We start from the raw sequence: 53,902 nt of genomic DNA, 5'->3' as shown, positions 1-53,902 counted from the left end.
CCCCCCCCCCGCCCCCGCCCCCCCCCCCCCCCCACCCCCCCCCCCCCCCCCCCCCCCCCCCCCCCCCCCCCACCGCGGGTCGTCAGCCGATCACCTTGTCGATCGCGTCGGTCGCGGCCTTCCACGCGTCGGCGGGCTTGGTGCCCCGCTGCTCCATGTTGTTGATCTGCGTGGAGATGGTGTCCTTGATCGTCGCGTCCTTCGGGCCGAGCACCGCCTCGGGGATGGTCTTGGCCTCGTCGGCGTAGATCTGGCCGATCGGTGCGTTGTTGAAGTACGGGAGCGTCGCGTTCTTCACGCCGGGCAGGTCGTAGGCGCCCTTGTTCGACGGGAAGACGCCGATCGCCTTGAACACCTCGGCCTGCTGCTCGGGGGCGGTCAGCCACTTGACGAGCTCGGCGGCCTCCTTGGCGTGCTTGCCGCTCTTGGGCACGGCGAGGAAGGAGCCGCCCCAGTTGGCCGCGGTCGAGCCGGGGGCCTTGGCTATGTCCCACTTGCCCTTGAAGGCGTCACCGGAGTTGGTGGAGATCTGGCCGGCCATCCAGGCGGGGCAGGCCACGGTCGCCACGCTGCCCTTGCGCAGCGCCGCCGTCCAGGCGTCGGTGAACTGCGCCAGACCGTGGGTCAGCTTCTTGGAGGCGGCCTCGGCGGCCAGGTTCCAGCCCTGCTGCACGGAGGGGCTGTCCTTGTAGATCGGCTTGCCGGAGGCGTCGTAGTACTGCTGCGCGGAGGAGCTGACGACCGCGTTGTACATGGCGCTCGCGGAGTCCATGAAGTAGGTGCCCGACGGGGCCTTCTTCTTGTACTGCTCGCCGAGCTTGAGGTAGTCCTCCCAGCCGCCGGCGACGGCCTTGGCGACCGCGTCGCGGTCGGAGGGCAGACCCGCCTTCTCGAAGAGGTCCTTGCGGTAGCACAGGGACATCGGGCCGATGTCCGTGCCGGCGCCGATGACGGTGCCGTCCGAGGCGGTGGCCTGCTTCTCCTTCCAGGAGACCCAGTCGCCCACGTTGATCGTCTTGCTCAGGTCGGTGAACTTGGCCGCCTGGGTGTCGACGACCTCCTTGATGCGGCCCACCTCGATGCCGGTGACGTCCGCCAGGCCACTGCCCGTGTTCAGCTGCTGAAGGAGCTTGGGGTAGTAGTCCTGCTCGTTGGCGGTGGTCTCCTCCTTCACCGTGATCTTCGGGTGCAGCTTGTGGTACTTCGCGAACAGGTCGGCCTCCTTGTAGCCGAACTGCCCGAAGTCCGCGACCGTGAGAGTGATGTTCCCGTTGGAGTCCGAGGCGTCCGAGCCGCCGTCGCTGCTGCAGCCGGTCAGCAGCAGCGCCGAGGCGGTCAGGACCGTCGTGGTCAGGGCCGCCGCTCTGCGGCCGCGGCGACCGGTACGGGTGATGCGCATTCCACTACTCCTTGTTCCAGTGGGGAACGGGATCTCAGGAAACAGACCGCCGGGGACCGGCGATCCGGACCTGCCCTCTCGGTGCGAGCAGCGGCCGGCCCACCGCACGCGACGTGCGGTGAAGAGGTGCTGGTCAACGAGGTGCGGTGACAACAGAGGGAAAGGCCATGGGGTGGTTCGCTCCACACGGGAGGGACTCCCCGGCTACCCGTGGAACCGCTCCCACGCGGCATGCCGGAAGACTGGTTCCTGCCGGGCCGACTGTCAAGACTTGAAGACGGCGTTGTTGCCTAAGCGTGTTCCGCACGTCACGGGAACGTGTCGCACCGGGGGGTTTCACCGATCGGACATCAGCCCGCCTCTTCCAGGAATCACGCAGGTCACAGCGGCGGAGCCGGTCGACGGTCCGGGAGCTGCGCCGCACGCCGCGGAGCGAAAGGGGTTTCCGGGACCAGAACGCACCGCACGCGCAACGGGCGCCGAGAGGTGAACGATGCGCGATCTGGAGCCACTTCCGGCGGACCACGCCTCCCGCACCGTGGCCCGGCCGTGGGGGCGGCACCCCCTCTTGGCCATGGGAGCGCTCCCATGCATAATGGCGCCAGCCGACCATGGGAGCGCTTCCATGCCCGATCCGCTGACCGAGAGATTTCCTGCCGCCTTCCTCTGGGGCGCGGCGACCTCCGCGTACCAGATCGAAGGGGCGGTGCGGGAGGGCGGCCGCACCCCCTCGATCTGGGACACCTTCAGCCACACGCCGGGCAGGACGGCCGGCGGCGATACCGGTGACATCGCTGTCGACCACTACCACCGCTACCGCGACGACGTGGCGCTGATGGCGGACCTCGGCCTGAACGCCTACCGGTTCTCGGTCTCCTGGCCGCGGGTCCAGCCGACCGGCCGCGGTCCGGCCGTCCAGGTCGGTCTCGACTTCTACCGCCGCCTGGTGGACGAACTGCTGTCCCAGGGCATCAGACCCGCGATCACCCTCTACCACTGGGACCTGCCGCAGGAGCTGGAGGACGCGGGCGGCTGGCCGGAGCGGGACACGGCGTACCGGTTCGCCGAGTACGCGGAGATCGTCGGCGAGGCGCTCGGCGACCGGGTGGAGCAGTGGATCACCCTCAACGAGCCCTGGTGCAGCGCCTTTTTGGGCTACGGCTCCGGCGTGCACGCACCCGGCCGTACCGACCCGGCGGCCACCCTGCGCGCCGCCCACCATCTCAACCTCGCGCACGGCCTCGGCACTTCGGCGCTGCGCTCGGTGACGCCGGCCCGCAACCAGGTGGCGATCAGCCTCAACTCCTCCGTGGTACGCCCGCTTTCGCAGGACCCGGCGGACCTGGTGGCGGTCCGCACCATCGACGACCTGGCCAACGGCGTCTTCCACGGCCCGATCCTGCACGGCAGCTACCCGCGGACCCTGTTCGCGGCGACGGAGTCGGTGACGGACTGGTCGCACGTCCGCGACGGCGACCTCGCCGCCATCCACCAGCCGCTGGACGCCCTCGGCCTGAACTACTACACCCCCACCCTGGTGTCGGCCGCGTCCGGCACGGCCGACGGCCCACGCGCGGACGGCCACGGCGCCGGCCCCCACTCCCCCTGGCCGGGCGCCGGCGACGTCGCCTTCCACCAGACGCCGGGCGAGCGCACCGAGATGGGCTGGACGATCGACCCGACGGGCCTGCACGAGCTGATCATGCGCTACACCCGCGAGGCGCCGGGCCTGCCCCTCTACATCACCGAGAACGGCGCGGCCTACGACGACAAGCCCGACCCGGACGGCCGGGTCCACGACCCGGAGCGCATCGCCTACCTGCACGGCCACCTCTCGGCGGTGCGGCGCGCGATCACCGACGGCGCGGACGTGCGCGGCTACTACCTGTGGTCCCTGATGGACAACTTCGAGTGGGCGTACGGGTACGAGAAGCGGTTCGGCGCGGTGTACGTCGACTACGCGACGCTCGCCAGGACGCCGAAGTCGAGCGCGCACTGGTACGGGGAGGCGGCCCGTACGGGGATGTTGCCGCCGACTGCTTGACGACCAACCGCGGTATGCCGTCGTTCGTCCGCGGAGCCGTCGTGCTGGTCGCGCAGTTCCTCCCCCAGCCTTCGGCCGGGGGTACCCCCAGCGCCCCTTACGGGGCGCTGCCGCGCGGGGAGCTGTCGAGCGGGGCGCGGAGGGGGGCCGCGCCCCTCTCATAGGGATCGCTCAGGCTTCGATCAGCGGTCTCTCAACTCGTGGGCGTCTCATGGGTCGTACGAGGTGATCGAGTGATCCTCGTGGACACCGGAGGACGTCATGGGATTCATCGTGCTGGTGCTGCTTGCGCTGGTCATGGGGTCAGTGGTGGCCTTCGTCGGCCGGAACCGGCAGCAGGCCGCGGCCGGCGCCGGGCAGGCGGCCCAGCAGGACCTCACCGCCGACGCGGGGGCGGAGGCCACCCGCTGGGTGGACCGGCTCGGCGGCGGCATCGCGACGCTGGCCGCGGGCGACGACCGGGCGGCCCGCCAGGCCCTGGCGGACGCGACCGAACGCCACCGCGCGGCGCAGGCGCAGCTGGCGACGGCGTACACCCCGGCGCAGTACGCCCTGGTCACCCAGACCGCCGTCGAGGGCCTGCACTACGTGCGCGCGGCCCGTACCGCCCTCGGTCTCGACCCCGGCCCGGCCCTGCCGCCGACGGGCACGGCGGCGGCCGGCCGGCAGGTGACGGTCAACGGGCAGACGTACACGTCCTCGGACCGCCCGGGCGCGGGCACCCCGTACTACTACCCGGGCGGCCTGGTCGGCGGCCGCACCGTACCTGGCGGCTGGTACAGCACCCCCTGGTGGAAGACGGCCCTGGTCGCGGGCGCCGCGGGCGTCGGCGGCATGCTCCTGGCGGACGCCCTTTTTGACGGCTTCCACCACCACGGCCCGCCGATGGGCGGGCCGGGCGGCTTCGGGGGGTTCGGCGGACCGGGCGGGCCCGGCGGCTTCTGAGCCGGTGCCCGCTCGCGGGGCAGGTCAGCCGATCGACGCGAAGGCCTTCGAGAAGGCGTACTTGTCCTGGGTGACGGAGCTGCAGGTGGCGTCGGCGGTGGACTTGGCGCCGCCGGCGCACTGCTGGTCGCGGGTGGCCGACCACATGGAGAGCCAGCCGATCCCCTTGGACTTGGCGAAGTCGACGAGCTGGGTGGCGTCGTCCACCTTGAAGACCTCGGAGGAGACGTCGTTGACGCCGATCATCGGGGTGACGGCGACCGCCTTCCAGGCAGCGGCGTCGGAGAGGCCGAGGACGCTCTTGATCTGGGCCTGGGTGGCGGTGGCGGCCTGGGTGGCGTAGGTGCCCATGTCGCCGTTGTACGAGGCGCCGTAGTCCATCGCCATGATGTTGACGGCGCTGATCTTCACGCCGTTGGCCTTGGCGTTGGACAGGAGGTTCACGCCGTCCTGGGTGAGGCCCTCGGGCATCACCGGGAGGGTGAAGGAGACGTCCAGGTTCGGGTGGGCGGCCTGGAGCTTGGCGATGGCCTTGGCGCGGTTGGTGTTCGCCGTGGTGTTGGGCAGCGCGCCGCCCTCCACGTCGAAGTCGACCTTGGTCAGGCTGTACGCGTCCACGACCTTGCCGTACGCCGCCGCGAGCGCGTCCGCCGAGGAGCAGGTGGTGGCGAGTTCGGAGCCGGACGCGCCGCCGAAGGAGACCCGGACGTCCCCGCCCTTGGCGCGCAGGGCGCCGATCTGGGAGGCCACGCCGTCGCTCGCCAGGTCCGTCACGCCGCCCCACTTGGGCGTGCAGCCGCCGCCGTCGGTGACGAAGGCGAGGTTGTAGTTCTTCACACCGGTGGCGTTCGCGGCCGCGAGGAGGTCGAACGCCGGGTAGAGCGAGGTGTCGACGTAGGGGGCGAAGCCGGCGGAGCCGGTGGTGCCGGATCCGGTGCCGGTGGTCTGGGTCGGGGTGGGCGTCGCGGTGGGGGTGGCGGGCGTGGACGCCGTGGCCGTGGGGGTCGCGGTCCGGGTCGGGGTCGCCGTCGCGGTCGGGGTGGCGGACTGTGTCGGGCGGCCGCTCGGCTCCGGGGTCGCCGTGCCGTCCGCCGAACAGCTCGCGTTGTCGATACGGCAGCCGGTCGGGTCCCCGCTGCCGTTGACCACGAAGCCGACGGTGTCCGACTCGCCGGCCGCGAGGCCGTCCGTGTCCCACTTCGGCGGCTTCACGGTGACGTGCTGGCCGCTGACGGTGTACTCGGCGTTCCACAGCGAACTCAGCTTCGCGCCGGCCGGCAGGTCGAACTCCAGCGTCCAGTCCTGCTCCCTGGCCCCGCTGTTGTTCGTGACGACGTACTGCGCGGTGTACCCGGTCGACCAGTCGCTGGTCTTCGTGTAGGCGGCGCCGACGCCGGCCGCCTGCGCGATCCCGGTGAACAGGATCGCCCCGCCGCCGACCACGGCCGCGGCGACCAGACCGCCTATCGCCTTGTTCCTGCCACTGATTCTGCGCCGGTGCGTGCTCATGCCGTGCCTGCCTTCGCCTGCCAAAGGGGGTGGGGTGCGGCAGCACGCTAGCGGCCGGGAATCGGACAAACGGCCTGATAGGGACGGCTGTTGAGGATCTTAGGGTGCGCTTAAGGAAGGCATCGGGACCGATTAAAGGTCGAGACCAATTCTGCCGGTGGCGCCCCCTGTTCCCCGCCTGCCCGGGTCCCCCGGCGGCCTGCGCGCACGGCGCCTGCGCACCGTCCCCCGGTGCCCCGTGCGCTCCGGCTTCCGGCCGTCCAGCTGGATCCAGATCCGCACCTCCGTCCCGCCCAGCACCGACGACCCGATCCGCACGTCACCGCCGGTCGACTCGGCGAGCCGGCGCACGATGTCCAATCCGAGCCCGGTCGACCCGGCCGCCCCCGAACCCCGCCCGCGGGCCATCGCCGCCTCCGGGTCGGGGATGCCGTGTCCCGCGTCCGAGACCAGCACGATCACCGCGTCCTCCGCGTTGTGCACGTCGACCGCGAAGGCGGTGCCCTCCGCGGTGTGCCGGAAGACGTTGCCGAGCAGCGCGTCGAGCGCGGCGGCCAGGTCGGCGCGGGCCACGGGTATGCGCACCGGCCGGTCCACGCCGGCCACCCGCCACTTGCGCCCCTCGTCCTCCGCGAGCGCCGACCAGAACCCCATCCGCTCCCGCACCACCTCGGCCGCGTCGCACCCGGCACCCGGCCCGACGGCCGCCGTCTGCGGCTTGGCCTCGCGCGCGGTCCTGATGATGGTGTCGACCTCGCGCTCCAACTGCGCGACCGCGGCCCGGGTCTGCTCGGCGGCGGTCCCGTCCCCGAGCGAGGCCGCGTTCAGCCGGAGCACGGTGAGCGGAGTGCGCAGCCGGTGCGACAGATCGGCGGCCAGCTCCCGCTCGTTCGCCAGCAGTTGCACGACCTGGTCGGCCATCGAGTTGAACGCGACCGCCGCCAGCCGCAGTTCGATCGGCCCCTCCTCGGGCACCCGCGCCCCCAGCTTGCCCTCCCCCAGTTCGTGCGCGCCCTCGACCAGCCGCTGGGCGGGCTGCACCATCCGTACGCCCAGCCGGTCGGCGACCGCGACCGAGCCGACGATCAGGGCCAGGCCGACGGCGGCGAGCACCGCCCAGGCCGTGCCGACCCCGTTGGTCACCTCGGACTCGGGCACGTACACCTCGACGACCGCGATGGCGCCGGAGCTCAGCGCGACGGGCTGCAGCAGGGTCGACCCGCCGGCCACCCCGGTGGTGGAGGCCCGCCCCAGCTTCCGTACGGCCGTGATGTCCCGGTCGGCGGCACGCTGCCGCCCGATGTCGACGCCGGCCTGGCCGCCGGCCGCCGGTATGTGCACGGCCATGCCCCGGTCGGCGCCGGCGGAGGCCACCACCCGCTCCAGCTTGTCCCGGTCGGTGGTGATGGACAGGGCCGGGGCGACCGCGGCGGCCTCCCGCTCGGCGTTGGAGAACGCCCGGTCACGGGCCAGCTCCTTGACGACCAGGCCGAGCGGGACGGCGAAGGCGACCACGACCATCGCGGTGACCGCCAGACAGACCTTGACCAGAGCCCATCTCATCCGACCGGCCTCGCTTCCCCGCCCGGCGGCTCCAGCTTCACGCCGACGCCCCGCAGCGTGTGCAGATACCGCGGCCGGGCCGCCGTCTCGCCCAGCTTCCGCCGCAGCCACGACAGATGGACGTCGATGGTCTGGTCGTCCCCGTAGGACTGCTGCCACACCTCCGCCAGCAGCTCCTTGCGCGGCACCACGACCCCCGGCCGCCCGGCGAGGAAGGCCAGCAGGTCGAACTCCCGCCGGGTGAGGTCGAGCCGCACCCCGTCCAACTCGGCGTGCCTGCGCAGTGGATCGACGGCCAGCCCGCCGACCCGCAGCACGCTCGACGGCGCCGGCTCGCCGCCGCCCGACCGCGCCCGGCGCAGCACGGCGGCCATCCGCGCCGACAGGTGCTCGACGGAGAACGGCTTGGTCAGGTAGTCGTCCGCACCCGCGTTGAGCAGCCGGACGATCTCCGTCTCGTCGTCCCGGGCGGTGGCGATGATGACGGGCACGTCGGTGATGCCGCGCAGCATCTTCAGCGCCTCGGAGCCGTCCAGGTCCGGCAGTCCGAGGTCCAGCACGACGACGTCGAAACGGAAATGGGCGACCTCGCGCAGCGCCTCCAGTGCCGTGCCCACGCTGCGCACGGTGTGCGAGGCGTCGGTGAGATGCCGGATGAGCGCCGAGCGGACGAACTGGTCGTCCTCGACCACGAGCACACTTGCCATGCGCCGCACCGTACGCCATGCGGCAGGCACCGGTCGGAGCCTGTGGATAACTCGGGTCGAGTGCGCAGGGCGGTACCCCTGAGGCAGTATGGCTCGCGATGCGCAGAGGACTCGTACACGTCATGGCCTGGCTGCTCGCCACGGGGGCGGCGGTCACGCTGTCGTGGTGGGGCGTCCACACGGTGGTGGCGGCCACGGCCTACGACCCGCCCCGCGCGCTTCCCGTCACGGCGGCGGACGACGACCCGACGCCCCAGGGCGCCAAGTCGCCCGCGCCGTCCGCGTCCCGCGCCCCGAGCCCGTCGCGCACCGCTTCCCCGCGCCCGTCGGCGACTCCCGCACCGGCGCCGTCCCGGACTGCGGCCACCACCCCGAGCCCGACCGCCACCGCCGGTTCGGCTTCCGCCTCCGGCCAGGTCAAGGCCTACGACACCGATGGCGGCCGGGCGGTCTTCGACCTCGGCGAGACCAGCGCGACCCTGGTGTCGGCGACGCCGGGTACGGGCTGGTCGATGCAGGTCTGGAAGACGGAGACGTGGATCCGCATCGAGTTCAGCAGGAGCACGGACCGCGTGTCGGTGTTCTGCACGTGGCACGACAGCGCGCCGCAGGTGCAGGTGGAGACGTACTGACCGTCGGCCGGTGCCGGGGGGGGACGCTCCCCGGCGCTTGCCGGGCGCCGCCCGCGCCCACCCGTGCCGCCCCAGCGGCACGACTGCCCGCGGCTATGCAACTGACGCGACTGCAGCGCCCTTCAGGGGCGCGGGGAACTGCGCGAGCAACCCCCAGCGGCCCGCAGGTTCAACGAAACACCGAAGGCGGCGGGGAGGGCGAGGCCACGGCCACCGCGTCCGTCACGGCGACCGCGCCGCCCGTGAAGTCCCTCAAGGAACGCCCGTGTTCGACCCGCCCAGGGTGCGGATCGGATGCGCAACGCCGGGTCAGTTCCGCGACAGGGAGCTGTACGTCGGCCGCCACCAGCACCGCGTTGCCGAACCGCTTCCCCCGCCACACCGCGGGGTCGGCGACCACCGCGACCTCCGCGAACCGCGCCCCCACGGTGGCGATCTGACCCCTCAGGTGGGCCAACGGCGGCCCGTCCGCGAGGTTCGCGGCGTACATTCCCCCCGGCCGCAGCACCCTCCGCACGGCGTCCAGGAACTCCGTGGACGTCAGGTGCGCCGGAGTGCGCGCCCCACTGAACACATCCGCTATGACCAGGTCCGCCCACGCCTCCGGAACCTTGCCCAGGCCGTCCCGGGCGTCCACGGACCGCACCCGTATCCGCGCGTTCGCGTCCAGCGGCAGCTCGCGCCGCACCAGCTGCACGAGGGCCGCGTCCCGCTCCACGACCTGCTGGGTGGACCGGGGCCGGGTCGCCGCGACGTACCGCGCCAGCGTGAGCGCGCCGCCGCCGAGGTGCACGACCTGCACGGGCCTGCCCGGCGGTGCGACCAGGTCGATGACATGGCCGAGCCGGCGCTGGTACTCGAAGGAGAGGTACGCGGGGTCGTCGAGGTCGACGTGCGACTGCGGGGCACCGTCGATGAGCAGCGTCCAGGCCCGGCCGCGGTCGGGGTCCGGGATGAGCTGGGCGAGGCCGCCGTCGACGGCCTCGACCACGGCCTCGGGGGCGGCCGGCCGCCGACGTGAGTTCCTGGACTTGCCCATTCCGCCATCTTCCCAGGCGGCGGCCGTCCGGGAAATTCAGCGGCAGCTGTCCGCCGCCTCGATCATCCGGGCCGCCTCCCCCAGCGCCCGCCGCAGCACCGCCGGATCGGTCGCCAGCTCGGCCTCCCCGGGCGGCAGCAGCCAGTCGGAGCCCTCGACCGGCGGCTCCGGACTGAGCCGCAGCCCGCGCCCCTCGGTCTCGGTACAGGTGCTGCCGGGTACGTCCCAGCCCGCCGCCGTACCGGCCGGCACCACGAAGCCGAGGGTGCCGCCCCCGTCGTCGTGGAGCACGGGACCCACCGCCTCCCCTGCCCCCCGGCGCAGGATGTCGACCGCCTCCAGGCCCTGCCGGGCCGGCACCGTCACGAGGTCGCATCCCGCATCGTCACAAGGATCGTTGCCCTGGCTGGTCTCCATCCCGGCCTCCACCGCGCAGCCCTCTTGCAGTCCATGACGTCCAACGCGCCACCGCGTCAACGGCTACGGCGGAAGTCAGCCGCAAAGGATGGCAGTTCATGGCAGATCGTGCATGAGATATCCGGTTTGTAGCCAAACCCAGCGTCACGGGTCCGACACAGCAGGTACGTTCTTGCCCGCCGGAATCAAGGGTCCACTCGGACAACTCACTACGAGTCCGGCATGGTTCGACGGTTCGCACGAGAGGACCCGGCCATGGCGTCGTCAACCACGACCTCGTCGCAGCCCGATCGGCCGGTACGGCCGAACCTCGCCTTCCGGCAGGTACGCGGCCGGCACTCACCGGCCGAGTTCGCCGCGCTCGTTCGGCGCGCCGCCCGCGAGATCGGCGAGCGGGTGAGCTGTGACGCGCGCTACATCGGCCGGGTCGAGGCGGGTGAGATCCGCTGCCCGAACTACGCCTACGAACGGGTGTTCCTGCATATGTTCCCCGGCCGCACGCTCGCCGACCTCGGGTTCGCGCCCCGCTCGTCCGTCCGAGGCCGCGCGGCCCGGCCGCCGGGCGACGGGCCCCCGGTTCTCACCCGGGGTGAGAACCCAGGGGCCGGCGAGCCGTATGACCCGCAGGACCAGTACCACCCGCAGGACGAGTACCACCCGCACGACCGGCATGACCGGCACGAGACGCGGAACCCGCAGGACCCGTACGAGACGCACGACAACTACGAGGAGAGCGACGTGCTGCGTCGCCTATTCATGACCGGCGGAGGCGCCACCGTGGCCGCCGCCACCCTGGGCCCGCTGGGGTTCACCATCGACGCCGTGGCGGCGGACCGGCCGGTGCGCCGTGCCGGGTCCTCGCACGCGGCCGCCCTGGAGGAGGCCGTACGCCGGATCCGGTTGCTGGACGACCGGCACGGCGCGGACGGACTGTACCGGCGCGCGGCGGCTCCGCTGCGCGCGGCGTACGCGCTCCTCGACGCGGGCGCGACCCGGCAGACGACCGCCGAGCGGTTGCACTCGGGCGCCGGTGAACTGGCCATCTCGGTGGGCTGGCTGGCCCACGACTCCGGCCGCTTCGACGACGCCCGCTCGCACTACGCGGAGGCGCTGGCGACGGCACGGATGACCGGGGACGCCGGGCTGGAGGCGCACGCCTTCTGCAACACCGCGTTCCTGGCGCGGGACGCCGGACGGCCCCGGGAGGCGGTGCGGGCGGCCCAGGCCGCGCAGCGGGTCGGCCGGCCGCTCGGCTCGGCCCGCCTCATGTCCCTGCTCGCGCTGCGCGAGGCTGGCGGCTGGGCGGGGCTCGCCGACCGCACCGGCACCGAACAGGCGCTGGCCCGCGCACAGGCCCTCTTCGAACGGGGCAGCTCGGACGCCGACCCCGAGTGGATGAGCTTCTACGGAGAGGCCGAGCTGGAAGGCCTGGAGGCGCAGTGCTGGTCCATGCTGGGCGACTGGCGGCGCGCCGCACGCCACGCGCACCGGGCGGCCGATCTGCAGGACCCGCACTTCACCCGGAACATCGCGCTGTACACGGCGGAACTCGCCGACGACCTCGCGCGCGGCGGGCGTCCCGACGAGGCGGCGACGGCGGGCATGCGGGTGCTGGACCTGCTGGACCAGGTCCAGTCGTCCCGGATCCAGGGGATGCTGGCGGGCACGGCGCGGGTGCTGCTGCCGCACCGCCGGGCGAGCGGGGTCCAGGAGTTCCTGGACCGTCACGCGTCCACGCCGAGGGTTGTGTAGGGCCGACAGGGGTGGACCTGTAGTCGTACGGCTGCGGGTCGGTGAGGGTTGCTCGCGCAGTTCCTCCCCCAGCCTTCGGCTGGGGGTACCCCCAGCGGCCCTCACCCCGCCAAGTGCCCCAGATCGTTCCAGCTCTCGATCGCGGGCTCCCCGTAGGCCCACCCCAGCACCGACAGCGACGTGGGGTTCAGCCGGATCCGGGCCGCGAAGTCCAGCGGCAGCCCCAGCCACCGCGCACCGATCGACCGCAGGATGTGCCCGTGGGCGAAGATCAGCACGTCGCGGTCGGCCGAGTGCGCCCAGGCCACCGCCTCGTCGGCCCGCGCGGTGACCTCCGCGAGGGACTCGCCGCCGGGGACCCCGTCCCGCCAGATCAGCCAGCCCGGCCGGGACGCCTGGATCTCCGCCGGGGTCAGGCCCTCGTACGCCCCGTAGTCCCACTCCATCAGCGTGTCCCAGCGGGCGGCGCGGTCGCCGAAGCCGGCGAGTTCGCAGGTCTCACGCGCGCGTGCCAGCGGGCTGGTGCGGATCTCGGCGTCGGCGAGGCCGTCGAACGGCGGCCGGTGCAGGCGCTCGCCGAGCAGCTTGGCCCCCCGCCGGCCCTCCTCCAGGAGCGGTACGTCGGTCCTGCCGGTGTGCTTGCCGGACAGCGACCACTCCGTCTGTCCGTGCCGGGCCAGCAGGATGCGCGGTGCCATGGGGGGAGAACCTTCCGGGAGAAATTCAGGAGCGGGACACCTCCATCATCGCCCAGGCTGGGAACACGCCGGGAACGGGCCGAGGACCGGGCAACCCGGCGCGCGCTCTCCGCGTCTTTGAGTGCTGAGCGCCCCGCATGGGCGGGAATACGCGCAACGTAAAGTGTCACGGTCGGCCCGCCGGGAGCCGCGCGGACAGGGACGTGAAGGGGGAGGCAGTCGGATGCCGCAGACCGAGAAACCGGGCACCGAGGTGGCTGCGCGAACCCGGCTGCGCTGGTGGACCGAGCTGCCGCTGATCCTGCTGGTGTACGGCTGCTACAGCGCCGGCCGCCTGCTCGCGCGCGGGGACACGGGCACCGCCGTCGACCACGGCCTGGCGATCCTGCGCATCGAGAAGGCCCTGCACCTCAACGCCGAGCACCCGCTCAACCGCCTGTTCACGCGTGAGGCGTGGCTCGGCATACCGGCGGACTTCTGGTACGCCTCGCTGCACTACCTGGTCACTCCGTTGATCCTGGTCTTCCTGTTCCGCAAGCGTGCCGAGGTCTACCGGCGGGCCCGCACCTGGCTGATGACGTCCACGTTCATAGGACTGATCGGCTTCACCCTGCTGCCCACCTGCCCGCCCCGGCTGCTGGACGTGAAGTACGGGTTCGTCGACACGATGGCCCAGTACAGCTCGTACGGCTGGTGGGGCGGCGACGCCAGTGCGCCGCGCGGCCTCGGCGGCATGACCAACCAGTACGCGGCGATGCCGAGCCTGCACTGCGGCTGGGCGCTGTGGTGCGGGGTGATGCTGTGGCGCCACGGCGGCAACCGCGTCACCAAGGTGCTCGGCGTGGCCTACCCGCTGCTGACCGCGATCGTGGTGATGGGCACCGCCAACCACTACTTCCTGGACGCGGTCGCGGGCGTGTTCGTGATGGGCGTGGGTCACCTGCTGGCGCCGTACGTGATGCGGGTCGCGCATCTCGTCCGGGTGCGGATCACCCCGGGCGCCTCCCTCGTCGCAGCCCGCTCGGACGGCGCAGGCTCCCCGATTGTCAGTGCCGGATGCCAGACTTCGGCGGGTGAGCGAATTCCATCGCAGCGCGAGTCCCGGCTCGCCCCCGCAGCCGAACCGGACGCTTCCCCCACAGACGCGGGGGACAGCACTCCGGCACCGGCTCGCTGAGCTGCGCGGCCCCGCCGTCCCGGCCAAGGCCCTCGACGCGCGTGCCCTCGCGGCGCTCGCCGCGAACCCGGGGTGCAGACGGCGGGCGATCCTGGACGGCGCCGGGGTGGACAAGACGGCGCTGGCGAGCGCCCTCGGCTCGCCGTCGGCCTTCGGCCAGTCGCAGTTCGCGCTGACCCGGGGCAACGCCTTCGAGGCGAGGGTGAAGGCGGACGGCGGCGCCGAGCTGCTGCGGCTGGTCCGCACCCACCTCGACCCGGGCGCCGAGCCGGCCGAACGGGCCGCCGTACCCGACCTGTCCGCGATCGGACCCGAGGGGCGTACGGCCCGTACGGCGCTGGCCCTGCGCGAGGCCGTCGAGGCGGGCGGCTGGGCGCTGTTCGACCATCCGATGCTGGCCCTCGAAGTGGCCGGCTCGCCCGCGTTCCTGGAGCCGGACGCGGTCGTGGTGCACCCGGACGGCAGCTGGACGGTCGTGGAGATCAAGTCCTTCCCGATGCTGGACGGCTCCGCCGACCCGGCGAAGGTGGGCGCGGCCGCCCGGCAGGCCGCGGTGTACGTGCTGGCTCTGGAGGAGGTCGCGGCCCGGCTCACCCCCGCCCCGCGGGTCCGTCACGACGTGCTGCTCGTCTGCCCCAAGGACTTCGCCAACCTGCCGACCGCCGCCGCGGTGGACGTCCGCAAGCAGCGCGCGGTCACCGCCCGCCAGCTGGCCCGGCTCACCCGCGTCCAGGACATCGCCGACACCCTGCCCGAGGGCACCTGTTTCGCCCCGGACCTGCCCAGGGAGCAGCTCACGGCGGCCGTGGACGCCGTTCCCGCGACGTACGCGCCCGAGTGCCTGTCCGCCTGCGAGCTGGCCTTCCACTGCCGGCAGCGGGCCCGGGCGGCCGACGAGGTGACCGCGCTGGGCCGGGCGGCGCGGGCCGAGCTGGGCGGGCTGAGCACCGTCGAGGAGGTGCTGTCGGCCGCGCGCGGCGAGAGCGGCGACCCGGCCGACCCGGCGGTGGCGGCCCTGCGCCGGGCGGCGGCCCTGCGTGCCGAGGCGCTGAGCGGTGTCCGGGAGGCCGCGTGTCCCTGATCACCACCCTCGCCCGCCTCGAAGCCGTCAGCTCGGGCACCGCGCAGCCCGCAGCGACCGTTTGCCACCGGCACCTCTCCGACCGCCCGCTGGTCTTCGTGCCGCTCACCACCGCCGGTGAGGCCGGTGCCCCGCTCGGCGCCCTCGTCGGCACCGACCGGGACGCCCCGCGCCTGCTGGTCGTACCCCAGCCGCGCGACCGCGACCTGCGGTTCGCCTTCCTCGCCGAGCTCGCCGACGTCGTCCTGCCGTACCTGGACTCCTACGCCGACAGCGTCGAGGCGGCCGAGCGCACCGAGACCGACCCGGAGACCGGCAAGCGGGTCAAGGTCGAGGTCGAACTGTGCGCGGACGCACCCCAGTTGATCGTCCCGGGCCGCGCGGGCGTCGAGTACGTACGGCTGCTGGGCCGGTCGATGCGGTTCCGGCGTACGGCGGAGCAGGACCCTGAGGCGCCCTACCCGGCGCCGCCCCGGGTGCCGTTGCTCGGCCGCTGGCTCACCCACTTCGGCGAGCGTGCCCGGGTCCCCGGCTCCTCCCTGCTCCTCGCCATGACGGACCTGCTGTCCCGGCACTGGGCGACCGGCCAGTCCAGTGTCGAGGACCAGCACCTGGGCGCGCTGCTCGCCTGGATCGCCCCTCCTGAGGGCAGCACGGGCGCGCAGGCCGCGCGGGTGGCCGAGCTGGCGCGGGACGGCGACGGGCAGTTGCTGTGCCCGCCGGCCGGGCCCGCCACCGACCCGGCCTTCGACAACCGGCTGCTGGCCCCCGCCTTCGACCGCTACGACCGGGCCCGCACCGCTCTCGCCGCCGCCGAGGACGGTCTCCAGGCCGACGACCGGCTGATGATCCTCACCGCCGCCGAGCGGGAGATCCGCGCCCTGGTGGAGAGCCGTACCCGGCCCACCTGGGACGCGGTCTGGCAGGGCCTGGACCTGCTGCGCGGACTGCCGGAGGGCGCCCGGGTCGAGGAGCGGTGGACGCGCGACCGCTGGTCGTTCACCGGTCACCGCGACCGGGTGCTGGCCGGTGAGTCGCCGCAGCCGCGCCGCGACGACGCGGTGACCGCCGCCAACAAGCTGGCCACGCGCGAGCGCGAACAGGCCCGTCTCGACGCCCAGGAAGCCCTCGACGACCCGCTGGTGATGGCGGGGCGGCGGCTGTCCGGGGAAGCGTTCGCGGGCGAGGTCCTCGACGTCGTCATGGCGTACAGCGAGGGCAAGCGGCCCAGCCCGCGCCCGCTGCTGACCGTGCGCACGGAGGACCGGCCGCCGCTGGGTGAGCGTGCCAAGGCGTACCGCTCGCTGGGCGGCAAGCCGCAGTCGGTGGAGTTCGTCGGCCACGAGGCGGAGGGGGTCCTGGTGCTGCGCGTCCTGGACAAGATGGGCCGCGGCAAGGAACCCGAACCGGGTTCGGTCCCCGAGAAGGGCGACCGGCTCGTCTTCACCCTGTTCGAACACGAGCAGCGCGGCGGCGCCAAGCTGCCCGACCCGGAGGACACCCCGTGGACGCACGGCGGCCCGCCGGGCGAGGCGGCACCCGAGGCGGCCGACGCCGCGACGCCGGAGGACATCCTGTGACCACCACGGACTTCGATCCCGGTACGGCCGCCGCGCAGGCGACCGCCGCGATCCTGCACGACACCCTGCACGGCACCGAGCGGGGTGTGGTCGTGGACTCCCCGCCGGGCGCCGGCAAGTCCACGCTGGTGGTGCGGGCGGCGCTCGAACTCGCCGACGCAGGCCGCCCGCTGATGGTGGTCGCGCAGACGAACGCCCAGGTCGACGACCTGGTCCTGCGGCTCGCGGAGAAGAACCCGGACCTCCCCGTCGGCCGCCTGCACAGCAGTGACGCGGACCCGTACGACAAGGCGCTGGACGACCTGCCGAGCGTCCGCAAGTCGGCGAAGGCGGCCGACCTCGGGGAGTCGCAGGTCGTCCTCTCCACCGCCGCGAAGTGGGCGCACGTGAAGGTGGACGAGCCCTGGCGGCACGCGATCGTCGACGAGGCGTACCAGATGCGCTCGGACTCACTGCTCGCCGTGGCCGGCCTGTTCGAACGGGCGCTGTTCGTGGGCGACCCCGGCCAGCTGGACCCGTTCGCGATCGTGGGCAGCGAGCAGTGGGCGGGCCTGTCGTACGACCCGTCGGCGTCCGCCGTCTCCACCCTCCTCGCCCACAACCCGGACCTGCCCCAGCACCGCCTCCCGGTCTCCTGGCGCCTGCCGGCGTCGGCCGCGCCCCTCGTCTCCGGCGCGTTCTACCCGTACACCCCCTTCCGCAGCGGCACAGGCCACGACGACCGCCGCCTGACCTTCGCCGTCCCCTCCGACGGCTCCGCACCCGACCGGGTGATCGACGAGGCGGCGGAGTCGGGCTGGGGTCTGCTGGAGCTGCCCGCCCGGCACACCCCGCGCACCGACCCGGAGGCGGTCCGCGCGGTGGCCACGGTGGTACGGCGGCTGCTCGACCGTGGCGGCGCGGCTCTCTCGGAACGCTCCCCCGCCGCCGCCCCCCTCACGGCCGACCGGATCGCCGTCGGCACCGCCCACCGGGACCAGGCGGCGGCCGTCCGCGCGGCCCTGGCGGAGCTGGGCGCGGCCGACGTCACCGTCGACACGGCGAACCGTCTCCAGGGCCGCGAGTACGACGTGACGGTGGTCCTCCACCCGCTCTCCGGCCGCCCCGACGCCACCGCCTTCCACCTGGAGACGGGCCGCCTCTGCGTCCTCGCCTCCCGCCACCGCCACGCCTGCATCATGATCTGCCGCGCCGGCGTGACCGACCTCCTGGACGACTACCCGTCCGCGGAACCGGTCCAGCTGGGAACCCTCGTCAAATTCCCGGACGGCTGGGAGGCGAACCACGCGGTACTGGCGCACCTGGGCGAGCACCGGGTGACGTGGCGGCCATGACAAGACACCGCCACCGACCCCGCCAGACGCCGGAGGCGGCCAACGAATACAGCCCCGGACGGGGCAGTCATGAGCTGCCGAGCGGAGAGTCAGCCACCGGCCTCAGGGGCCCCTTGCGCGGGCGCGGGACAATGGACGGTGGTCATCGGACCGTAGTCATCGACACCGTACGAGGAGGACCAGACATGGCGGAGCCCACGCCGCGTCGGAACGAACCGCGGCTACGCCCCGCGCCCCTGCTCTTCGAGCCCGTGGAAGCGGTCGCCGACCCCGAGCACTTCTTCGGCCTGGAGTCGGTCGACGACCCCGGGGCGCTGCTGAGCCGTGCGACGGAGCTGGCCCAGGCGTTCCGGGTGGCCACCGACCGGGCGGTGGAGTTCCAGGCCATGGCCGCCGCCCAGCTCGCCGACCCGCGCCGCTTCGACCGGCTGACCCCGGCCGACATCGCCGAGCGGGCCGAGTGGACCGAGGACTACGCGAAGAAGATGGTCGAGTTCGGCCGGGATCTGCTGAGGGGCAAGGAGGGCAAGGGGCCCGAGCAGATCTAGCCGGCCCCGGCTGATGGCATATGCCGGGTGGGCAAGATACGCCTCTCCGTTCGTTCCTGTCCGGGTTTCCCGCAACTGACGGCGAGCGGGTGTTCACGAGGGGTATCAATTCCCCATGAGCCGCACACCGTACGAGACCTTCCCGGCCGACCTCGCCGAGCTCGGCGACGCGGCCGGGGTCACCCCGGACGGAGCCGCCTGGCTGGCCTCCGCAGGAACGTATCCGCGGAGCACGCTCGCGTTCTGGGAGGAGCGGCCGGACGCCCCGGTCGTCCTGCCCTGCGGGACCGTGTTCGACGTGGTGAACGCCCCGGCGACCTTCGGCCGCCGCATGCTGGACCGGCTGTGGGACGAGGGGCCGGGCTCCGGGCCGGTCGCGGTCTTCCGGGGCCGGATGCTTCTGTTCGCCGCCCCCGGCACCGCCGCCCGGCTGCCGTCCCTGCTGGGCTGGGAGGAGTGGGGCGGCCGCGGCGGCACCGTGCCGCCGCTGCTGTGCCACGGCACCGGCGACGCGGTGACCGTACCGGCTCCGGCACCGCGCGGCACCCCCGCTCCCGCCCCGGCCGGCACCCGCTGGCTGGTCGCCCCGGACACCCGGCACCCGTGGCTTCCCGGCCCGGAGATCCTGCTCTGGGCGGCCGTCCGCGCTGCCCGCTCGACCGTCCGCATATCGATTTTTCCTCCCGCCGATCAGGATGCTAAGGTCTACGACGTCAGCAGGCGCCGCTAGCTCAGTTGGTTAGAGCAGCTGACTCTTAATCAGCGGGTCCGGGGTTCGAGTCCCTGGCGGCGCACGCGAAGTAGGCGAAGGCCAAGCTCCTGTGAGCTTGGCCTTCGGCTTTTCTTCGGCGCGGTTCAGTCCGGCTTCGCCGGTGTGATCTTCACGTTCCAGGCGCCGGACGCCGTCCGCCCCTCCACCGCCACCTGCACGCCGTCACCGGGGACGGTGAAGCTCTCACCGAGGGCGACCGGGGCGTCGGCCAGTGGCGGGTAGACCGAGTTCTCCCAGCAGGCCTCGGTGCGCGGATGGGCGTCGATCACCTGGACCGGCCCGTTGCCGGAGGCCGTCTCGTCGCGGACCCGGTAGACGAGGACGCCCTGCCGGCAGGCCGCGCTGTCGTTGCCGGACGCGTCCCGCGCCTCGAAGGCCAGCGCCGTGTCGGGCCCGGTGCGCACCACCGCCAGCTTGGTGCCGTCGCCGAGCCCGAAGGCCGGTGCGCCCGCGGCGCCCCGCGGGGGCCCGCCCGGCCCGGCGGAGAGCGGCTCCAGGGTCAGCCTGGTCGGCGCGGTCCCCCGGACGCACACCACCTGGCGCGGATCCAGCCATCCGAGCTTCCACTTGTGCCAGGCGAAGAGGTCCGGGGAGAGCCCGAACTGGCTGCCCATCAGGTCCCAGTCGCCGACGTACGTGTCCCAGTCGCCCTTGCCGTCCACCGGGCGGTGGTAGAGGTCGGGGAGGTCGAAGACGTGTCCGGTCTCATGGGCGAGAACCAGCCGGTCCGGAGGATGCTTCTCGAAGACCGTGACGACCCTGCGCACGTCGGTGCCGTCCACGAGCACCGGGGTGTCGAGGTTGACCACCTTCGTGGCGTCGGAGTCGACGCCGGGCGCGTCCGGGTCGGCCACGAGGTACACGATGTCGTAGCGCGAGAAGTCGACCTCGGGATCGGCCGCCGCGAACGCGTCCCGCAGGTAGGCGGCCCGCAGCGGGATGCTCCAGTCGCGTCGCATGCCGTAGGCGGCCGAGGGCCGGGGCATCCGCAGCCAGCGGGTGAGCGGGTGCGGGTGGATGGTGAACTTCCCGTACGAGGCCTGCTCGTAGTACCGGCTGGTGGCCGGGAAGTGGTCGGCGACCAGCTCCGCGGGCGTGGTCTGCGGGACCGCGTCCGGAAAGGAGAGGAACACCATCACGGCCGAAAGCGGGTGGGTGGGACGCGTGTAGTCGGGGTTCCAGGTGTCGACGCCCTCGGAGTGGTGCGCGTCGGTGCGATGCAGGGCGCAGGGGGCCGTGGAGAACGGCTCGGCGGACGACGGCCCGGTCAGGATCGTCGTGGCGACGAGCGCCGACATCGTGGTGAACACGGCGGCGGAACTGCGCAGCAGGAGACGCGGCACGGAAGGACCTCCGAGGGCGGTTCGCGGGACACCGCACCCAGCCTCTGTGAGTTTGTCACCTTATGACCTGTTTATCTGCACCAGAAGGGTGAGGGACCACCTGCCCATCACAGGCAGACCCGAACGGCCGACACCCCGGGACGCTAACGGAACGTCACAAGTGGTCGCAGGGCCCAAGAACCCGTCCAGGTGCGGGCAGAAACGATCTGTCAGAATCCCCGGTTCATCGGGGACACTGGACTGTGGCTGGAAGGCCCTCGGGCCAGCCTCTATGATCGGCACACTTTCCTGCACGGACAGAGATCGAGTGCACTGCGGGAGCGAGCGGTGAGCGGAACGTCCGAAGGGCCGACGCCCGCGGCAGACCTCGACCGGTCCGCCGTCACAGAGAGTGACAACACCTACCGGAAGTCGTACGAGAAGACAGACGAAACGACAGACGCGCGGACAGCGCCGACGACCTACGAACACGCCTTCGCGGCCGCCGCGCTGCCCATGGCCGTGGTCGATCGCGAAGGGCTGGTCACTGCCGCCAACGAGGCGCTCGCCACCCTGATCGGCGCCGACCAGGCCGGGCTGCCCGGGCGGATCGCCGCGGACCTGCTGGACCTGGCCTCCGACGCCCGGACCTGGCACGCGTACCGCGAGGTACTGCGCGGCCGGCAGGCCAAGTTGCGCTGCACCCGTCGGCTGAAGCACCCCGACGGGCACTCGGTCTGGGCCCAGGTCACCATCGCCCCGCTGGCCAAGGACGTGCCGGGCGTGCTGATCTCGGTCTCCGACATCAGCGCCCGCCGCGAACTCCAGGCCCGGCTGCGTCACTTGCAGATGCACGATCCGGTGACCCGGCTGCCCAACCGGACGCTGTTCTTCGAACGGCTGTCGGCCGCGCTGGAGGCGGAGTCGTACGAGCAGAGCGGCACCGGCCGGATCGGCCTGTGCTACCTGGACCTGGACGGCTTCAAGGCGGTCAACGACACCCTCGGCCACCGGGTCGGCGACCGCCTGCTGGCCGCCGTCGCCGAACGGCTGACCCGGGTCGCCGACGAGGCCGGCTTCGCGCGGGCCGGGGCGCCGCTGGTGGCCCGGCTCGGCGGCGACGAGTTCGCCCTGCTGGTCGAGGACTCCACGGGCACGGAGCAGCTGGCCGACCTCGCCGAGTCCGCCCTCGCGGCCCTTCAGGCACCGTTCGACCTGGCCGGCCAGCGGCTGTCGCTGTCGGCGTCGATCGGGGTGGTCGAGCGGCACGCCGCCGGCACCACCGCCACGGGTCTGATGCAGGCCGCCGACACGACGCTGTACTGGGCGAAGGCCGACGGCAAGTCCCGCTGGACGCTGTTCGACCCGGAGCGCAACGCCCACCTGGTGACCCGGCAGGCGCTCTCCTCCACCCTCCGCCCGGCCATCGAGCGGGGCGAGTTCGTGCTGGAGTACCAGCCGCTGGTGGGCATGGGCGACGGCCGGCTCAGCGGGGTCGAAGCCCTTGTCCGCTGGCACCACCCGGAGTTCGGCACACTAACGCCGAATCGGTTCATCGGATTGGCGGAGGAGGACGGCTCGATCGTCCCGCTCGGCCGCTGGGCCCTGACCACCGCCTGCCGGCAGGCCCGCCGCTGGCAGCTGGACCACCCCGGCGAGCCGCCGATCTTCGTCAGCGTGAACGTGGCGGTCCGCCAGGTCTGGGACTCCGACCTGGTCGCGGACGTGGCGGAGACGCTGGCCGAGACCGGCCTGGCCCCCCACCTGCTCCAGCTGGAGCTGACGGAGTCGGCGGTCATGGGCTCGGCGGGCCGCCCGCTCCAGGCCCTCCAGGCCCTCAGCGACATGGGCGTCCGCATCGCCATCGACGACTTCGGCACCGGCTACTCGAACCTGGCGTACCTGAGCCGGCTTCCCGTCTCGGTCCTCAAACTGGACGGTTCCTTCGTCCGGGGCTTCCAGTACGACGACCCCGGCGACCGGCCGAACCCGGCCGACGAGGTGGTGGTGGAGGCGATGATCCAGCTGGCCCACCGCCTGGGCCTGACGGTCACCGCCGAATGCGTCGAGACCTCGGCGCAGGCCTCCCGGCTCCGCCACATCGGCTGCGACACCGGCCAGGGGTGGCTCTACTCCCGGCCGGTGACGGCGGATCGTATCTCCGAGCTGCTGGACACCCGGACCTACGCGGACGCCCCGGCCGGCAAACCGTAGGCGTCGGCGACCAGTTCGTAGGAGCGCAGGCGCAGCTCGCCGCGGTGGGCGTGGGTGGTGAGCATCAGCTCGTCGGCGCCGGTGCGCTTCTGCAGGTCGTCGAGGCCGGCGCGGACCTCGTCGGCGGTGCCGTGCACGATGTTGGCGGTCCAGGAGTGCACGAACTCCTCCTCCATCGGGGAGAACTCGTGCTTCTCGACGTCGTCGGGGTCGGGGAACAGGCCGGGCCGCCCGGTGCGCAGTCGCAGCATGTTCACCGCACCCGCCCGCACCTGGCGCCGCGCCTCGCGCTCCTCGTCCACGGCGAGGACGGAGACGCCGATGAGGGCGTAGGGCTCGTCGAGGACGGCGGACGGGCTGAACGACTCGCGGTACAGGTCGAGGGCCGGGACGGTGTTCTGCGCGGAGAAGTGGTGCGCGAAGGCGAACGGCAGCCCGAGCATGCCGGCCAGCCGGGCGCTGAACCCGGAGGAGCCGAGCAGCCAGACGGGCGGCCGGTGCGGCGACTGCACCCCGCCGGGGGTCGTGCTCTGCACCGGCCCGGGGATGGCGTGGATCCTCCGGTACGGGTGCCCGTCCGGGAAGTCGTCGTCCAGGAACCGGATCAGCTCGGCGAGCTGCTGGGGGAAGTCGTCGGCGCCCTCGTTGAGGGTCTGGGTCCGGCGCAGGGCGGCGGCGGTGGCGCCATCGGTCCCCGGCGCCCGCCCGAGCCCCAGGTCGACCCGCCCCGGCGCCAGCGCCTCCAGCGTGCCGAACTGCTCGGCGATCACGAGAGGCGCGTGGTTGGGCAGCATCACACCGCCCGACCCGAGCCGGATCCGCTCGGTGTGGGCGGCGAGGTTCGCGAGGATCACGGCGGGTGAGGAGGAGGCCACGCCGGGCATCGAGTGGTGCTCGGCGACCCAGTACCGGTGGAAGCCGCGCGACTCGGTGAGCCGCGCGAGCGAGGCGCTGGTGCGCAGGGCGTCGGTGGCGGTACTGCCGGTGCCGACGGTCACCAGGTCCAGTACGGAGAGGGGGACGGGGGCGGTCCCGTGCGTGATGCCCCGGATCTCGTCTGCCGACACGGTGAGAGCCTCCTGAATCGCGGCCGTGAGCTTGTAAGGGCGGGTAACAGGAGGAGGTCTCCGTTTATTCCGTGCGGGTGGGTGGGGGCCGGGGCCGGGGGGGCGGGTACGCTCACCCGCGCTCACCGGGTGCCGCCGCGCCCACCCGTGCCGCCCCAGCGGCACGACTGCCCGCAGCTAGGTAGTTACGGGGCTGCGCGGCCGGGGGCCGGTGGGCCTGGGCTTGGGGGGTTTTCGGTTGCTTTGTCCCCACCGAGTCGGGTGGTGGGTGGGCGAGGATTTTTGGGGGTCCAGGGGGCGGAGCCCCCTGGTACGGGGGTGTTGTCAGGCCTGGACGATCGGTTCGCGGGTGAACAGGGTGCCGAGGGACGGGGCGTTGACCCGGCGGTCGGCCAGGCGGAGACCCTCCCAGACGGTCACCTGGTTCGCCGTGAGCACCGGCTTGGAGAGGGCCTTCTCCAGGAGGGACACGTGGGCCGCCGTGTGCAGTGCCGTGTCCGGGAGGAGGACCGCCTCGGCCTCCCCCACGTCCGCGGCCCGCGCCAGCGTCAGGACCTCCTCCTCCCCCCACGTCCCCACCTCCGCCGCCGTCACGATCCCCGAGGACCGCACTCCGGTGACCTCCAGGCCCCCGGCGCGGAGGAAGTCGGCGAAGAGGGACGCCACGTCGTCGGGATAGGTCGCGCCGACCGCCACCCGCCGTACCCCCAGCTCCCGCGCCGCGTGCACGAACGCGAAGGACGTGGACGACGCGGGCATCCCGGCCGCCCGGGCGAGCGCCCGGACCTGCTGCTGGGCGCCCTCCCAGCCGTACACGAAGCTGCCGCTGGTGCACGCCCACACCACCGCGTCCGCGCCCGCGAGCCGCAGCTCCGCCACCCCGGCGGCCAGCCGTTCCTCGGCCCCCATCTCGCGGAGCGCGTCCACCCGGTGCGCGTCCTCGCCGATGTCGGTGTGGACGACGTCCACCCGGATGTCGCTGCCGAGGAGCTGTTCGATACGGGGATAGTCGTCCTCCGCGGAATGTCCCGGATAGAGGAGTCCGAGCGCTGTCATGTCCACCCTTCCTGCTGTTCTTCCGGCAGTACGGGCCAGTCACGCGCCGCCGCCGGTTCGTCCAGGTGACGGATCAGCGCCTGATACGGCCCCACCGCTCGGGTACCCAGCCTGCGCAGCGCCGCCCACATCGTGACCTGGTTGGCCGACAGGACGGGGATCCGCAGCTCGGCCTCCAGCTGGGGGATGACGTCGTAGGTGGCGAGGTTGGTGCAGGAGATGAACAGGGCGTCGGCGGCCCCGGGCCGTACCGCCTGCCGGGCCATGGCCACCACGTCCCGGTACGGCACCTGCCAGATGTGCCTGGTCAGCCCCATGAACGCGCAGCCGGCGACCTGTACGCCCGCCTCCGCCACGTACTCCTCCAGGACCCGGGTCACCGAGACCGTGTACGGCGTGACCAGCGCCAGCCGTCGTACGCCCAGCTCGGTCAGCGCGGCGAGGAGCGCCCCCGAGGTGGTGAGGGCGGGCACCGAGCCGGAGCGGGTCATCGCCTCGCACATCGCCCGCTCACCCGCGATGCCGCCGACGAAGCTGCCGGAGGTGCAGGCGTAGGCGACGACCTCGGGCGCGACCGCGGTCAGCGCGCGTACCGCCTCGCCGAGCGTCTCGTGCTCGCTGACCAGCCGGGCCAGGTCAAGGCTGACCTCGACCGGCACGAACGGTGTCCTGGTCAGGTGCAGGGAGACGTCGTCCGGCACCCATCGCCACAGCTCGCGGTCGAGCGCGAAGTCGAAGGGCGCCACGACGCCGACACCGCGCTGGGGACGAGGTCCGCCCAGAAAGGAGACGTCCATGGGAAGTCACCGGCCTCAGGTGGGAGGGCGAGGGGCAACGGTCGACGGATACGCCCGTGTTGACGAAGGTAGGTTCGGGTGCCAGCGTGGTCAATCCGCGCCTTTGAGACGTTCCATCCGCCCATGTCAGACACTGTCGGACACCGGGAGACCGCCCCGAATGACATCGCCCGTGCCCACTCTGCTGGTCCTCGACGCCGACCCGCCCCCGCGGCTCGGCCGGCTCACCGGCCGCGCCCGGATCGTGCACACCGACGCGAAGGGACTGGCGGCCCGGCTGCCGGCGGCGGACGTCCTCCTCGTCTGGGACTTCGCCTCGCCCGCCGTCCGCGAGGCGTGGCCGGGCGAGGGGCCACGGCCGGGCTGGGTGCACACGGCGAGCGCGGGCGTCGACCACCTGATGTGCCCGGAGCTGGCCGCCTCCGACACGGTCGTCACCAACGCGCGCGGGGTCTTCGACGCGCCCATCGCCGAGTACGTGGCGGCGCTGGTGCTGGCCGTCGCCAAGGACCTGCCCGAGACCCTCGACCTCCAGCGGGAGCGGACCTGGCGGCACCGCGAGGCGCGCCGGGTGGCCGGCACGCGCGCGTGCGTGGTCGGTTCCGGGCCGATCGGCAGGGCGATCGTCCGCACCCTCAAGGCGCTCGGCATCACCACGGCCCTCGTCGGCCGCGTCCCGCGCACCGGCATCCACGGCCCGGAGGACCTGGACCGGCTGATGTCCCGCGCGGACTGGGTGATCGCGGCCGCTCCGCTGACCGAGCAGACGTACGGCATGTTCGACACGCACCGCTTCGGGGTGATGCAGCCGTCGGCCTGCTTCATCAACGTCGGCCGGGGCGGGCTGGTCGACGAGGAGGCCCTGGTCCGGGCGCTGACCAGGCGCTGGATCGCCGCCGCGGCCCTGGACGTCTTCGCGACCGAGCCGCTGCCCGCCGACAGCCCGTTGTGGAACGTGCCGGGCCTGCTGGTCTCGCCCCACATGAGCGGGGACACGGTGGGCTGGCGGGACGAACTGGGCGCCCAGTTCGTGGAGTTGTACGAGCGGTGGGCGGCGGGCAGGTCTCTGCTGAACGTGGTGGACAAGAAGCGCGGATACGTACGCGGTCACTGACTCCCGGGAGGGTGCCCCTCATGCAGCTCACCGACCTCACCGCCCGGCAGCTCCTCGACGGTTACCGCAAGGGCGAGTTCGGCCCGGTGGCGGCGGTCCGGGCGGTCCTTGAACGGGCGGCGCGGATCCAGCCGGAGGTCAACGCCTTCGTCCGGCTCACCGAGGAGGACGCCCTGGCGCAGGCGCGGGCGTCGCAGGAGCGGTGGCGGCGGGGCGAGCCGCGGGGCCTGCTCGACGGTGTGCCGGTGACGGTCAAGGACATCCTCCTCCTGCGCGGCCACCCGACCCTGCGCGGCTCGAAGACGATCTCGGCGGCCGGGAGTTGGGACGAGGACGCGCCGTCCGTCGCCCGGCTGCGCGAGCACGGCGCGGTGTTCGTCGGGAAGACCACCACGCCCGAGTTCGGCTGGAAGGGCGTGACCGACTCCCCGCTGTCGGGCATCACCCGCAACCCGTACGACGTCTCCCGCACCGCGGGCGGTTCGAGCGGCGGCAGTGCGGCGGCGGTGGCTCTGGGGGCCGGTCCGCTCTCCCTCGGCACGGACGGCGGCGGCAGCGTGCGTATCCCGGCCGCGTTCTGCGGGATCTTCGGCCTGAAACCGACGTACGGCCGTGTCCCGCTGTACCCCGCGAGCGCCTTCGGCACGCTGTCCCACGTGGGCCCGATGACCCGGGACGCGGCCGACGCGGCGCTGCTGCTGGACGTGATCGGGACTCCGGACGCCCGCGACTGGTCCGCCCTCGGCCCGGCACCGGGCTCCTTCGTGGCGGGCCTGGCCGGTGGCGTCCGCGGCCTGCGGGTGGCCTTCTCGCCCACGCTCGGCGGCCAGGTCGCGGTGCAGCCGGCGGTCGCGGCGGCGGTACGCCGGGCGGTGTCGGGGCTCGCGGAACTCGGGGCGTACGTCGAGGAGACCGACCCGGACTTCAGCGACCCGGTGGAGGCCTTCCACGCGCTGTGGTTCGCCGGTGCCGCCCGGGTGACGCAGCGGCTCTCCCCCGGGCAGCGGGAGTCGCTCGACCCCGGGCTGCGGGAGATCTGCGGGACCGGCGCCCGCCTGTCCGCGCTGGACTACCTCGCCGCGGTGGACGTCCGCATGGACCTGGGCCGCCGGATGGGCCGCTTCCACGAGTCCTACGACCTCCTCGTCACCCCGACCCTCCCCCGCACGGCGTTCGAGGCGGGCCTGGAGGCACCGCAGGGCTCGGGCCACCGCCGCTGGACGGGCTGGACCCCCTTCACCTACCCGTTCAACCTCACCCAGCAGCCGGCGGCGACGGTCCCGGTCGGAGCGGACGGGGACGGCCTCCCCGTCGGCCTGCAGATCGTGTCCGCCCGCCACCGCGACGACCTGGTCCTGCGCGCGGCCCACGCCCTGTACGAGACGGGCGTGGCCTCGGCACCGCCGGGCACCACCGTCGTGGCCTAGTACCGTCGCGGCGGAAAGGAACGCACGGGCGGCTCGCAGGAGAAGAGCGGGCGGCACCGCGCGAGAAAGCGGGCGGTGCGACGGCCGCGGTGGGTTCGGCACCGGCGGACGGCGCCGTCGTGGCTGAGCACCGTCGCGGCGGAGATGCGCGTGGGCGGCGGCGGAAGGCTCTGGAAGCGGACGCCGGAGACTCCGGTCAGAGTGCCCGGAACGCCAGTTGCTCCCCCGCCGCGCCGTTGCGCCACAGGTCGTTGCAGGCCTCGGCCAGGTCCGGCAGGCCCTCCACCACCTCGCCCCAGACGATGCCCGGGACCCAGCCCACGTCGCCGTTGAGCAGGAGGTTGTTGCGTTCGTAGAAGAGGGCGAGGTCGACCAGGGTGGTGCCGGGTCGTACCTCGCGGTCGTAGCCGTAGGCCTTGGTGGCCAGTTCCGTGCCGGCGAAGGAGAAGTAGCAGAGGTCGCCGGGGACGGGCGTGACCGTCGGGTTCTCCAGGGGCGGTTCCGTCGGCGTGAACGGCGGGAAAAGGGCGTAGATCTCGTTGCGGGCGTACTTGGCGTGGTAGACGTCGCCGGACAGCGGCAGGGCCTCCCAGACGGCGGCGCAGGTGACGGGGGCGCGGTCGTCCAGGAGCCTGGCCTTGGCGGTGACACCGCGGCTGACCAGCGAGACTTCGATGAATCGTTCGGTCATGCCTTCCATGGTGCATAAGTCGGTTGGGGTCGGGTAGCTGCGCCGCCATGGCTCCACCACTCGGGAACGAATCAGACACATCAGGGCACGAATCCAGACACAGTCGGCGGGCCGTGCTCGCGGGTGCCGCCGCGTTCGGCGCACTCGGCGCGTTCGGCGCCGCCGGCTGCACGCGCGTCGCCGCCGCGGCCGGCACCGACGGTGGCGACCTGCTGCAACGGCTGCGCGCCCAGGGTGTCGTACGGCTCGGCATCGCCGGTGAGATCCCCTTCGGGTACATCGACAAGGACGGGCACCTGACCGGTGAGGCGCCGGAGCTGGCGAAGGCGGTCTTCAAGCGGCTCGGGGTGGACAGCGTCCAGCCGGTGCCGACCGAGTTCGGTTCGCTGATACCCGGGCTGAACTCGCAGCAGTTCGACGTCGTGGCCGCCGGGATGTACGTCAATCCGGAGCGCTGCCAGCAGGTGATCTTCGCCGATCCCGATTACCAGATGCTCGACTCGTTCATCGTGCGCAAGGGCAACCCCATGGGGCTGCACGACTACAAGGACGTGGTCAGGAAGAAGGCGAAGTTCGCCACCGGGACGGGCTACGCCGAGATCCAGTACGCGGTCGAGGCCGGGTACAAGGAGAGCGACATCCTGATCGTTCCCGACCAGGTCGCCGGGCTGAACGCCGTGGAGGCGGGACGCGTCGACGTCTTCGCCGGTACGGCGCTCACCACGCGTTCCGTCGTCAAGAAGTCCGCCAAGGCGGAGGCGACCAAGGCCTTCGCACCGCTCGTGGGCGGGAAACCGCACGTGGACGGGGGCGCGTTCGCGTTCCGGTCGGCGGAGACGAAGCTGCGGGACGCCTTCAACGTGGAGCTGCACAAGCTGAAGAAGAGCGGCGAACTCTTCCGGATCCTGCGCCCGTTCGGCTTCACCGAGGACGAGATGACCGACCTGACGGCGAAGCAGCTGTGCGGGGGAGGGAAGAGCGGATGACCTCGGGACTGTGGGACCTCGTGCTCAAGGGGGTCTGGACCACCGTTCAGCTTCTCGTGCTCAGCGGGCTGTTGATGACGGCCGTGGCACTGGTGGTGGGCGTGGCGCGGACGAACCGGCTCTGGTTCGTCCGGTTCCTCGCCGGTTTCTACACCGAGGTGTTCCGCGGTACCTCGGCACTGGTGATGATCTTCTGGGTGTTCTTCGTGCTGCCGGTCGCCTTCGGCTGGCAGCTGGTGCCGATGTGGGCGGGGACGCTCGCGCTCGGCCTGACGTACGGCGCGTACGGCTCGGAGATCGTGCGCGGGGCGCTGAACGCGGTCGACCCTGCGCAGAAGGAGGGCGGGATCGCGCTCAGCTTCACGCCCTGGCAGCGGCTGCGGCTGATCCTGCTGCCGCAGGCGGTCCCGGAGATGATCCCGTCCTACTGCAACCTGCTCGTGGAGCTGCTCAAGGGCACCGCGCTGGTGTCGATCACCGGCATGGGCGACCTCGCCTTCAGCGGGAACCTGGTGCGGCTGGCGTTGCAGGAGAGCGCGCACATCTACACGTATCTGCTGCTCATCTACTTCGTGATCGCGTTCGTCATCACGCGGCTGATGCGCGGTCTGGAGAAGCGGCTGAAGGCCGGCATCGGCAAGGCCCCGGGCAGCGAACGTGAGGCGCGTGCGGTGAAGCGCAGGGAGACGACCGGGGTCGGTGGTGTCGCGTGACGTGGGACTGGAGTGCCGTACGCGAGTTCATGCCGCACTTCTGGGACGGCCTGTGGGTCACCCTGGAGGCGCTGGCCCTGGGTTCGCTGATCTCGTTCTCGCTGGGGTTGGTGTGGACGCTGCTGATGCGGACGCCCACGCGCTGGGTGCGCTGGCCGGTCGGCGCGGTGACCGAGTTCGTGCGCAACACCCCGCTGCTGGTGCAGCTGTTCTTCCTGTTCTACGTGCTGCCCGAGTGGGGGCTGACGTTCTCCGCGCTGACCACCGGGGTCTTCGCGATCGGCCTGCACTACTCGACGTACACCATGCAGGTCTACCGGGCCGGTATCGAGGCCGTCCCGGCCGGGCAGTGGGAGGCCGCCACCGCGCTCAGCCTGCCGGCCCGGCGGACCTGGTTCGCGGTGATCCTGCCGCAGGCGGTGCGCCGGGTGGTGCCGCCGCTGGGCAACTACGTGATCTCGATGCTCAAGGACACGCCGATCCTGATGTCGATCACCGTGCTGGAGATGCTCGGCCAGGCCCGGCTCTTCTCCCAGCAGCACTTCCAGTTCACCGAGCCGGTGACGGTGATCGGCGTCGCCTTCATCGTCATCTCCTACCTCGCCTCCCTTCTTCTGCGCACCCTGGAGCGTCGCCTTGTCCGTTGACACCAGCAAGCAGACGAGTACCGCCGGCACCACGTCCGACGACCTGATCCGCATCGAGGGGGTGACCAAGCGGTTCGGTGACAACACCGTCCTCGACGGGCTCGACCTCGCCGTGCAGGCGGGCCGGCACGTCACCCTGATCGGTCCCTCCGGCTCCGGCAAGACCACGATCCTGCGGCTGCTGATGACCCTGACCAAGCCGGACGCGGGCACCATCACCGTGGACGGGCAGCGGCTCTTCCCGGCGTCCGAGAAGGAGCTGCGGGAGGTCCGCAAGCAGATCGGGATGGTGTTCCAGCAGTTCAACCTGTTCCCGAACATGAGCGTGCTGCGCAACATCACCGAGGCCCCGGTGACCGTGCTCGGCCTGTCCAGGGACGAGGCGGAGGCGCGGGCGCGTGAGCTGCTCGACCTGGTGGGCCTCGCCGACAAGGCCGACGAGCGGCCGACCCGGCTCTCCGGCGGCCAGCAGCAGCGGGTGGCGATCGCGCGGGCGCTGGCCATGCGCCCGAAGGTGCTGCTCCTCGACGAGGTGACCTCGGCGCTCGACCCGGAGCTGGTCGCAGGCGTCCTCGACGTGCTCAGGGACATCGCCCGCACCACCGACATCACCATGCTCTGCGTGACCCACGAGATGAACTTCGCCCGGGACATCTCCGACCAGGTCCTGATGTTCGACTCGGGCCGGGTCATCGAGGCGGGACCGCCGGAACGGATCTTCAGCGAGCCCGAGCACGAGCGGACCCGGGAGTTCCTCAGCGCGGTGCTGTAGATAATTGCACCGCCGGCGCCGTAAAGGTTTTCCCGCGCCGCGTCACGGCTACAGGAAGTGAACGCTCGATCGCCCGAGGTCCGGCGGGCGGGTCATTCCGCTGGCATATGCCAGAGGGTCTTCTCCGCAGTTGGGAGGGCTGGAATCTCGCCAACACCTGCTCCGTTTCCGGCGCTTGCCCGTTATCGTGGAGAGGATCCGACGTCCGGATCGCGGCCCAAGCAGTGCAGCCGAAGCAGTATCGCCGAGCGAGCGCAGGGGGACCACCGTGGCGCTGATGCACGAGCCGACCGCCCCGTACCACTCCGCCCAGGACGCCCTCCGGGTCCTGGAGACGGTGGCGGGGCACGCCACCGGCGTCACCGACACCGAGCTGGCCCGCCGGACCGGCCTGGACCCCGAGCGGCTGACCGCGCTGCTGCGCATGCTGCGCCGCGAGGGCTACGTCGAGCAGGTGACCGACGGCGCGTACGTGACCGGCGAGACCCTGCGCCGGCTCGGCTCCGCGCACGAGCGGGAGCAGGCCCTCGGCGAGCAGCTCCAGCAGACCCTCGACCGGCTGCGCGACTCGGTCGGCGCCGCCGTCTACCTGAGCCGGTACATCGACGGCGAGGTACGGATCGGCCCGTACGCGGACGGCCCGGCCACCCCCGCGGTCAACGAGTGGGTGGACTTCCGCTCCTCCGCGCACGCCACGGCGATCGGCAAGAGCCTGCTCACCCAGCTCGATCACAACGCCCGCCGCGACCACCTCTCCCGGCACAAGATGGCCCGCCTCACCTCGCGCACCATCACCAGCGACAAGCTGCTGCTCTCCCGCCTGGAGGCACAGCCGCCGACGGTCCCCGTCCTGGATCTCCAGGAGTACGCCATCGGCACGGTGTGCGCGGCGGTCCCGATCACCGCCGGCTCGGCCGTGGGCTGTCTGGCACTCTCCCTGCCGGTCGAGCACGCGCACCGGCTCCGCCGGGCCGCCGACACCCTGAACCGCGGCGCCGCTCCGCTGCTGCTCTCGCTGGCGATCTAGGCCGGGCCCGGCGGTGGTCGGAAGCACCCCGCCGGACCAGGTACTATTTTCTTCGTCGCCCGCCGCGAGAACCAGTCGAAAGACGGTGCAAACGGTCGGCGTGAGTCATGCGCCGCTAGCTCAGTTGGTTAGAGCAGCTGACTCTTAATCAGCGGGTCCGGGGTTCGAGTCCCTGGCGGCGCACCTGTGATGACCTGGGGTTTCACCACCCCAGGTCATTTTTTTGGTCCGGCCGGACGCCACGCTTCCGCCTCCCGCGGGGTCAGCCTGCGGTACGTCCGCTCCCCCGGCGGCCGCCACCACACCGGGTCGACACACCGCACGCCCTCGCTGCGCAGCGCCGCCCGCCGGATCTTGTTGGTCGCCGTCACCGGCATCCGCGCCACCACCCGCACGAACCGGGGCGCCATCTTCGCCCCCAGGTCGGGCTGGGCCAGCAGGAACTCGGCGAAGTCCAGCGGCTCGAACCGCCCGGCGATCGTCGCCATCACCTGGTCCCCGGTCACCGGGTCCGGCACCCCGTACACGGCGACGGCCTCCGCGCCCTCGTACCGGGCCACGATGTTCTCGATCACCGCGGCGGCCAGGTTCTCCCCGTCGACCCGGATGCGGTCGTCGGTGCGCCCCGCGAAGTACAGGTACCCCGCCGCGTCCCGGTAGAAGAGATCCCCGGTCCAGTACCAGCCGCCCCGCCGCCGTTCCGCCTCGGCCTCCGCGTTCCGCCAGTACCCCTCGAAGGGGTTCGGCGCCTGGTTCACCAGCTCCCCTATCGCCCGCTCCCCGTTCAGCAGCCGCCCGCCGGAGTCGAAGACGGCGGGCGGGCACTCCTGACCCGACTCCTGGTCGAGTACGACGAGCCCCGGCGCCGCCCGCCCCACCGCCCCGGCCGGCGTCCCCGGCGACCACTGGATCGCCGCCCCGCCCTCCGAGGACCCGTACCCCTCGACCAGCCGCACCCCGAACCGCTCCTCGAAGGCCGCCGCGTCCACGGCCCCGGCCTCCGTCCCGAACCCGATCCGCAGCGGGTTGTCCCGGTCGTCGGGGCGCGGCTCGGTGGCGAGTATGTACTGCACCGCCCGGCCGACGTAGGTGAAGTAGGTGGCCCGGTAGCGCCGTACGTCGCGGAGGAACCCCGATGCCGAGAACCGCCGCCGCAGCGCCACCCCGGCGCCGGCGACCAGCGCGGGCGCCCAGTCCGCGATCACGGCGTTGCCGTGGAACATCGGCATGCAGACGTAGTGCACGTCGTCAGGGCGGACCCCGAACTGCCCGGCGAGCGACCGCCCGGCCGCCGCGAGCCGCCCCTGCGAGCAGAGCGCGGCCTTCGGGGCACCGGTCGAACCGGACGTGAAGTAGAGCAGGATCCGGTCGGCGGGGGCGGCCCGCGAGGCGTCGGGAAGGGCGCCGAGGTAGGGGGCGAGCAGAGCGCCGTACTCCGGTTCGTCGGTGACGAGGAGTCGGACGCCGGGCAGTTCGAGCCCGGCGAGCAGCGGCAGGTGGGCCCGCTCGGTGACGAGCACCGGGCACTCGGTGTGCAGGATGTCCCGGGCGAGCTCGGGTCCCCGCCGCGTGGGATTCACCCCGGCGACAGCGGCCCCGGCGAGCGCGGCCGCCCCCAACCAGAGTGGGAACTCAGGGGTGTTGTCGAGCAGCACCCCGACATGCGGCACGGCACCGGCAGGCAGCAGATCGGCCAGCAGCGCCGCCCGGGCAGCGGCCCCGCCCGCCACTTCGTGGTGCGTCAGCACCTGCTCCTCGCACCACAGCCCCGGCCGGTGGTCCCCCCACCGGGCGGCCACTGCTTCCGCGATCGTGCCCGTGTCGGAGTCCATGGACGCGCAGGGTAGTTGACATACCGTCAGATGTGGAGCGCCACGTCAGGGGCGCCAGGATCTGCGCGACAAGCCCGCACCGGCCCGCAGATCACCACGCCCTCACCAGCCCCCCACCGGCCCCGGCCTCACCGGCACTCACGGAGCGAAGCCGTCCGCCGCCGAAAAGGCGACGTGCGCCCCGACGATGAAGGCCAGCGCGAAGCCGATGAACACCACGAAGAACGCCACCGAGCACCCGGTCCCCACGGCCAGCTTCCCCTGCGCGGGCGCGCGGGACGTCGCCTCCTCGGGGTGCTCCGGCAGGTAGTAGACGGTCACGAAGTCGCCCTCGACCACGGTCGACCGCCCGCTCGCCTCGTCGAAGCGGACGACCCGCCCCTCGGCCGTGGTGAACTCGTAGACGTGGTGGAGCGTGGTCGTCACGGACGTGTCCCCGCCGCCGCCGCTGGTCCTCGTGTACGACCGCAGACAGCGCGCCTCGGCGGTACGCCCGTGACGCCACGTCCGGCTGATCTGGCTCGACCGCTTCAGTGTCCTGTACAGCCCGAGGACACCGACGACGACGAAGATGCCGGGAAGGATGTAGAAGAACGCTTCCATCAGGCCCATGAGAGTCCCCCGCCTCCGAACACCGGTCCGATTGACCGGTGTGGCGGGAACGTACCCCCGCGGCCAGCGGCGGGTCCTCAAGCGAAGCTCAGATCAGCCGGGTGTTACCCGCTTGTCGAACGACGCAGGTCAGAACGTGACGTCCGAGCAGGCGTAGAACGCGTTGCCCGTGTCGGCGATCGTCCAGACCGCCAGGATCACGTGGTGGCCGCTCAGCCCCGACGGCAGGGTGCCGCTGTGACTGAGGGTGGCCGGCGGGCGCTGGCCGTTGTAGGGGACGGTGAGGAACGGGGTGGTGTTGAGGTCCGAACGGGCCAGGGCGTGGTTCTGGTTCCAGCCCTGCTTGGTGACGTAGTACTTGAAGTCGGTCGTGGCGTGCATCGCCGTGAACTGCCAGCGGAACGTGTATGTCTGACCGCCCGTCACCCTGGTTGTCGGCCAGGCGCCGCCCGACGGCGTGGTCGGCGAGCTGAGCTGGGCGAACCTGCTCAGTCCGCCGTTGCAGATCTGGCCGTCGGCGGGACCGGCCGCCGGGAAGCCCTTCGGGCCCTCGACGCTCTGCGGCTCGTACTGGATGTCGCCGCAGTTGGTCACCGTGCCGTTGGCACAGAGCTTCTGCCGGCTGATGGGGAGGTCGGTGTAGCCGTGCCCGCTGGCGCCGCCGGTGGAGAGTGCGAAGGCTCCGGCGGTCGCCACGCCGAGCACGACGGCCGAGATCCTGGTCCGTTTACGCATGCTGCCGCTCCTGGAGAACGTGGGGGAGGTTCGGTGAGCCGTGCAGGTCTAGACCAAGTCTCAGATTATTGCCGCTTGTTGAACATGTCCATACCAAAAGGGGTACCGGTACCCGCACCTGTACCGGCGCCCCTCCCCCCTCACGGCACGGGCTCGGTGCGCCCCGAGCAGAACGCCACCGTCAGGTCCCGCACCAGCACCTTGCGCTCGTAGTCGTCGAGTTCGACGAGTCCGCGCATGGTCAGCCGGGTCACCGTGTCCTCGACCGAGTCCACGACCGAGGTGAGCATGGTGGCCCGCTGCCGGGCGTCGAGCGCGGCGATCCGGCGCCGCTGCATGGCCCCGGCGACCTCCGGGGCGTACTCCACCCGGACCGGCTGCACGGCGAACACCTCCAGGCCGATGCCCGCCGCGTCCGCCGAGACCAGCCGGGTCAGCGCGTCCGTGGCCATCTCCACCGAGCCCCGGGCGGTGCCCGGCGGCTCCACCGGCACCCGGGCCAGCGCGGCCTCCACGCACTCGCGCAGATACGTCTCGTGGTCCTCGACCCCGAGCACCGCCCGCGCGGTGTCCCGCACCCGCCACACCACCAGGACGACGACCCTGAGCGCGACCCCGTTGCCGTCCGCCGCCGGCATCTCCTCGCTGCGCCAGTGCCGCAGCCGGACGTCGACCCGGCGGCGCAGCAGCAGCGGGTTGACCCAGAGCAGGCCGGTGCGCCGTACCGTCCCCCGGTAGCGGCCGAACAGGCCGAGCACCCAGGCCCGCCCGGTCGTCCCGCGGGCGAGCCCCGCGAAACCGGCCACGCCGAGCGCACCGGCTCCGGCGTACGCCGCCCACTGCGCCGGGCCGAGCCCCGCGCCCCCGTACGCCGGCAGGTGCAGCGCGTGCGCCGCGAGCGTCGGCAGCGCCCCCGCCCACCAGGAGGTGGCGAGCCCCCCGGCCGCTCCGGCGAGCCCCGCGCACACACCGGCCGCGCCCGGCAGCACCCGGGCCTGACGCTCCACCAGGCCGGGGTCCACGGCGGCGACCGGCCGGGGCTTGGCCGGGAACGGCCGGCGCAGCCGGGGCTGTTCGCCGGTGCCCTGCCGGCGGCCGACCACGGCGGGCCGCAGCGGCACCGAGACCGGATCGGGGTCGTCGCGGAACAGCAGGTGGACGGGGATCTCGGTGGTGATCTCGTTCTGGATGAGCCGGGGGGTCGGGCGGGTCGGCGGCCCGCCGTCCGGGGGGTCGTCCGAATCGGGGGTGTGTTCGGTGGTCGTGCTCATGCCTGCCTCCAGCCTCCGCGCCAGATGCTCCAGGTGTTTCTCAGGGGGGTCGCCGTCAGGGGGGTCGCCGTCGGGGTCGTCACAGGAACAGGCGGCGCCAGGTCTCCGGCCCCGGGTAGCCGTCTGCCGCGCCGCCGCGCCAGCCCTGGGCGCGCTGGAACGCCTCGACGGCCCTGCGGTCCGCCTCGCCCCAGGCGGCGTGCGGGCCGTTCGGGTAGAACCGGCCGTACCCCTTCTCGACCAGCCGCCTGCCGAGCCGGGCGACGTGGTCGTTGGCGGCGCCGGGACGGAAGAAGTTCTTGCCGGGATAGCCCGGGACCCCGTGCGAGGCCGGGGCGGACGGGACCGCGGTGGCGGACCCGATGTTCCTGCCCCTGCCACTGGCGAGGAGTTCCCAGGTGCGCGGTCCGGGCAGGCCGTCGGCGGCGGCGCCCGTCCAGCCCTGGGCCTGCTGGAACGCCTGGGTGGCCCGCTGGTCCGCCGGCCCCCAGTCCGGCCCCGGGCCCTTCGGGTAGTGGGCCCCCCGCGCGATCAGCAGCTGCCCGAGGAGGGTGACGTACTTGTTGTGGGCGCCGGGCCCGAAGTAGGCGGCGCCCGGGAACGCCACCGCCGTCCGCGCGGCCTGGGCGCCGGGGGTGGCCGGATCCGCGATCAGGCCCTTGTAGCGGTAGGGGACGTACTTGGAGGAGTTGCTCCAGTAGGCGTAGGGGGTGGGCTGGCTGCGGGCGTGCGGGGGTGTCTGCTCGTACACCGTGTAGGAGGTGTGCGTGTAGTCCGTCCAGCCGCCGAAGATCACGACGTGGGAGCCCTTCTCGGGGTCGTCCGGGTTGTGGAAGAGCAGGATGTCGCCGGGCTGGAGCTCCTCCTTGGTGATCTTCGTGCCGAACTGGTCGAGGCTGCCGGTCCACTCGTTGCCGGTCAGCCCCCAGGCCATGGAGACGTAGCCGGAGCAGTCCTGCCGGTACCCGTCCGTCCAGTAGAGGGACATGCTGTACGGCACCTTGGCGGTGACCCAGGTCTTGGCCCGGTTGATGATCTGCGTGCGGGTGATGGGAGGCGTGGTGACCGGGCCTTTGACGGGCTTGCCGTGCGGGCCGTGCAGGGGGGACCTGGCGCCCTGCGGGGTCTGGGGCTCGGGGTCCGCGGGGGCGGCGGACCGGTGCGGGGCGGGCAGGGTGCTGTGGGCGGCGGCGGTGGGCGCGCCCGCGGCGAGGGCGGCGGACGCGGCCGCGGCCACGACCAGGACGCCGCGGGCCGCCGGGTGCCCGCCGAAGCGGCCGGGCAGCGGGGAGGGGCTCACCCGCCGCCAGTGGACGCAGCCGGGGCATTCGCAGGTGGTCGCGGGGTCGAATTCCTGGAAGACCGGGGCCGGCATGCGATTCCCCTCACACTTCATGTTGATATGTCCGGGACTGTACACGTTGATCAGTTTCCCAACTGTGGCCCCGGTGCGCATGCTGACGGTCCGAATGATGTACGGCAGAGGGCGGACGGGGGTCGCCCTGGTGGCCGATGGTCAGGAGCACGGTTCCCGGTCGGGTAGAGTTCTCGATGTCAGCAGGCGCCGCTAGCTCAGTTGGTTAGAGCAGCTGACTCTTAATCAGCGGGTCCGGGGTTCGAGTCCCTGGCGGCGCACAGACACCGGGAAGGCCTTCCGCGTCAGCGGGGGGCCTTCCGGCGTACACCCTGCCGGTCGCGCGAGGCCGCTTCGGCGCCCATCACCCCCCTTGCCCCTTTATGTCAACAACCGACACGGCCGGTTCACGCAACCCCCACACGCTCCACAATGAACGCGTATGCCCGGTAAACACGGCGTTTCGCCCTTGCGATCATGATGAGCACCGTAGAACCCTGGTTGTCCAAAGTGCCGGTGTTTCGCGGCACTTGGGGGGTAGATAGCCGGTTGCCAGATCTGCGGGGTTGAGGGGCCCCGGTCATCAATCGGTGCCGAGGGGGGCACCGCGCAACCGGACGATCACGGTCCGTGTCCATCATCCGTGGGACGACTGTGCCCCGCCTTTGACGCGCCCGGCAGGGTCGAGGGGGATCCGAGCGGGCTCCGGGACCGATGAAACACGCGCTGACCTGCGTGTGGGGGGATGACTCATGACGTCGACGCCGATGGGCGCCCGGCAGGAACAGGAATACGACCCGTCACAGACCGCACAGCTCCGGGTGCCCGCGCACCGCACCGCCGCCGGCGCCCTGGGCCGCATCAAGAAGACCCTGCCCAGATACGACTACGAGCACTACAGCCGGCTCGCGGGCCCCCTCACCCAGCCCGACCCGACCCGGCCGTACACCGTGCAGTACCGCTCGCTGCTCTCCCAGGAACCGCACCGCGTCCGCGCCGCGCTGATGCTGGGCGCCGCCCCGCTGCTCTCGCTGGTCCTGCTGGCCTGGCTGCTGCAGCCCGAGCACTGGACCCAGCGGGACTACCCGGCGTACGACTTCCTGCCGGCCCTCGACGTCGTGATGCTGGTGTCGATCGGCCTGATCGAGTTCTTCCGCTGCATGAACGTGCTGTCCAACGCGCACGCCACTCTGGTCGCCCGCGACCCGGTCCCGGTGGTTCCGGAGACCGGCACCCGGGTCGCCTTCATCACCACGTTCGTGCCCGGCAAGGAACCCCTCGACATGGTCACCCGGACCCTGGAGGCAGCCGTCCGGCTGCGCCACCGGGGCCTGCTGCACGTCTGGCTGCTCGACGAGGGCGACGACCCGGAGGTGAAGGAGGTCTGCGCGCGCCTGGGCGTGCACCACTTCACCCGCAAGGGAGTCGCGAAGTGGAACCAGCCGAAGGGCCCGCACCGCGCGAAGACCAAGCACGGCAACTACAACGCCTGGCTGGAGGCGCACGGCGACGAGTACGACTTCTTCGCCTCCGTCGACACCGACCACGTCCCGCTCCCCAACTACCTGGAGCGGATGCTCGGCTACTTCCGCGACCCGGACGTCGGCTTCGTCATCGGCCCGCAGGTCTACGGCAACTACGACACGTTCGTCACCAAGGCCGCCGAGTCCCAGCAGTTCCTCTTCCACGCCCTGATCCAGCGCGCCGGCAACCGCTACGGCGCCCCCATGTTCGTCGGCACCTCCAACGCCGTACGGATCAGGGCGCTCCGGCAGATCGGCGGGCTGTACGACTCGATCACCGAGGACATGGCGACCGGCTTCGAGATGCACCGCGCGAAGAACCCGGCGACGGGCCGGAAATGGCGCTCGGTGTACACCCCGGACGTGCTCGCGGTCGGCGAGGGCCCGAACGCCTGGACCGACTTCTTCACCCAGCAGCTGCGCTGGTCCCGGGGCACGTACGAGACGATCCTCAAGCAGTACTGGAAGGGCCTGTTCAGCCTGGGTCCCGGCAAGCTCTTCAACTACACCATGATGATCATCTTCTACCCGATGTCGGCCCTCAACTGGATCCTGGCGGCGCTGAGCTGCGCACTGTTCCTGGGCCTGGGCGCCTCGGGCGTGAACATCGACCCCGCCGTGTGGCTGATGCTGTACGGCAACGCCTCCGCGCTCCAGATCGGCCTCTACATCTGGAACCGCCGGCACAACGTCTCCCCGCACGAGCCGGAGGGCTCCGGCGGCGTCGCCGGCATGGTGATGTCGGCACTGTCCGCACCGGTCTACGCCCGTTCCCTCATGGACGCCCTGCTGCGCCGCAGGAGCAGGTTCGTGGTCACCCCGAAGGGCGAGTCGGCGAGCCCCGACACCCTCTTCGGGACCTTCCGCATCCACTGGTTCTTCATCCTGGTCTTCGGCGGCTCGCTCGCCGCCGGCTTCGTCGAGGGCCACTCGCAGCCCGCGATGATCACCTGGGCCACGCTGGCGCTGCTGATCACGGCCGCCCCGATCTTCGCCTGGCAATACACGCTGCGCAGGGAACGCCGGGCCCCCGGGGCGGTGCCCGAACCCGAGGACGCGGTACCGGCGGGACACCTGCCCGCGGGACACCCGCCGCAGCAGCGGCCGACCTGGACGCCGCCCGCCGGCACCCCCGCGGAACAGACCCTGCGGATCGCGCTCGGCGGACTGGGAGGTCGTGAGGAATGAACGACAGCGCCGGCCGTCGCCGGGCCCGCCGGCTCGCGATCAGTACGGTGGTCGTCCTCGCCCTGGCCGGGATGAACGGGCCCTGGCTGTACCGCTTCGGGACCGACCGGTACCACCAGTACAAGATCAACAGAGCGGAGTACAAGGCCGCGAACGGCCACTGGGACATCATCGAGTTCCCGAAGGAGTACCGCCAGGACACCATCCACGCGGTGCTCCTGCACACCGGGAAGGTGCTGCTGGTCGCGGGCTCGGGCAACAACCAGGACAACTTCGACGCCAAGATCTACGACAGCCGGATCTGGGACCCGGTCAAGGGCACGATCAAGAAGGTGCCCACCCCGGCCGACCTGTTCTGCACCGGCCACACCCAGCTCGCCAACGGCAACATCCTCATCGCGGGCGGCACCAAGCGGTACGAGAAGCTCAAGGGCGACGTCAAGAAGGCCGGCGGCGTCATGATCCTCTACAACGAGAACCCGGACAAACCGATGACCCTGCCCAAGGGCACCCGGTTCACCGGCAAGCAGAACGGCAGGACGTTCGTCTCCGACGACTCGGCGCTGATACCGCGCGCGACGAAGGTCTTCGACAAGAAGACCGGCAGGTTCCTGCGGAACAACCCCGGTTACGCCCGGGTCGTCGTGGAGGCGCCGAAGCAGGGCACCAGGTACGAGACCGGCACCCAGGACAACTACCGCATCGAGGGACTGACCGGCGCCGACGCCCGCAACACCTACGGCATCGCCAACAAACTCGGCATGGACAAGCGGGACTTCGAAGGCATCAAGAACGCCTACGAATTCGATCCGGTCGCCGAGAAGTACATCAAGGTCGACCCGATGAACGAGGCACGCTGGTACCCGACGCTCACGACCCTCTCCGACGGGAAGGTCCTCAGCGTCTCCGGCCTCGACGACATCGGGCAGCTGGTGCCCGGCAAGAACGAGGTCTTCGACCCGAGGACGAAGACCTGGACGTACACGAAGTACAAGCGCCAGTTCCCCACCTATCCGGCGCTGTTCCTGCTCCAGAACGGCAAGCTCTTCTACTCGGGTTCCAACGCCGGCTACGGCCCGGACGACGTCGGCCGGGACCCCGGTATCTGGGACGTCGACACCAACGAGTTCACCAAGCTGTCCGGGCTCAGCGATCCGAACATGCTGGAGACGTCCGGGACGGTGCTGCTGCCTCCGGCGCAGGACGAGAAGTACATGGTGGTCGGGGGCGGCGGGGTCGGCGAGTCCAGCCTGTCGACGAACAGGACGCGGCTGATCGACCTGAAGGACCCCGACCCGAAGTTCGTGGACGGCCCCTCGCTGGAGAAGGGGACGCGGTACCCGCAGATCTCCGTCCTGCCCGACGACTCCGTGCTGGTGTCCGGCGGCTCCGAGGACTACCGGGGGCGCGGCGCGTCCGACATCAGGCAGGCGCGGCTCTACGACACCGCGACCAACTCCTTCCGGAGGGTGGCCGACCCGCTCGTGGGCCGCGACTACCACTCCGGCTCGATCCTCCTTCCCGACGGCCGGGTCATGTTCTTCGGCTCCAACCCGCTCTTCGCGGACAAGGCGAACACCAAGCCGGGGGTGTTCGAGCAGCGGATCGAGATCTACACGCCGCCGTACCTGTACCGGGACTCACGGCCGTCACTGAGCGGAGGCCCGCAGACCATCGCGCGGGGCGGGACCGGCACGTTCACCTCGCGGCACGCGTCGACGATCAGGAAGGTGCGGTTGATCCGGCCGAGTGCGACCACGCATGTGACGGACGTCGACCAGAGGTCGGTCGCCCTGGACTTCAGGACGTCGGGCGACCGGATCACGGTGACGGTGCCGGAGAACCGGAACCTGGTCCCTTCGGGGTGGTACATGATTTTCGTGGACGACGACCAGGGGACGCCGAGCGTGGCGCAGTGGGTGAAGGTGCCGTAGCGCTCCGCGCTGCCGCCGCGCTCCCGCGGGTGGGTCCTTCAGGCGCGGGAGCGCGGCGCCTGGTCGCGCCCGCGGCGGAGCCGCACATTGACTCCGCCGCGCGCCCCCCGGGTCGGCTGCACGGTCGCCGCTCCCACCCCCTTCCCGCCGCCACGGCGCTCGGCCACGACGGCGGTGTCCGGCGGTGCCGAACCGGGCAGTGGTCACCTGCGGGCCGGTGCGAGCCCGTCGCGCCCGCGCGGCGGAGCCGCACATTGACTCCGCCCCGCGCCCCCGGGTCGGCTGCACGGTCGCCGCTCCCACCCCCTTCCCGCCGCCACGGCGCTCGGCCGCGACGGCGGTGTCCGGCGGTGCCGAACCGGGCAGTGGTCACCTGCGGGCCGGTGCGAGCCCGTCGCGCCCGCGCGGCGCAGCCGCACATTGACTCCGCCCCGCGCCCCTAGGTGTGTGAGGCTTGCGCCAGTTTCAAGGCGTAGGTCGGCCACCAGTTGCCTGCCTGGGGGCCTCCCTTGCAGGTGCCGTCGGACTCGCCGGGGCGCTTGACCCACAGGTAGGCGTCCACCAGGGGGTCCGCCGTCCTGGTGGTGGGCGTCTCCCCCAGTGCCCGCCCGGGCGGGTTGCACCAGCGTTCTTCCGGGTTGCCGCCCGTGTAGGGGCCGTTGCCGTTCCTGCTGGTGTCGATGACGAAGTGCTTGCCGCCCACCTTCGCCGAGAGCTGCTTGCCGTAGGTGACGGAGTCCTCGGTGGAGTAGAAGTTGGAGACGTTGACCGCGAAGCCGTCGGCCCGGTCGACGCCCGCCTGCTGCAGGGACCGGTAGATCTGGTCGGGGTGGCCCCAGCCCGCGTTGCCCGCGTCCAGGTAGACCTTGGTGTTCTTCAGGGACTTGAGCTTGGTGATCGCGCCGCGCAGGAGGTCGTAGCGCTCCTCGGCGAACCGGGCCGGGGTGCAGCCGTCGACGAGGTGCAGTACCGCGTCCGGTTCCAGGACGACGGTGGCCGGGCGGTCCTGGATGCCGCTCGCGACCCCGTCGATCCACGCCCGGTACGCGTCGCCGTCGGCCGCCCCGCCCTGGCTGTACTGGCCGCAGTCGCGGTGCGGGATGTCGTAGAGGACCAGCAGGGCCGTGCGGTCGGACTTCTGGGCGGCCTCGGTGAAGCCGCGCGCCTCCTGCTCCGGGTTCTCCGGGCCGATCCACTCGCCGGTCGGCTGTGCCGCTATCTTGCGGATCTGCTCGGCGTCGCCGTCCTTGCCGGCCTGCGCGTAGGCCCTCACCTGGCGGGCCGCGTTGGAGTCCGGGTTCACCCAGAACGGGTCGGCCTCCTTGGGCTGTTGGGTGATCGCCGCCCGCGGACTCGCGGCCGGCCCGTCCCCGTCCGAGCCGCCGCCCGAGGAGCAGCCGGCGAGCAGCAGCGCCGCCCCCAGTGCCCCGGCCCGGGCCGCCGAGCGGGCCCCCCTGCTGTCGTACATCCAATTCCCCCCTGGGTGCACTTGGCCAGAGCCCAATCGTGACATACCCACCGCACTCGCCACGAGATCGCCCAACCTTGTCGGCGAGCTGTTACAGGCGCTGTCGAGGGCTTGGCGGCGCGAACCTAGGCCGGGGCGCCCGTCGCCCTCTAGAGTCGCTTGCGGGCGGCCCGGACACCGGCCCGCCTTCCCAGCCTCCCGCGCCTGCCGCCGGGCTACTCCCGCAGCCCGAGCGCGCGCGGTCGAGGACCGGCCCGGTCGGCGGTCTCAGGGGAGCAGGCCGTCGACCGGGCGACTGGTGCGGCGGGTTGCGGCCGAACCGGAGGTCAGGCCTTCCGGCGCCTGACGACGACCAGCAGACCGCCACCGAGCAGCAGCGCGCCCGCGCCCACCGCGGCGGCGACGGGCAGCACGCTGCTGCCGCCCGTGCTGGCGAGGGAACCGGCCCCGGCCGTGTCGGCGACCGTCTGGGGGGTGACGTCGTTGCCGCCGGCCTTGCCGTCGGTGCCCGGGGTGGTGGCGGACGCGGAGGGCGAGGGGGTGGCACCGCTGTCGTCGCCCTCGACCTTGACGGTGACGGGCGCGGTGTTGTTGTCCGGGTTGTGGTCGAACTCCAGGGCGGTGTCGTACGACGTCGTCGCCCGGACCTCACCGGTGGTGGTCTTCGCGCCCTCGCGGATCTTCAGGCCGAAGCCGAAGGTACGGGTGTCCCCGACCTCGAACTGGTTCGGCTCGGGGAAGCAGACGTACTGCGCGGCGCCGGGCGTCCGCTCTCCGGTGCTGGACTGCGCCTCGGGGTCCCACACCCGGCACCGGTCGGCGATCTCCACGGCCTTGGTGCCGGTGGGGACGGTGAACAGCAGCGCGGGCTGGTCGTCGCCGACGTTGTTGGCCATCCGGGCCGGTCCTTCGTCGCTCAACGTGAGGTCCACGTGCACCAGGTCGCCCGGCGCGCCCGCAACGGTGTCGCCGCCCGCGGCCATGTCCGCCGTGTTGTCGACCATGACGTACTGGCTGCCGACCTTCATGGCGCCGGTGTCCGCGGCCCCGGCGGGCACGAGGGAGAGCTTCGGTCCGCTCCCGGACGGCGCCTTGGCGTCCCTCACCGGCAGGGCCTCCCGGCGGATGTACTCGTACAGGGCCTGGTTGCTCACGTCCAGCTTGAGCGGCTGGTCCAACCGGTAGCTCTTGCCCGGCTCGACGGTCGTGTCGAAGGTGCACAACGCCTGCTGGGTGGAGCCGTACGGATCACCGGAGACCGTGGAGTAGGAGCAGTTGGAGAACCTGTCCGCGTAGGAGAGGCCGGGGGTGGTGAGCACCTGCAGCTGGACGCCGTTCGCGGGCAGGGAGCCGGTGTTGCTGATGGTGAGCGGGGACTCGATGGTGGAACCGGGCTTGTCGCCCTTGCGGTCGGCGAGCTTGTTGACCTTCAGCTCCACGTCACCCGCGGTCACTTCGACGTCCTTCGAGATCACGGTGCCGTTCGACGAGGTACCGCTGAGGGTCACCGTGCCCTTGGTGCCCAGCGGGGTGCCGTCCTTCGCCCGCAGGTCCACGAAGCCGCCTCCGTTGTCGCCCTCGTGGAGGTCGCCGAGCGCGGGCGCCGTGTAGGTGTCGACCGTCTTCCCGTTGACGGTGACCCAGTCCTTGACCTGGCTGAAGTCGAGCTTGACCGTGACGTCCTTCGCGGCGCCCGGCCCGTCGTTGTCCAGGCCCCAGCTGATCTGCGGCGGATCCTGGGTCGGCACCGGCACCCCGATGCTGTCGTTCACCACGAAGATGTGCACCACAGGACCGTCCGCGGCCTGTGCGGACGTGGCGGGCAACCATGCGGCGACGGCGGCCGCGAAGGCGGCCAGTACCGCCCCCGCCCTGCGCTGGCGGTTGGTCATTCCGTGCCCCTCCCCACGGGACGCCTCTCGCCCCGCCACCCTTCAGACACCCCAGGGACGCCAAGGGTTGTCCGGGAGTTCGGGTCACCGCCGCGCGTTCTACGGGCCGGTGCCCGTCAGGTACGCCGAGACCACCACGTTCGCCGTGTAGCGGTGCGTCGTCCGGTCGAAGGTGCCGCCGCAGGTGATCAGGCGGAGTTCGGCCCGTCCCGACTGCCGCGGGCCGTAGGCCTGTTGGGCGTCGAAGTGGTCGCGGGGCAGGACCCGGACGTCGTCGACGGTGAACTCGGCGACCGTGTTGTCGGCGCGGACCACGCGGATCGTCTCGCCGGGGCGCATCGCGCTGATCTTGTAGAAGACGGCGGGCCTGGTCTCGGTGTCGACGTGCCCGACCAGAACGGCGGTACCGGCCGCGCCGGGGTCGGTCCCGGAGCCGTACCAGCCGACCACGCCGGGCTGGTCGAAGGGGGGCGGATCGACCCCGCCGTCCTCGTCGAGGCCGCGGGCGACCACGGGGGCCTGCACGCCCAGGTCCGGTATGTCGACGCGCTCCGGCACGGCCGCGGTCAACGGCTTGGCCGCGGGCGGGAGTTCAGGATCCGAGGGCGGGCGGCCGACGGCGGCCACGTCGCCCGTGGTGGGCCCCGACATGCCGTCGGGTATCTCGGTCACTCCGCGGCCCCACAGCCACAGCCCGAGCAGCAGGACCGCCCAGGCCACCCCGGTCAGCAGCCGTCCGGTGCCGGGGGAACGTTCGGTGTCGTCGGACATCGTGCTCCCGTCCTCAGCGCGCGCCCTGGCGGCGGCGGGCGCTCAGCAGTCCCACGGCGGCCACGGCGAAAGCGGCGAGGAGCAGGCCGGTGACCGCCTGCGCGGTGTCGGGACCGGCCGAGCGGGCGTCCGCCGAGGTGAGCGGAGCGGTACCGCCGCCGCCCGCGTGCACGGGTGCGAACGGCGAGGCGGGCACCACACCGGGCACGTCCTGCCGCAACGACTGGGACGACGTCTGCGGTACGACGGTGACGCTGCCGGTGACGGCCGAGCCGCCGCAGCTGACCTGCACGGTGTAGGTGCCGGCGCCGGCCGTGGAGCGGACCTGGGCCTGGCCGGTCAGGTCGCCGCCGGTGCCGCCGAGGCGGGCGTCCGTGACGAAGGCCGTCGAGACGGCGGTGCCGGTCGTACCGGAGCAGCCGCTCGCCCGCAGCGCCACCACGGATCCGGCGGACGGGGAAGCGGGGGTCACGGTGACGCCCTGGCCGTCCGCCGCGAGGGCGGCCGCCGGCGCGAGCCCGACGGCGCAGGCCAGGAGTCCGGTACCGAGAGTGAGGGGAATTGAGCCCATCGTGAACCTCCAGATATCTGGAGGCTCCCCCGCACGGGGCGCCCCCGCATCCTCGGGGGGCGCCTTGTTGCTCCGTACGGGTGATCTCAGGTTTGATCCCCGCCGGTCACAGCCGGTTCAGAGGCGATCCGGAGCGACCCGGAGTCGGTCAGATCCGGAGCCGGTCAGATCCGGAGCCGGTCAGATCCGGTCGACGAGGTCCGCGATCGAGTCCACGACCTCGGAGGGCCGGAACGGGTAGCGGTCGACGTCGTCCGGCTGGGTGACGCCGGACAGCACCAGGAAGGTGCGCATCCCGGCCTCCAGACCCGCGAGGACGTCGGTGTCCATGCGGTCGCCGATCATCGCGGAGGTCTCCGAGTGGGCGCCGAGCGCGTTCAGGCCGGCCCGCATCATCAGCGGGTTGGGCTTGCCGACGAAGTACGGCTTCTTGCCGGTCGCGGCGGTGATCAGCGCGGCGACCGAGCCGGTGGCGGGCAGGTCGCCCTCCACGGACGGGCCGACGTTGTCGGGGTTGGTGGCGATGAACCGGGCACCGCCGTTGATCAGCCGCACGGCCTTGGTCAGCGCCTCGAAGGAGTAGGTGCGGGTCTCGCCGAGGATCACGAAGTCGGGCTCGTGGTCGGTGAGGATGTACCCGATGTCGTGCAGGGCGGTGGTCAGACCGGCCTCGCCGATGACGTAGGCGCTGCCGCCGGGCCGCTGGTCGTCCAGGAACTGGGCGGTGGCGAGGGCCGAGGTCCAGATGTTCTCCACCGGCACGTCGAGCCCCATCCGCCGCAGCCGTGCGTGCAGGTCACGGGCGGTGTAGATGGAGTTGTTGGTGAGCACCAGGAAGGGCCGTCCGGACTCCCGCAGCTTCTTCAGGAAGGCCTCCGCTCCGGGAATCGGAACCCCCTCGTGGATGAGGACCCCGTCCATGTCGGTGAGCCACGACTCGATGGGCTTGCGCTCTGCCATGTGGTGCGTCTCCTGGCGTGCGGATGGCGGACGTGCGGTCATGCGTGAGCTGTCGTGCATGAGCCTGGGGCGCCGGAACCACGGTGTACCGGACGCCCCAGCCTAGTCAGGACTGCCTGAATGCGACCCCGCCGATCACCAGATCCAGGGGCGTCGCGGACGTGCTCGGTGTTCCGGTGGTCGGTCGGTCGCCGGTGGCGGCCTGTCATCCGAGCGCTCCCGGCAGGTCCGCGACGCTCTCCAGCACATGGGTCGCCCCGGCCGTCCACAGCGCGTCCGCGTCGTGCGCGCCGGTCAGCACCCCGGCGACCAGGCCCGCTCCGGCGCGGACGCCGGTGAGCATGTCGTAGGAGGTGTCGCCGACGACGGCGACCTGGCGGACGTCGTCGGCGGCGGCCGTACGCAACAGCGCGGTGAGGACCATGTCGGGGTAGGGCCGGCCGCGGCCGCCGGCGTCGGCGGGGCACAGGGTGAGCGGCACCAGATCATGCCATCCGAGGGCGGCGAGGATCGCGTCCTGGGTGGCGCGGGCGAACCCGGTGGTGAGGACGACGGTACGGCCGTCCGCCCGGAGCCTCTCGATGGTCTCGCGGGCGCCGGGCAGGGCGCGCACCCTGCCTGCGTCGACGAGTTCGGCGTAGGCCGCCTCGAAGGCCCGGTTGGCCTCCTGGGCCCTGGTCTCCTCCCCGAACAGGTGCCGGAAGACGGAGATCTTCGACTCGCCCATGGTGGCGCGGACGTAGCCGATCATCTGGTCGGGGTCGGCGCCAAGCCGGCGGGCGGCGGCCGTGAACGCGTGCTCGACGAGCCCGCCGTCCGCGACGGTCGTACCGGCCATGTCGAGCACGACGAGCCGGATGTCCCCGGTGGTCCCTGCCGTGTCGGTCATCTCTGTCACCATCCCAGTTCGTCGGCGGTTGTCTCGGCTATCGCGGGCGAGCAGGTCATGCCGCGCCCGCCGGGCCCGGTGACCAGCCACACCCCGTCGGCCACCTGCTGCCGGTGCACGACCCGGGTGGTGTCGGTGCACTGCGCGTACACCCCGGCCCAGCGGTGCCGGACGCGCGGCAGCGGCCGGCCGAGGAGGGCTGCGACGACCCCGGTGAGGTGCTCGTAGGGCTCCTCGACGGTGTCGAAGGGGAAGGGCTGCTCGTACTCGTGGGTGTCGCCGATGGTGAGGCCGCCGTCGGCGCGCTGCACCATGAGCAGCTGCATGCGGTGGGCCGCCGCCGTCTCGGGCTGCGGTGAGCGGGCGTTGAGCTCGTCCAGGGCCGGGGAGGCGTAGGCCGGGTAGTAGCGGAAGCTGTCGGCGTCGGCGACCGAGGTGGGGAGGGGTTCGCCGAGCGGGTCGGTCTGCATCATCTGGAGGCGGACCCGGCGCACGGGCAGGTCGGGTCCGGCCAGCTCGCGGACCAGGCCGCCGAGCCAGGCGCCGGTGCACAGGACGACGGCGTCGGCGTGGTGGACGTCGCCGTGGTCGTCGCGGACCGTGCCGGGTCCGGTCACCTCGCGGACCTCGCGGCCCGGCAGGAAGGTGTAGTCGGGGGACTTCAGCAGCTCGGCACGGAGGGCGAGCTGGGCGGTGCGCGGCTCGACGGCCGCGTCCCGCGCGCAGTGGAGGGCGGCGTCGAAGTCACCGCGCAGGGCGGGGTTCAGGGCGCGGGCCTCGGCCGGGGTGAGCAGCTCGTGGCCGCGGGCGGCCGCGTCCTCGCGGGCCACGGCGGCCTCCGCGACGGCGAGTTCGTACGCGCCGCGCACCGGGGTCAGCGACCCGTTGGCACGGAAGCCGAGCGCGGGCACCCGGCCGCCGATCTCCTCCCACAGCTCCCTGGCCCGCAGGGCGGTCTCGAGTTCCGCGCCGCCCGCGCGCCCGCTCACCCAGATCTGCCCGAAGTTGCGCAGCGAGGCGCCGCGGGCCTCGGCCTCGCGCTCGATCTGCACGACCTCGTGGCCGCGTTCTCTTGCCTGCCAGGCGTGCATGGTGCCCACCACGCCTGCTCCGACGACTGTCACTCTCACGACGGCCACGCTCCTCGCGACTGGAGAACCGAAAAGATCCGGCTGACAACGAGAGCCTGAACGGGTCATCGCATCTGGGCTAGACCTGTTATCGTTTCGTAACACTCAACCAAGATCAGAAGCAGCCGAAACCGGTTGCACTTTTCAGCCGCCGAGATGGACCGAAAACGAGAACCGGTCCCCCCGGTACAGCGATCGCGCCCGCTCCAGCGGCCGTCCCTCGGTGTCCCGTGACACCCGGTGGATCAGCAGCATCGGAAGGGCCGGCGGGGTGCCGATGAGCAGCGCCTCGCGCGGGGTGGCCAGCACGGTCTCGATTCGTTCGTCGGCGTCCCCGAAGACGATGCCCTTCTTCTGCAGGTAGCCGTAGAAGGAGGAGTCGGGGTGGAAGTCGGTGTCGAGGTGCGGGACCCGGGCGACGGCGACGTACGTGCTCTCCAGACCGACCCGCTCGTCGTCGGCGAGCAGCACGCGCTCCAGGTGCCAGACGGGTTCGCCGCGCTCCAGGCCGGTCTCGGCGGCGAGGGCGGCCGGGCAGGGGAAGCGGTCGAGGGTGACGAGGCTCCGGCCGGGGGTACGGCCCTGCCGCCGCACCCCCTCGGTGTAGCTGGCGAGGGAGAGCGGCTGCTCCAGCTTGGGCCCCGCGACGACCGTGCCGCGGCCCTGCCGGCGCAGCTTGCCCTCCAGGACCAGCTCGCGCAGCGCCTGCCGGACGGTCTCGCGGGCGACCCCGTACTCCTCCGACAGGTCGCGCTCGGTGGGGATGACGCTGCCCTCCGCAAGTGCGCCGACGAGCTGGTCGATCCGCGCCTTCACCGCGTAGTACTTCGGGATGCGGCCGTGCTCCGGGATGCCGGCGCGGACGGGGGCGCCGGGGGCCTGGTCGTTCGGGTAGTCCACGCAGGGATCGTCGCAGACGAGGTCCGTCCCGGCCCGGACAGGGGACGCCGCCCGCACCGTCACCCGGCAGGGGTCACCGCCGCCGGCGGGCCAGCAGGAACGCGCTCGCTCCTACGGTGAGCAGGGCGACGGAGGCCGTGAACAGCCCGTGGGCCAGGCCCAGGCCGGTGCGGGCCAGTTCGCGGGCGCGTTCCCCGGCCTCCCAGGGCCCGTCGGCACCCTTCCAGGCTTCCTGACGGTTGTCCCAGGCTTCCCGGCGGCGGTCCCAGGCCTCCCGGCGGCGGTCCGGGTTTCCGCCGGCCTCGTCGGTGAAGGGCGGGGCGCTGTCGCCGGGGGAGGCGGCGGGGCTGGCTCCGCGGCTGCTGTCGGGACTGGGACTGGCGGGGTCGGTCCCCGAGGGTCCGGGGCTCTGCGAGGACGTATCCGGGCCGGCCTGCGTGGAGCCGCCGGACGGGACGGCGGGGGCGGCGGTCGCGGGCGGCGGTGGCGGTTCGCCTCCGATGCCGAAGCGGTAGTCGTTCGACTCCCCCACCCACGCGCCGTCCGACCCCTGCCGCTGCACGGCGGCCGCGTTGGCCGTGACCCCGTTGCGTACGGCGTCGGAGGTGATCGCCAGTCTCACCTTGACCGAGACGGTCGCCCCGGGCGCCACGGTGAGCCCCGGGAAGTCGGTCCCGTCGAAGACTCCGACCAGCTCGGACTCGTCGGTCTCCGTCAGCGGGACCGGGCGGGTGCGCGGGCCGTCGTAGAACTCCAGCTCGGTCTGGGACGGCTTGAGGGCCTTCTTGTCGTCGACGAGGACGACGACCGGGTGGACGTCGGCGCAGGTGTGGGCGGTGGTGTTGGTGAGGTCGAGGTACCAGGTGCCGAAACCGCCGCCGGGCTCGTAGGACGTGGGGCCATCGTGGAGGCGGGTGGTGAGGGGGAAGCCCTGCCCGCCTGCGGCCGCGCAGGAGGACTCGGCGATCGCCTGCGGCGCGGGGACGAGTACGGCGGCTGCGGCGGCCAGGCAGAGGGACAGGGGGGTGCTCAGTCGCATGCGCATGAACAGGTGAGCCTGCCGGACACGGACCGCCGCCTCCGGTCACCACTCCGCGAAAGCGCCCACTTTCCGCCCGATCGGCCGCCCCTCCCCACCCGACCGGCGGCGCCGAACGGCCGACGACCACCTGCCGGCCGGTGGGGGCTGGCGGCGCAGTTCCCCGCGCCCCTGGGTCGGCTGCACCCACGGCACTCAAAACGCCCCACCGGCCCGGCTCTTCACGGCGCCCGCCAACCCCGCCGGTTCAACTGATCGCCGCTCTCCCCAACCCGGCCGGTTCAACTGTTCGCCGCTCTCCCCCACCCCGCCGGTCCGGCTGAACGCCGCTCCCCCGCCCCGCCGCAACGGCGACCAGCCGCGACGGCGGATCCCGGGGGTGCCGAACGACCGGTGACCACCTGCTGGCCGGTGGGGGCTGGCCGCGCAGTTCCCCGCGCCCCTGGGTCGGCTGCACCACCGATACTCAAAACGCCCCGCCGGTTCACCTGATCGCCGCTCCCCCGCCCCGCCGGTCCGGCTGAACGCCACTCCCCCACCCCGCCGCAACGGCGACCAGCCACGACGGCGGATCCCGGCGGTGCCGAACGACCGGTGACCACCTGCTGGCCGGTGGGGGCCGCTCGCGCAGTTCCCCGCGCCCCTGGGTCGGCTGCACCACCGACACTCAAAACGCCCCGCCGGTTCACCTGATCGCCGCTCCCTCACCCCGCCGGTCCGGCTGAACGCCACTCCCCCACCCCGCCGCAACGGCGACCAGCCACGACGGCGGATCCCGGCGGTGCCGAACGACCGGTGACCAC

At 72.4% G+C, this 53,902-nt stretch carries 46 protein-coding genes and 3 tRNA genes; 23 read left to right on the top strand and 26 right to left on the bottom strand.

Going from position 1 to position 53,902, the window contains the following annotated elements; genetic code table 11:
- Positions 1–82: 82 nt before the first annotated feature.
- Positions 83–1,399: an ABC transporter substrate-binding protein gene (locus ACZ63F_RS23170; protein ID WP_469713355.1), complete on the bottom strand. Its 1,317-nt coding sequence runs from the start codon at positions 1,397–1,399 to the stop codon at positions 83–85.
- Positions 1,400–2,024: 625 nt separating this feature from the next.
- Between ACZ63F_RS23170 and ACZ63F_RS23165 the strand changes: the two genes are divergently transcribed.
- Positions 2,025–3,443, top strand: coding sequence for a GH1 family beta-glucosidase (locus ACZ63F_RS23165; RefSeq protein ID WP_469713354.1), 1,419 nt, complete (start codon positions 2,025–2,027; stop codon positions 3,441–3,443).
- A 261-nt stretch (positions 3,444–3,704) separates the two neighbouring features.
- Positions 3,705–4,388 carry a hypothetical protein gene (locus ACZ63F_RS23160; RefSeq protein WP_469713352.1) on the top strand — a complete coding sequence of 228 codons (684 nt, stop codon included), beginning with the start codon at positions 3,705–3,707 and terminating at the stop codon, positions 4,386–4,388.
- Between the two features lie 24 nt (positions 4,389–4,412).
- On the opposite strand, the gene ACZ63F_RS23155 is transcribed toward ACZ63F_RS23160, so the two are convergent.
- The 3 genes from ACZ63F_RS23155 to ACZ63F_RS23145 all read right to left on the bottom strand — a co-directional run bounded on the left by ACZ63F_RS23155 (position 4,413) and on the right by ACZ63F_RS23145 (position 8,167).
- Complete coding sequence (locus ACZ63F_RS23155; protein WP_469713351.1) at positions 4,413–5,897, bottom strand: glycoside hydrolase family 18 protein; 1,485 nt, start codon at positions 5,895–5,897, stop codon at positions 4,413–4,415.
- 132 nt (positions 5,898–6,029) lie between these two features.
- Positions 6,030–7,460, bottom strand: a complete 1,431-nt coding sequence (locus tag ACZ63F_RS23150) for a sensor histidine kinase (protein ID WP_469713350.1) — start codon at positions 7,458–7,460, stop codon at positions 6,030–6,032.
- Entirely contained in the window at positions 7,457–8,167 is a 711-nt protein-coding gene (locus ACZ63F_RS23145; RefSeq protein WP_351958100.1) for a response regulator transcription factor, read from the bottom strand. The genes ACZ63F_RS23150 and ACZ63F_RS23145 overlap by 4 nt, the downstream gene beginning before the upstream one ends.
- A gap of 98 nt (positions 8,168–8,265) precedes the next feature.
- On the opposite strand from ACZ63F_RS23145, the gene ACZ63F_RS23140 reads away from it, so the two are divergent.
- The gene (locus ACZ63F_RS23140) at positions 8,266–8,799 is read left to right on the top strand and encodes a hypothetical protein (protein WP_469713348.1); all 534 of its coding nucleotides are present in this window, start codon (positions 8,266–8,268) and stop codon (positions 8,797–8,799) included.
- 169 nt (positions 8,800–8,968) lie between these two features.
- Here ACZ63F_RS23140 and ACZ63F_RS23135 read toward each other — a convergent pair whose 3' ends face one another.
- Together ACZ63F_RS23135 and ACZ63F_RS23130 are read right to left on the bottom strand one after the other, a co-directional pair.
- Entirely contained in the window at positions 8,969–9,838 is an 870-nt protein-coding gene (locus tag ACZ63F_RS23135; RefSeq protein ID WP_469713347.1) for a spermidine synthase, read from the bottom strand.
- Positions 9,839–9,874: 36 nt separating this feature from the next.
- Entirely contained in the window at positions 9,875–10,255 is a 381-nt protein-coding gene (locus ACZ63F_RS23130; RefSeq protein WP_351712689.1) for a hypothetical protein, read from the bottom strand.
- A gap of 255 nt (positions 10,256–10,510) precedes the next feature.
- On the opposite strand from ACZ63F_RS23130, the gene ACZ63F_RS23125 reads away from it, so the two are divergent.
- A complete protein-coding gene (locus tag ACZ63F_RS23125; RefSeq protein WP_469713346.1) occupies positions 10,511–12,007 on the top strand; it encodes a hypothetical protein in 1,497 nt (498 codons plus the stop codon).
- Positions 12,008–12,108: 101 nt separating this feature from the next.
- Here the strand turns inward: ACZ63F_RS23125 and ACZ63F_RS23120 are convergent, their stop codons facing one another.
- Positions 12,109–12,705, bottom strand: a complete 597-nt coding sequence (locus ACZ63F_RS23120; protein WP_469713344.1) for a histidine phosphatase family protein — start codon at positions 12,703–12,705, stop codon at positions 12,109–12,111.
- A 223-nt stretch (positions 12,706–12,928) separates the two neighbouring features.
- Here ACZ63F_RS23120 and ACZ63F_RS23115 point away from each other — a divergent pair, with 223 nt between their 5' ends.
- From ACZ63F_RS23115 to ACZ63F_RS23085, 7 genes are all read left to right on the top strand, one after another.
- Positions 12,929–13,882: a phosphatase PAP2 family protein gene (locus ACZ63F_RS23115; protein ID WP_469713343.1), complete on the top strand. Its 954-nt coding sequence runs from the start codon at positions 12,929–12,931 to the stop codon at positions 13,880–13,882.
- The gene (locus tag ACZ63F_RS23110) at positions 13,779–14,963 is read left to right on the top strand and encodes a hypothetical protein (RefSeq protein WP_469713341.1); all 1,185 of its coding nucleotides are present in this window, start codon (positions 13,779–13,781) and stop codon (positions 14,961–14,963) included. The genes ACZ63F_RS23115 and ACZ63F_RS23110 overlap by 104 nt, the downstream gene beginning before the upstream one ends.
- Positions 14,954–16,543 carry a hypothetical protein gene (locus tag ACZ63F_RS23105; RefSeq protein ID WP_469713339.1) on the top strand — a complete coding sequence of 530 codons (1,590 nt, stop codon included), beginning with the start codon at positions 14,954–14,956 and terminating at the stop codon, positions 16,541–16,543. The genes ACZ63F_RS23110 and ACZ63F_RS23105 overlap by 10 nt, the downstream gene beginning before the upstream one ends.
- Positions 16,540–17,877: an AAA domain-containing protein gene (locus tag ACZ63F_RS23100; RefSeq protein ID WP_469713337.1), complete on the top strand. Its 1,338-nt coding sequence runs from the start codon at positions 16,540–16,542 to the stop codon at positions 17,875–17,877. The genes ACZ63F_RS23105 and ACZ63F_RS23100 overlap by 4 nt, the downstream gene beginning before the upstream one ends.
- A gap of 185 nt (positions 17,878–18,062) precedes the next feature.
- Positions 18,063–18,425 carry a hypothetical protein gene (locus ACZ63F_RS23095; protein WP_469713335.1) on the top strand — a complete coding sequence of 121 codons (363 nt, stop codon included), beginning with the start codon at positions 18,063–18,065 and terminating at the stop codon, positions 18,423–18,425.
- A 115-nt stretch (positions 18,426–18,540) separates the two neighbouring features.
- Positions 18,541–19,155 carry a bifunctional DNA primase/polymerase gene (locus ACZ63F_RS23090; RefSeq protein ID WP_469713334.1) on the top strand — a complete coding sequence of 205 codons (615 nt, stop codon included), beginning with the start codon at positions 18,541–18,543 and terminating at the stop codon, positions 19,153–19,155.
- A tRNA-Lys gene (locus ACZ63F_RS23085) sits at positions 19,146–19,219 on the top strand. Before ACZ63F_RS23090 ends, ACZ63F_RS23085 begins: the two co-directional genes overlap by 10 nt.
- Positions 19,220–19,280: 61 nt before the next feature.
- Here ACZ63F_RS23085 and ACZ63F_RS23080 read toward each other — a convergent pair.
- Positions 19,281–20,495 (bottom strand): M6 family metalloprotease domain-containing protein, encoded by a 1,215-nt coding sequence (locus tag ACZ63F_RS23080; RefSeq protein ID WP_469713575.1) that lies wholly within the window; start codon positions 20,493–20,495, stop codon positions 19,281–19,283.
- A 372-nt stretch (positions 20,496–20,867) separates the two neighbouring features.
- Here ACZ63F_RS23080 and ACZ63F_RS23075 point away from each other — a divergent pair, with 372 nt between their 5' ends.
- Positions 20,868–22,733 (top strand): putative bifunctional diguanylate cyclase/phosphodiesterase, encoded by a 1,866-nt coding sequence (locus tag ACZ63F_RS23075; RefSeq protein ID WP_469713332.1) that lies wholly within the window; start codon positions 20,868–20,870, stop codon positions 22,731–22,733.
- On the opposite strand, the gene ACZ63F_RS23070 is transcribed toward ACZ63F_RS23075, so the two are convergent.
- The 3 genes from ACZ63F_RS23070 to ACZ63F_RS23060 all read right to left on the bottom strand — a co-directional run bounded on the left by ACZ63F_RS23070 (position 22,703) and on the right by ACZ63F_RS23060 (position 25,653).
- Positions 22,703–23,800, bottom strand: a complete 1,098-nt coding sequence (locus tag ACZ63F_RS23070; RefSeq protein ID WP_469713331.1) for an LLM class flavin-dependent oxidoreductase — start codon at positions 23,798–23,800, stop codon at positions 22,703–22,705. The two genes, ACZ63F_RS23075 and ACZ63F_RS23070, sit on opposite strands and share 31 nt — an antisense overlap.
- A gap of 324 nt (positions 23,801–24,124) precedes the next feature.
- Positions 24,125–24,856: a maleate cis-trans isomerase family protein gene (locus tag ACZ63F_RS23065; RefSeq protein WP_469713330.1), complete on the bottom strand. Its 732-nt coding sequence runs from the start codon at positions 24,854–24,856 to the stop codon at positions 24,125–24,127.
- Positions 24,853–25,653: a maleate cis-trans isomerase family protein gene (locus ACZ63F_RS23060; protein WP_469713329.1), complete on the bottom strand. Its 801-nt coding sequence runs from the start codon at positions 25,651–25,653 to the stop codon at positions 24,853–24,855. Before ACZ63F_RS23060 ends, ACZ63F_RS23065 begins: the two co-directional genes overlap by 4 nt.
- 160 nt (positions 25,654–25,813) lie before the next feature.
- Between ACZ63F_RS23060 and ACZ63F_RS23055 the strand changes: the two genes are divergently transcribed.
- Both ACZ63F_RS23055 and ACZ63F_RS23050 read left to right on the top strand, forming a co-directional pair.
- Entirely contained in the window at positions 25,814–26,767 is a 954-nt protein-coding gene (locus ACZ63F_RS23055) for a D-2-hydroxyacid dehydrogenase (RefSeq protein WP_469713328.1), read from the top strand.
- Positions 26,768–26,787: 20 nt separating this feature from the next.
- On the top strand, positions 26,788–28,194 hold the full coding sequence (locus ACZ63F_RS23050) for an amidase (RefSeq protein WP_469713327.1): 1,407 nt from the start codon (positions 26,788–26,790) through the stop codon (positions 28,192–28,194).
- Positions 28,195–28,390: 196 nt separating this feature from the next.
- On the opposite strand, the gene ACZ63F_RS23045 is transcribed toward ACZ63F_RS23050, so the two are convergent.
- Positions 28,391–28,885, bottom strand: a complete 495-nt coding sequence (locus tag ACZ63F_RS23045) for a DUF3830 family protein (protein WP_352367358.1) — start codon at positions 28,883–28,885, stop codon at positions 28,391–28,393.
- A 47-nt stretch (positions 28,886–28,932) separates the two neighbouring features.
- Here ACZ63F_RS23045 and ehuB point away from each other — a divergent pair, with 47 nt between their 5' ends.
- The 6 genes from ehuB (at position 28,933) to ACZ63F_RS23015 (ending at position 33,213) form a co-directional block, all read left to right on the top strand.
- Entirely contained in the window at positions 28,933–29,871 is a 939-nt protein-coding gene (gene ehuB, locus ACZ63F_RS23040; RefSeq protein ID WP_469713326.1) for an ectoine/hydroxyectoine ABC transporter substrate-binding protein EhuB, read from the top strand.
- Positions 29,868–30,584: an ectoine/hydroxyectoine ABC transporter permease subunit EhuC gene (ehuC, locus tag ACZ63F_RS23035; protein ID WP_469713325.1), complete on the top strand. Its 717-nt coding sequence runs from the start codon at positions 29,868–29,870 to the stop codon at positions 30,582–30,584. Before ehuB ends, ehuC begins: the two co-directional genes overlap by 4 nt.
- On the top strand, positions 30,581–31,231 hold the full coding sequence (ehuD, locus tag ACZ63F_RS23030; protein ID WP_469713324.1) for an ectoine/hydroxyectoine ABC transporter permease subunit EhuD: 651 nt from the start codon (positions 30,581–30,583) through the stop codon (positions 31,229–31,231). The genes ehuC and ehuD overlap by 4 nt, the downstream gene beginning before the upstream one ends.
- Complete coding sequence (ehuA, locus tag ACZ63F_RS23025; RefSeq protein ID WP_469713323.1) at positions 31,221–32,003, top strand: ectoine/hydroxyectoine ABC transporter ATP-binding protein EhuA; 783 nt, start codon at positions 31,221–31,223, stop codon at positions 32,001–32,003. The genes ehuD and ehuA overlap by 11 nt, the downstream gene beginning before the upstream one ends.
- Before the next feature lie 268 nt (positions 32,004–32,271).
- A complete protein-coding gene (locus ACZ63F_RS23020) occupies positions 32,272–33,030 on the top strand; it encodes an IclR family transcriptional regulator (protein ID WP_469713322.1) in 759 nt (252 codons plus the stop codon).
- A 109-nt stretch (positions 33,031–33,139) separates the two neighbouring features.
- A tRNA-Lys gene (locus tag ACZ63F_RS23015) sits at positions 33,140–33,213 on the top strand.
- A 32-nt stretch (positions 33,214–33,245) separates the two neighbouring features.
- On the opposite strand, the gene ACZ63F_RS23010 is transcribed toward ACZ63F_RS23015, so the two are convergent.
- The 5 genes from ACZ63F_RS23010 to ACZ63F_RS22990 all read right to left on the bottom strand — a co-directional run bounded on the left by ACZ63F_RS23010 (position 33,246) and on the right by ACZ63F_RS22990 (position 38,855).
- Complete coding sequence (locus tag ACZ63F_RS23010; protein ID WP_469713320.1) at positions 33,246–34,862, bottom strand: long-chain-fatty-acid--CoA ligase; 1,617 nt, start codon at positions 34,860–34,862, stop codon at positions 33,246–33,248.
- Between the two features lie 138 nt (positions 34,863–35,000).
- On the bottom strand, positions 35,001–35,474 hold the full coding sequence (locus tag ACZ63F_RS23005; RefSeq protein ID WP_469713319.1) for a DUF3592 domain-containing protein: 474 nt from the start codon (positions 35,472–35,474) through the stop codon (positions 35,001–35,003).
- A gap of 129 nt (positions 35,475–35,603) precedes the next feature.
- A complete protein-coding gene (locus ACZ63F_RS23000) occupies positions 35,604–36,209 on the bottom strand; it encodes a lytic polysaccharide monooxygenase auxiliary activity family 9 protein (protein WP_469713317.1) in 606 nt (201 codons plus the stop codon).
- A 140-nt stretch (positions 36,210–36,349) separates the two neighbouring features.
- Entirely contained in the window at positions 36,350–37,480 is a 1,131-nt protein-coding gene (locus ACZ63F_RS22995) for an SPFH domain-containing protein (protein ID WP_469713316.1), read from the bottom strand.
- 79 nt (positions 37,481–37,559) lie between these two features.
- Entirely contained in the window at positions 37,560–38,855 is a 1,296-nt protein-coding gene (locus tag ACZ63F_RS22990) for a peptidoglycan-binding protein (RefSeq protein WP_469713314.1), read from the bottom strand.
- 186 nt (positions 38,856–39,041) lie between these two features.
- Between ACZ63F_RS22990 and ACZ63F_RS22985 the strand changes: the two genes are divergently transcribed.
- The 3 genes from ACZ63F_RS22985 to glxA all read left to right on the top strand — a co-directional run bounded on the left by ACZ63F_RS22985 (position 39,042) and on the right by glxA (position 43,479).
- Positions 39,042–39,115, top strand: a tRNA-Lys gene (locus ACZ63F_RS22985).
- 471 nt (positions 39,116–39,586) lie between these two features.
- Positions 39,587–41,545, top strand: coding sequence for a glycosyltransferase family 2 protein (locus tag ACZ63F_RS22980; protein WP_469713313.1), 1,959 nt, complete (start codon positions 39,587–39,589; stop codon positions 41,543–41,545).
- Positions 41,542–43,479, top strand: coding sequence for a radical copper oxidase GlxA (gene glxA / locus ACZ63F_RS22975; protein WP_469713311.1), 1,938 nt, complete (start codon positions 41,542–41,544; stop codon positions 43,477–43,479). Before ACZ63F_RS22980 ends, glxA begins: the two co-directional genes overlap by 4 nt.
- A 439-nt stretch (positions 43,480–43,918) precedes the next feature.
- On the opposite strand, the gene ACZ63F_RS22970 is transcribed toward glxA, so the two are convergent.
- The 9 genes from ACZ63F_RS22970 to ACZ63F_RS22930 form a co-directional block, all read right to left on the bottom strand.
- The gene (locus ACZ63F_RS22970; protein ID WP_469713309.1) at positions 43,919–44,947 is read right to left on the bottom strand and encodes a glycoside hydrolase family 6 protein; all 1,029 of its coding nucleotides are present in this window, start codon (positions 44,945–44,947) and stop codon (positions 43,919–43,921) included.
- Between the two features lie 326 nt (positions 44,948–45,273).
- The gene (locus ACZ63F_RS22965; RefSeq protein WP_469713307.1) at positions 45,274–46,839 is read right to left on the bottom strand and encodes an LPXTG cell wall anchor domain-containing protein; all 1,566 of its coding nucleotides are present in this window, start codon (positions 46,837–46,839) and stop codon (positions 45,274–45,276) included.
- 99 nt (positions 46,840–46,938) lie between these two features.
- Positions 46,939–47,610, bottom strand: coding sequence for a class F sortase (locus tag ACZ63F_RS22960; RefSeq protein WP_352361527.1), 672 nt, complete (start codon positions 47,608–47,610; stop codon positions 46,939–46,941).
- A 13-nt stretch (positions 47,611–47,623) separates the two neighbouring features.
- Positions 47,624–48,181 carry a hypothetical protein gene (locus ACZ63F_RS22955; protein WP_469713305.1) on the bottom strand — a complete coding sequence of 186 codons (558 nt, stop codon included), beginning with the start codon at positions 48,179–48,181 and terminating at the stop codon, positions 47,624–47,626.
- A 180-nt stretch (positions 48,182–48,361) separates the two neighbouring features.
- Positions 48,362–49,141, bottom strand: coding sequence for an HAD-IIA family hydrolase (locus ACZ63F_RS22950; protein WP_469713303.1), 780 nt, complete (start codon positions 49,139–49,141; stop codon positions 48,362–48,364).
- 205 nt (positions 49,142–49,346) lie between these two features.
- On the bottom strand, positions 49,347–50,030 hold the full coding sequence (locus ACZ63F_RS22945; protein WP_469713301.1) for a phosphonatase-like hydrolase: 684 nt from the start codon (positions 50,028–50,030) through the stop codon (positions 49,347–49,349).
- A 5-nt stretch (positions 50,031–50,035) separates the two neighbouring features.
- On the bottom strand, positions 50,036–51,160 hold the full coding sequence (locus ACZ63F_RS22940; RefSeq protein ID WP_469713300.1) for a TIGR03364 family FAD-dependent oxidoreductase: 1,125 nt from the start codon (positions 51,158–51,160) through the stop codon (positions 50,036–50,038).
- 144 nt (positions 51,161–51,304) lie between these two features.
- Positions 51,305–52,060, bottom strand: coding sequence for a GntR family transcriptional regulator (locus ACZ63F_RS22935; protein ID WP_469713299.1), 756 nt, complete (start codon positions 52,058–52,060; stop codon positions 51,305–51,307).
- A gap of 73 nt (positions 52,061–52,133) precedes the next feature.
- Positions 52,134–53,099: a hypothetical protein gene (locus ACZ63F_RS22930; RefSeq protein WP_469713298.1), complete on the bottom strand. Its 966-nt coding sequence runs from the start codon at positions 53,097–53,099 to the stop codon at positions 52,134–52,136.
- Positions 53,100–53,902: the final 803 nt, after the last annotated feature.

It is taken from the genome of Streptomyces sp. NPDC104761 (assembly GCF_055583445.1).
This window is presented reverse-complemented; position numbering and strand designations above follow the sequence as displayed.

Excerpts from the sequence above, each read along its gene's own strand:
- ACZ63F_RS23170 (WP_469713355.1), bottom strand. The coding sequence starts at position 1,399 with ATGCGCATCACCCGTACCGGTCGCCGCGGCCGCAGAGCGGCGGCCCTG.
- ACZ63F_RS22965 (WP_469713307.1), bottom strand. The coding sequence starts at position 46,839 with ATGACCAACCGCCAGCGCAGGGCGGGGGCGGTACTGGCCGCCTTCGCG.
- ACZ63F_RS23145 (WP_351958100.1), bottom strand. The coding sequence starts at position 8,167 with ATGGCAAGTGTGCTCGTGGTCGAGGACGACCAGTTCGTCCGCTCGGCG.
- ACZ63F_RS23005 (WP_469713319.1), bottom strand. The coding sequence starts at position 35,474 with ATGGGCCTGATGGAAGCGTTCTTCTACATCCTTCCCGGCATCTTCGTC.
- ACZ63F_RS23095 (WP_469713335.1), top strand. The coding sequence starts at position 18,063 with ATGGCGGAGCCCACGCCGCGTCGGAACGAACCGCGGCTACGCCCCGCG.
- ACZ63F_RS23155 (WP_469713351.1), bottom strand. The coding sequence starts at position 5,897 with ATGAGCACGCACCGGCGCAGAATCAGTGGCAGGAACAAGGCGATAGGC.
- ACZ63F_RS23060 (WP_469713329.1), bottom strand. The coding sequence starts at position 25,653 with ATGGACGTCTCCTTTCTGGGCGGACCTCGTCCCCAGCGCGGTGTCGGC.
- ACZ63F_RS22970 (WP_469713309.1), bottom strand. The coding sequence starts at position 44,947 with ATGTACGACAGCAGGGGGGCCCGCTCGGCGGCCCGGGCCGGGGCACTG.
- ACZ63F_RS23150 (WP_469713350.1), bottom strand. The coding sequence starts at position 7,460 with ATGAGATGGGCTCTGGTCAAGGTCTGTCTGGCGGTCACCGCGATGGTC.
- ACZ63F_RS22995 (WP_469713316.1), bottom strand. The coding sequence starts at position 37,480 with ATGAGCACGACCACCGAACACACCCCCGATTCGGACGACCCCCCGGAC.
- ACZ63F_RS22955 (WP_469713305.1), bottom strand. The coding sequence starts at position 48,181 with ATGGGCTCAATTCCCCTCACTCTCGGTACCGGACTCCTGGCCTGCGCC.
- ACZ63F_RS23050 (WP_469713327.1), top strand. The coding sequence starts at position 26,788 with ATGCAGCTCACCGACCTCACCGCCCGGCAGCTCCTCGACGGTTACCGC.
- ACZ63F_RS23055 (WP_469713328.1), top strand. The coding sequence starts at position 25,814 with ATGACATCGCCCGTGCCCACTCTGCTGGTCCTCGACGCCGACCCGCCC.
- ACZ63F_RS23135 (WP_469713347.1), bottom strand. The coding sequence starts at position 9,838 with ATGGGCAAGTCCAGGAACTCACGTCGGCGGCCGGCCGCCCCCGAGGCC.
- ACZ63F_RS23140 (WP_469713348.1), top strand. The coding sequence starts at position 8,266 with ATGCGCAGAGGACTCGTACACGTCATGGCCTGGCTGCTCGCCACGGGG.
- ACZ63F_RS23045 (WP_352367358.1), bottom strand. The coding sequence starts at position 28,885 with ATGACCGAACGATTCATCGAAGTCTCGCTGGTCAGCCGCGGTGTCACC.
- ACZ63F_RS22980 (WP_469713313.1), top strand. The coding sequence starts at position 39,587 with ATGACGTCGACGCCGATGGGCGCCCGGCAGGAACAGGAATACGACCCG.
- glxA (WP_469713311.1), top strand. The coding sequence starts at position 41,542 with ATGAACGACAGCGCCGGCCGTCGCCGGGCCCGCCGGCTCGCGATCAGT.
- ACZ63F_RS23010 (WP_469713320.1), bottom strand. The coding sequence starts at position 34,862 with ATGGACTCCGACACGGGCACGATCGCGGAAGCAGTGGCCGCCCGGTGG.
- ACZ63F_RS23165 (WP_469713354.1), top strand. The coding sequence starts at position 2,025 with ATGCCCGATCCGCTGACCGAGAGATTTCCTGCCGCCTTCCTCTGGGGC.
- ACZ63F_RS22930 (WP_469713298.1), bottom strand. The coding sequence starts at position 53,099 with ATGCGACTGAGCACCCCCCTGTCCCTCTGCCTGGCCGCCGCAGCCGCC.
- ACZ63F_RS23130 (WP_351712689.1), bottom strand. The coding sequence starts at position 10,255 with ATGGAGACCAGCCAGGGCAACGATCCTTGTGACGATGCGGGATGCGAC.
- ACZ63F_RS23065 (WP_469713330.1), bottom strand. The coding sequence starts at position 24,856 with ATGACAGCGCTCGGACTCCTCTATCCGGGACATTCCGCGGAGGACGAC.
- ACZ63F_RS22950 (WP_469713303.1), bottom strand. The coding sequence starts at position 49,141 with ATGGCAGAGCGCAAGCCCATCGAGTCGTGGCTCACCGACATGGACGGG.
- ACZ63F_RS23080 (WP_469713575.1), bottom strand. The coding sequence starts at position 20,495 with ATGTCGGCGCTCGTCGCCACGACGATCCTGACCGGGCCGTCGTCCGCC.
- ehuB (WP_469713326.1), top strand. The coding sequence starts at position 28,933 with ATGGCTCCACCACTCGGGAACGAATCAGACACATCAGGGCACGAATCC.
- ehuC (WP_469713325.1), top strand. The coding sequence starts at position 29,868 with ATGACCTCGGGACTGTGGGACCTCGTGCTCAAGGGGGTCTGGACCACC.
- ACZ63F_RS23160 (WP_469713352.1), top strand. The coding sequence starts at position 3,705 with ATGGGATTCATCGTGCTGGTGCTGCTTGCGCTGGTCATGGGGTCAGTG.
- ACZ63F_RS23090 (WP_469713334.1), top strand. The coding sequence starts at position 18,541 with ATGAGCCGCACACCGTACGAGACCTTCCCGGCCGACCTCGCCGAGCTC.
- ACZ63F_RS23120 (WP_469713344.1), bottom strand. The coding sequence starts at position 12,705 with ATGGCACCGCGCATCCTGCTGGCCCGGCACGGACAGACGGAGTGGTCG.
- ACZ63F_RS23115 (WP_469713343.1), top strand. The coding sequence starts at position 12,929 with ATGCCGCAGACCGAGAAACCGGGCACCGAGGTGGCTGCGCGAACCCGG.
- ACZ63F_RS22990 (WP_469713314.1), bottom strand. The coding sequence starts at position 38,855 with ATGCCGGCCCCGGTCTTCCAGGAATTCGACCCCGCGACCACCTGCGAA.
- ACZ63F_RS22960 (WP_352361527.1), bottom strand. The coding sequence starts at position 47,610 with ATGTCCGACGACACCGAACGTTCCCCCGGCACCGGACGGCTGCTGACC.
- ACZ63F_RS22945 (WP_469713301.1), bottom strand. The coding sequence starts at position 50,030 with ATGACCGACACGGCAGGGACCACCGGGGACATCCGGCTCGTCGTGCTC.
- ACZ63F_RS23125 (WP_469713346.1), top strand. The coding sequence starts at position 10,511 with ATGGCGTCGTCAACCACGACCTCGTCGCAGCCCGATCGGCCGGTACGG.
- ACZ63F_RS23000 (WP_469713317.1), bottom strand. The coding sequence starts at position 36,209 with ATGCGTAAACGGACCAGGATCTCGGCCGTCGTGCTCGGCGTGGCGACC.